The 55,089-nt window shown below is 71.7% G+C and carries 58 protein-coding genes, 2 tRNA genes and 2 pseudogenes (1 of these 62 running past the window's edge); 34 read left to right on the top strand and 28 right to left on the bottom strand.

Going from position 1 to position 55,089, the window contains the following annotated elements:
• The first annotated feature begins 81 nt into the window (after positions 1–81).
• From FY030_RS14215 to FY030_RS17135, 3 genes are read left to right on the top strand one after another with little or no spacing between them, the layout of a single operon-like run.
• Entirely contained in the window at positions 82–1,857 is a 1,776-nt protein-coding gene (locus FY030_RS14215) for an ABC transporter ATP-binding protein (RefSeq protein WP_158062194.1), read from the top strand.
• On the top strand, positions 1,850–2,845 hold the full coding sequence (locus FY030_RS14210; RefSeq protein WP_158062193.1) for an aminoglycoside phosphotransferase/kinase family protein: 996 nt from the start codon (positions 1,850–1,852) through the stop codon (positions 2,843–2,845). The genes FY030_RS14215 and FY030_RS14210 overlap by 8 nt, the downstream gene beginning before the upstream one ends.
• Positions 2,770–4,107, top strand: coding sequence for a hypothetical protein (locus tag FY030_RS17135; protein ID WP_158062192.1), 1,338 nt, complete (start codon positions 2,770–2,772; stop codon positions 4,105–4,107). The genes FY030_RS14210 and FY030_RS17135 overlap by 76 nt, the downstream gene beginning before the upstream one ends.
• Before the next feature lie 303 nt (positions 4,108–4,410).
• On the opposite strand, the gene FY030_RS14200 is transcribed toward FY030_RS17135, so the two are convergent.
• Both FY030_RS14200 and sigK read right to left on the bottom strand, forming a co-directional pair.
• A complete protein-coding gene (locus FY030_RS14200; protein ID WP_158062191.1) occupies positions 4,411–5,169 on the bottom strand; it encodes an anti-sigma factor in 759 nt (252 codons plus the stop codon).
• Positions 5,166–5,891, bottom strand: coding sequence for an ECF RNA polymerase sigma factor SigK (gene sigK, locus FY030_RS14195; RefSeq protein WP_272950560.1), 726 nt, complete (start codon positions 5,889–5,891; stop codon positions 5,166–5,168). Before sigK ends, FY030_RS14200 begins: the two co-directional genes overlap by 4 nt.
• Positions 5,892–6,102: 211 nt before the next feature.
• Between sigK and FY030_RS16450 the strand changes: the two genes are divergently transcribed.
• Together FY030_RS16450 and FY030_RS14185 are read left to right on the top strand one after the other, a co-directional pair.
• Complete coding sequence (locus FY030_RS16450; RefSeq protein WP_192498622.1) at positions 6,103–6,789, top strand: hypothetical protein; 687 nt, start codon at positions 6,103–6,105, stop codon at positions 6,787–6,789.
• Between the two features lie 92 nt (positions 6,790–6,881).
• Entirely contained in the window at positions 6,882–7,658 is a 777-nt protein-coding gene (locus FY030_RS14185; protein ID WP_420371889.1) for a CPBP family intramembrane glutamic endopeptidase, read from the top strand.
• Positions 7,659–7,695: 37 nt separating this feature from the next.
• On the opposite strand, the gene FY030_RS14180 is transcribed toward FY030_RS14185, so the two are convergent.
• The 5 genes from FY030_RS14180 to hisC form a co-directional block, all read right to left on the bottom strand.
• Complete coding sequence (locus FY030_RS14180; RefSeq protein WP_158062190.1) at positions 7,696–8,094, bottom strand: hypothetical protein; 399 nt, start codon at positions 8,092–8,094, stop codon at positions 7,696–7,698.
• Positions 8,095–8,117: 23 nt separating this feature from the next.
• Positions 8,118–8,927 (bottom strand): PfkB family carbohydrate kinase, encoded by an 810-nt coding sequence (locus FY030_RS14175; protein WP_158062189.1) that lies wholly within the window; start codon positions 8,925–8,927, stop codon positions 8,118–8,120.
• Between the two features lie 58 nt (positions 8,928–8,985).
• A complete protein-coding gene (locus tag FY030_RS14170; protein WP_158062188.1) occupies positions 8,986–9,219 on the bottom strand; it encodes an RNA-binding S4 domain-containing protein in 234 nt (77 codons plus the stop codon).
• Positions 9,212–9,535 carry a GNAT family N-acetyltransferase gene (locus FY030_RS14165; RefSeq protein WP_158062187.1) on the bottom strand — a complete coding sequence of 108 codons (324 nt, stop codon included), beginning with the start codon at positions 9,533–9,535 and terminating at the stop codon, positions 9,212–9,214. The genes FY030_RS14170 and FY030_RS14165 overlap by 8 nt, the downstream gene beginning before the upstream one ends.
• A 124-nt stretch (positions 9,536–9,659) precedes the next feature.
• Positions 9,660–10,757: a histidinol-phosphate transaminase gene (gene hisC / locus FY030_RS14160; RefSeq protein ID WP_158062186.1), complete on the bottom strand. Its 1,098-nt coding sequence runs from the start codon at positions 10,755–10,757 to the stop codon at positions 9,660–9,662.
• Between the two features lie 205 nt (positions 10,758–10,962).
• Here hisC and FY030_RS14155 point away from each other — a divergent pair, with 205 nt between their 5' ends.
• From FY030_RS14155 to FY030_RS14135, 5 genes are all read left to right on the top strand, one after another.
• Complete coding sequence (locus FY030_RS14155) at positions 10,963–11,343, top strand: phage holin family protein (RefSeq protein ID WP_158062185.1); 381 nt, start codon at positions 10,963–10,965, stop codon at positions 11,341–11,343.
• Entirely contained in the window at positions 11,343–12,101 is a 759-nt protein-coding gene (locus tag FY030_RS14150) for a dienelactone hydrolase family protein (RefSeq protein ID WP_158062184.1), read from the top strand. Before FY030_RS14155 ends, FY030_RS14150 begins: the two co-directional genes overlap by 1 nt.
• Positions 12,102–12,242: 141 nt before the next feature.
• Positions 12,243–13,454, top strand: coding sequence for a pyruvate dehydrogenase (acetyl-transferring) E1 component subunit alpha (gene pdhA / locus FY030_RS14145; protein ID WP_420371861.1), 1,212 nt, complete (start codon positions 12,243–12,245; stop codon positions 13,452–13,454).
• Between the two features lie 20 nt (positions 13,455–13,474).
• Positions 13,475–14,509, top strand: a complete 1,035-nt coding sequence (locus FY030_RS14140; RefSeq protein ID WP_158062183.1) for an alpha-ketoacid dehydrogenase subunit beta — start codon at positions 13,475–13,477, stop codon at positions 14,507–14,509.
• Between the two features lie 90 nt (positions 14,510–14,599).
• On the top strand, positions 14,600–16,096 hold the full coding sequence (locus FY030_RS14135) for a dihydrolipoamide acetyltransferase family protein (RefSeq protein WP_158062182.1): 1,497 nt from the start codon (positions 14,600–14,602) through the stop codon (positions 16,094–16,096).
• Positions 16,097–16,205: 109 nt separating this feature from the next.
• Here FY030_RS14135 and FY030_RS14130 read toward each other — a convergent pair whose 3' ends face one another.
• The 4 genes from FY030_RS14130 to FY030_RS14115 are packed head-to-tail and all read right to left on the bottom strand — an operon-like array spanning position 16,206 to position 19,127.
• A complete protein-coding gene (locus FY030_RS14130; RefSeq protein WP_158062181.1) occupies positions 16,206–16,844 on the bottom strand; it encodes a TNT domain-containing protein in 639 nt (212 codons plus the stop codon).
• A 34-nt stretch (positions 16,845–16,878) separates the two neighbouring features.
• Entirely contained in the window at positions 16,879–17,271 is a 393-nt protein-coding gene (locus FY030_RS14125) for a hypothetical protein (RefSeq protein WP_158062180.1), read from the bottom strand.
• Positions 17,268–18,812 (bottom strand): TNT domain-containing protein, encoded by a 1,545-nt coding sequence (locus FY030_RS14120; protein ID WP_158062179.1) that lies wholly within the window; start codon positions 18,810–18,812, stop codon positions 17,268–17,270. The genes FY030_RS14125 and FY030_RS14120 overlap by 4 nt, the downstream gene beginning before the upstream one ends.
• A 3-nt stretch (positions 18,813–18,815) precedes the next feature.
• Positions 18,816–19,127, bottom strand: coding sequence for a hypothetical protein (locus FY030_RS14115; RefSeq protein ID WP_158062178.1), 312 nt, complete (start codon positions 19,125–19,127; stop codon positions 18,816–18,818).
• Between the two features lie 112 nt (positions 19,128–19,239).
• Between FY030_RS14115 and FY030_RS14110 the strand changes: the two genes are divergently transcribed.
• Positions 19,240–19,914, top strand: a complete 675-nt coding sequence (locus tag FY030_RS14110) for a hypothetical protein (RefSeq protein WP_158062177.1) — start codon at positions 19,240–19,242, stop codon at positions 19,912–19,914.
• Positions 19,915–19,974: 60 nt separating this feature from the next.
• Entirely contained in the window at positions 19,975–20,382 is a 408-nt protein-coding gene (locus FY030_RS14105; RefSeq protein WP_158062176.1) for a hypothetical protein, read from the top strand.
• Here the strand turns inward: FY030_RS14105 and FY030_RS14100 are convergent.
• The 3 genes from FY030_RS14100 to FY030_RS16445 form a co-directional block, all read right to left on the bottom strand.
• Complete coding sequence (locus FY030_RS14100) at positions 20,366–21,232, bottom strand: patatin-like phospholipase family protein (RefSeq protein WP_238348414.1); 867 nt, start codon at positions 21,230–21,232, stop codon at positions 20,366–20,368. The two genes, FY030_RS14105 and FY030_RS14100, sit on opposite strands and share 17 nt — an antisense overlap.
• On the bottom strand, positions 21,229–22,155 hold the full coding sequence (locus FY030_RS14095; RefSeq protein WP_192498621.1) for a maleylpyruvate isomerase family mycothiol-dependent enzyme: 927 nt from the start codon (positions 22,153–22,155) through the stop codon (positions 21,229–21,231). The genes FY030_RS14100 and FY030_RS14095 overlap by 4 nt, the downstream gene beginning before the upstream one ends.
• Before the next feature lie 84 nt (positions 22,156–22,239).
• Entirely contained in the window at positions 22,240–22,863 is a 624-nt protein-coding gene (locus FY030_RS16445; protein WP_192498620.1) for a hypothetical protein, read from the bottom strand.
• Between the two features lie 328 nt (positions 22,864–23,191).
• On the opposite strand from FY030_RS16445, the gene FY030_RS14085 reads away from it, so the two are divergent.
• The 3 genes from FY030_RS14085 (at position 23,192) to FY030_RS14075 (ending at position 26,447) form a co-directional block, all read left to right on the top strand.
• On the top strand, positions 23,192–25,150 hold the full coding sequence (locus tag FY030_RS14085) for a bifunctional copper resistance protein CopD/cytochrome c oxidase assembly protein (protein WP_158062173.1): 1,959 nt from the start codon (positions 23,192–23,194) through the stop codon (positions 25,148–25,150).
• On the top strand, positions 25,147–26,016 hold the full coding sequence (locus FY030_RS14080; RefSeq protein WP_158062172.1) for a carbon-nitrogen family hydrolase: 870 nt from the start codon (positions 25,147–25,149) through the stop codon (positions 26,014–26,016). The genes FY030_RS14085 and FY030_RS14080 overlap by 4 nt, the downstream gene beginning before the upstream one ends.
• A 188-nt stretch (positions 26,017–26,204) precedes the next feature.
• Positions 26,205–26,447, top strand: coding sequence for a DUF6458 family protein (locus FY030_RS14075; protein WP_158062171.1), 243 nt, complete (start codon positions 26,205–26,207; stop codon positions 26,445–26,447).
• A gap of 99 nt (positions 26,448–26,546) precedes the next feature.
• Here FY030_RS14075 and FY030_RS14070 read toward each other — a convergent pair whose 3' ends face one another.
• Positions 26,547–28,436 (bottom strand): acyl-CoA dehydrogenase, encoded by a 1,890-nt coding sequence (locus FY030_RS14070; RefSeq protein ID WP_158062170.1) that lies wholly within the window; start codon positions 28,434–28,436, stop codon positions 26,547–26,549.
• 128 nt (positions 28,437–28,564) lie between these two features.
• Here FY030_RS14070 and FY030_RS14065 point away from each other — a divergent pair, with 128 nt between their 5' ends.
• From FY030_RS14065 to FY030_RS14055, 3 genes are all read left to right on the top strand, one after another.
• Positions 28,565–30,199 (top strand): ABC transporter substrate-binding protein, encoded by a 1,635-nt coding sequence (locus FY030_RS14065; protein ID WP_158062169.1) that lies wholly within the window; start codon positions 28,565–28,567, stop codon positions 30,197–30,199.
• Positions 30,200–30,363: 164 nt separating this feature from the next.
• Complete coding sequence (locus FY030_RS14060) at positions 30,364–31,308, top strand: ABC transporter permease (RefSeq protein ID WP_158062168.1); 945 nt, start codon at positions 30,364–30,366, stop codon at positions 31,306–31,308.
• Positions 31,305–32,180, top strand: coding sequence for an ABC transporter permease (locus FY030_RS14055; protein ID WP_158062166.1), 876 nt, complete (start codon positions 31,305–31,307; stop codon positions 32,178–32,180). The genes FY030_RS14060 and FY030_RS14055 overlap by 4 nt, the downstream gene beginning before the upstream one ends.
• Before the next feature lie 117 nt (positions 32,181–32,297).
• Here FY030_RS14055 and FY030_RS14050 read toward each other — a convergent pair whose 3' ends face one another.
• Positions 32,298–33,230 (bottom strand): LLM class F420-dependent oxidoreductase, encoded by a 933-nt coding sequence (locus tag FY030_RS14050; RefSeq protein ID WP_158062165.1) that lies wholly within the window; start codon positions 33,228–33,230, stop codon positions 32,298–32,300.
• A 46-nt stretch (positions 33,231–33,276) separates the two neighbouring features.
• Between FY030_RS14050 and FY030_RS14045 the strand changes: the two genes are divergently transcribed.
• The 8 genes from FY030_RS14045 (at position 33,277) to FY030_RS14010 (ending at position 39,948) form a co-directional block, all read left to right on the top strand.
• The gene (locus tag FY030_RS14045; RefSeq protein ID WP_158062164.1) at positions 33,277–33,585 is read left to right on the top strand and encodes a thiamine-binding protein; all 309 of its coding nucleotides are present in this window, start codon (positions 33,277–33,279) and stop codon (positions 33,583–33,585) included.
• Between the two features lie 63 nt (positions 33,586–33,648).
• On the top strand, positions 33,649–33,975 hold the full coding sequence (locus tag FY030_RS14040) for a TfoX/Sxy family protein (RefSeq protein ID WP_158062162.1): 327 nt from the start codon (positions 33,649–33,651) through the stop codon (positions 33,973–33,975).
• 174 nt (positions 33,976–34,149) lie between these two features.
• The gene (locus FY030_RS14035) at positions 34,150–35,148 is read left to right on the top strand and encodes an ABC transporter ATP-binding protein (RefSeq protein WP_337692458.1); all 999 of its coding nucleotides are present in this window, start codon (positions 34,150–34,152) and stop codon (positions 35,146–35,148) included.
• A complete protein-coding gene (locus FY030_RS14030) occupies positions 35,141–35,995 on the top strand; it encodes an ATP-binding cassette domain-containing protein (RefSeq protein WP_158062159.1) in 855 nt (284 codons plus the stop codon). The genes FY030_RS14035 and FY030_RS14030 overlap by 8 nt, the downstream gene beginning before the upstream one ends.
• Before the next feature lie 92 nt (positions 35,996–36,087).
• Positions 36,088–37,185, top strand: coding sequence for a P1 family peptidase (locus tag FY030_RS14025; protein WP_158062157.1), 1,098 nt, complete (start codon positions 36,088–36,090; stop codon positions 37,183–37,185).
• A gap of 135 nt (positions 37,186–37,320) precedes the next feature.
• A complete protein-coding gene (locus FY030_RS14020) occupies positions 37,321–38,286 on the top strand; it encodes a zinc-dependent alcohol dehydrogenase (RefSeq protein ID WP_158062155.1) in 966 nt (321 codons plus the stop codon).
• A gap of 70 nt (positions 38,287–38,356) precedes the next feature.
• Positions 38,357–38,746: a 6-pyruvoyl trahydropterin synthase family protein gene (locus tag FY030_RS14015; RefSeq protein WP_158062154.1), complete on the top strand. Its 390-nt coding sequence runs from the start codon at positions 38,357–38,359 to the stop codon at positions 38,744–38,746.
• Positions 38,743–39,948, top strand: coding sequence for a glycosyltransferase family 4 protein (locus FY030_RS14010; protein WP_158062152.1), 1,206 nt, complete (start codon positions 38,743–38,745; stop codon positions 39,946–39,948). Before FY030_RS14015 ends, FY030_RS14010 begins: the two co-directional genes overlap by 4 nt.
• Positions 39,949–40,067: 119 nt before the next feature.
• Here FY030_RS14010 and FY030_RS14005 read toward each other — a convergent pair whose 3' ends face one another.
• The 6 genes from FY030_RS14005 to FY030_RS13980 form a co-directional block, all read right to left on the bottom strand.
• Positions 40,068–41,273: a cell wall-binding repeat-containing protein gene (locus FY030_RS14005; protein WP_158062151.1), complete on the bottom strand. Its 1,206-nt coding sequence runs from the start codon at positions 41,271–41,273 to the stop codon at positions 40,068–40,070.
• Positions 41,274–41,483: 210 nt separating this feature from the next.
• Positions 41,484–41,969, bottom strand: a complete 486-nt coding sequence (locus FY030_RS14000) for a mycothiol transferase (protein WP_158062149.1) — start codon at positions 41,967–41,969, stop codon at positions 41,484–41,486.
• Positions 41,966–43,363 (bottom strand): GTP cyclohydrolase II, encoded by a 1,398-nt coding sequence (gene ribA / locus FY030_RS13995; RefSeq protein WP_238348405.1) that lies wholly within the window; start codon positions 43,361–43,363, stop codon positions 41,966–41,968. The genes FY030_RS14000 and ribA overlap by 4 nt, the downstream gene beginning before the upstream one ends.
• Positions 43,364–43,510: 147 nt before the next feature.
• On the bottom strand, positions 43,511–44,227 hold the full coding sequence (locus FY030_RS13990) for an HAD family hydrolase (RefSeq protein WP_158062146.1): 717 nt from the start codon (positions 44,225–44,227) through the stop codon (positions 43,511–43,513).
• A 142-nt stretch (positions 44,228–44,369) separates the two neighbouring features.
• Entirely contained in the window at positions 44,370–44,837 is a 468-nt protein-coding gene (locus tag FY030_RS13985; protein WP_158062144.1) for a mycothiol transferase, read from the bottom strand.
• 207 nt (positions 44,838–45,044) lie between these two features.
• Positions 45,045–46,703, bottom strand: coding sequence for an AMP-binding protein (locus FY030_RS13980; protein ID WP_158062142.1), 1,659 nt, complete (start codon positions 46,701–46,703; stop codon positions 45,045–45,047).
• Positions 46,704–46,780: 77 nt separating this feature from the next.
• Here FY030_RS13980 and cutA point away from each other — a divergent pair, with 77 nt between their 5' ends.
• Positions 46,781–47,200, top strand: coding sequence for a divalent-cation tolerance protein CutA (gene cutA / locus FY030_RS13975; protein ID WP_158062141.1), 420 nt, complete (start codon positions 46,781–46,783; stop codon positions 47,198–47,200).
• Positions 47,201–47,297: 97 nt separating this feature from the next.
• Here the strand turns inward: cutA and FY030_RS13970 are convergent.
• Positions 47,298–47,368 (bottom strand) — tRNA-Gly (locus FY030_RS13970).
• 81 nt (positions 47,369–47,449) lie between these two features.
• Between FY030_RS13970 and dcd the strand changes: the two genes are divergently transcribed.
• The 4 genes and pseudogenes from dcd (at position 47,450) to FY030_RS17130 (ending at position 48,994) form a co-directional block, all read left to right on the top strand.
• Complete coding sequence (gene dcd, locus FY030_RS13965) at positions 47,450–48,031, top strand: dCTP deaminase (protein ID WP_158062139.1); 582 nt, start codon at positions 47,450–47,452, stop codon at positions 48,029–48,031.
• Between the two features lie 16 nt (positions 48,032–48,047).
• Positions 48,048–48,746 (top strand): annotated as a pseudogene (locus FY030_RS13960) (M15 family metallopeptidase); the annotation flags it as partial.
• Positions 48,659–48,844 (top strand): annotated as a pseudogene (locus FY030_RS17375) (hypothetical protein); the annotation flags it as partial. The pseudogenes FY030_RS13960 and FY030_RS17375, both read left to right, overlap by 88 nt.
• 15 nt (positions 48,845–48,859) lie before the next feature.
• Positions 48,860–48,994, top strand: coding sequence for a hypothetical protein (locus tag FY030_RS17130; RefSeq protein ID WP_272950521.1), 135 nt, complete (start codon positions 48,860–48,862; stop codon positions 48,992–48,994).
• 15 nt (positions 48,995–49,009) lie between these two features.
• Here FY030_RS17130 and FY030_RS13950 read toward each other — a convergent pair whose 3' ends face one another.
• On the bottom strand, positions 49,010–51,559 hold the full coding sequence (locus FY030_RS13950; protein ID WP_238348397.1) for a (Fe-S)-binding protein: 2,550 nt from the start codon (positions 51,557–51,559) through the stop codon (positions 49,010–49,012).
• A 154-nt stretch (positions 51,560–51,713) separates the two neighbouring features.
• Here FY030_RS13950 and cysK point away from each other — a divergent pair, with 154 nt between their 5' ends.
• The gene (gene cysK / locus FY030_RS13945; protein WP_158062135.1) at positions 51,714–52,649 is read left to right on the top strand and encodes a cysteine synthase A; all 936 of its coding nucleotides are present in this window, start codon (positions 51,714–51,716) and stop codon (positions 52,647–52,649) included.
• Positions 52,649–53,269: a serine O-acetyltransferase EpsC gene (epsC, locus tag FY030_RS13940; RefSeq protein WP_158062133.1), complete on the top strand. Its 621-nt coding sequence runs from the start codon at positions 52,649–52,651 to the stop codon at positions 53,267–53,269. Before cysK ends, epsC begins: the two co-directional genes overlap by 1 nt.
• Positions 53,270–53,431: 162 nt before the next feature.
• Here epsC and FY030_RS13935 read toward each other — a convergent pair whose 3' ends face one another.
• Together FY030_RS13935 and FY030_RS13930 are read right to left on the bottom strand one after the other, a co-directional pair.
• On the bottom strand, positions 53,432–53,812 hold the full coding sequence (locus FY030_RS13935) for a YtxH domain-containing protein (protein WP_158062131.1): 381 nt from the start codon (positions 53,810–53,812) through the stop codon (positions 53,432–53,434).
• A 139-nt stretch (positions 53,813–53,951) separates the two neighbouring features.
• Positions 53,952–54,034, bottom strand: a tRNA-Ser gene (locus FY030_RS13930).
• A 220-nt stretch (positions 54,035–54,254) separates the two neighbouring features.
• Between FY030_RS13930 and FY030_RS13925 the strand changes: the two genes are divergently transcribed.
• A complete protein-coding gene (locus FY030_RS13925; RefSeq protein ID WP_158062129.1) occupies positions 54,255–54,458 on the top strand; it encodes a cold-shock protein in 204 nt (67 codons plus the stop codon).
• A gap of 111 nt (positions 54,459–54,569) precedes the next feature.
• Here FY030_RS13925 and FY030_RS16440 read toward each other — a convergent pair whose 3' ends face one another.
• Positions 54,570–55,037 (bottom strand): LCP family protein, encoded by a 468-nt coding sequence (locus tag FY030_RS16440; RefSeq protein ID WP_420371888.1) that lies wholly within the window; start codon positions 55,035–55,037, stop codon positions 54,570–54,572.
• Positions 54,959–55,089 carry the 3' end of an LCP family protein gene (locus FY030_RS13915; RefSeq protein ID WP_158062125.1) on the bottom strand. 1,141 nt of this gene lie beyond the right edge of the window, so 131 of the gene's 1,272 nt are visible here — the last part of the coding sequence; its start codon lies off the right edge, out of view; its stop codon occupies positions 54,959–54,961. Before FY030_RS13915 ends, FY030_RS16440 begins: the two co-directional genes overlap by 79 nt.

Raw genomic sequence — 55,089 nt, 5'->3', positions numbered from 1 at the left:
CCCGCCGGGGCGGCGCGGCCCAGGACGCGCAGGGAGCCGGTCGACACGACATACCCGCACAAGGAGAGGAAGGTGGCGCGCATGGCGGAGACGTCCGAGACGTTGCGGCCGACGGCCCTGCGCCGCACCCTGGGGCTGATCAAGCCCCACCTCCATGGCCAGAAGAAGCTGCTGGCCGGGGGTGGGCTGCTGCTCATGCTCGAGGTCGTCTTCCGCGTGCTCGAGCCGTGGCCGGTCAAGCTGGTCGTCGATGCGGTCACCCGCAGCCTCGGCGCCGACCTGAGCGGCAGCGGCCCGAGCGCCTCCACCCAGCTGCTCATCGCCGCGGGTCTGGCGACGATCTCGATCGTCGGGCTGCGCGCCGTGAGCAACTACGGCAGCACCGTCTGCTTCGCGCTCGGCGGCTCCCGGATCGCCACCCAGCTGCGTGCGCGGGTCTTCGACCACGTGCAGGGACTGTCCCGCTCCTACCACGGCAAGGCGCGCTCCGGTGACGTCGTGCAGCGCCTGGTCGCCGACGTGGGGCGGCTGCAGGAGGTGGGCGTGACCGCCGGCATGCCGCTGCTGGTCAACTGCTTCACCCTGGTGGCGATGCTGGGCGTGATGACCTGGCTGGACCCGTTGCTGACGCTCATCAGCCTGGGGGCGATCCTCGTCTTCGTCCTCTCCTCACGGACGAGCACCAGCAAGATCACCTCCGCCTCGCGCAAGACGCGGCGCAGCGAGGGCGACCTGGCCAACATCGCCCAGGAGACGATGGCGGGGATGACGCACGTGCAGGCGTACGGCATGGAGGGTGACCGGTCACAGCACTTCCGGGGCTCGAACGTCAAGTCGCTCAAGGACGGGGTCAAGGCCCGGAAGCTGGCCGCCGCGCTGGAGCGCCGCACCGACGTGCTCGTCGGGATCGCGACCGCCGCGGTGCTCTACCTGGGCGGGACCCGGGTGCTGCAGGGCGCGATGACGCCCGGTGACCTGGTGATCTTCCTGACCTACCTGAAGACGTCGATGAAGCCGCTGCGGGACCTGGCCAAGTACACCGGCCGCATCGCCCGCGCCAGCGCCTCCGGCGAGCGGGTCGCGGACATCCTCGACGTCGAGCCCGACATCGTCTCCCCGCCGCACCCGTTGCCGCTGCGCAAGGTCCGGGGCGCGCTGGCCCTGGACGAGGTGGACCTGGAGTTCGAGCCCGGCGTGCCGGTGCTGCGCGGGCTGTCGCTCGCGGTGGTGCCCGGTGAGACGGTGGCGGTGGTCGGGCCCTCGGGCTCGGGCAAGTCCACGCTGATCTCGCTGCTGCTGCGGCTGCTGGACCCGGAGCAGGGCAGCGTGCGGCTCGACGGCATCGACCTGCGCAACCTCGACCTGGGTGTGCTGCGGCGCCAGGTCGCCCTGGTGCAGCAGGACGCGATCCTCTTCACCGGCACGATCGAGGACAACATCCGCCAGGGCAGCCCGGACGCCACCGACGAGGAGGTGCTGCACGCCGCCCGGCTGGCCCGGGTCGTGGAGTTCACCGACCGGCTGCCCGACGGCCTGCAGACCACGGTCACCGAGCGGGGCTCGAGCCTGTCCGGCGGGCAGAAGCAGCGGATCTCGCTGGCCCGTGCCTTCCTCCGCGACGCGCCCGTGCTGCTGCTCGACGAGCCGACGACGGGGCTGGACCCGGAGAACGTCGAGCTGGTCAGCCAGGCCATCCAGGAGCTGGCCCGCGGCCGCACCTGCGTCATGGTCACCCACGACCTGGAGACCGCCCGCTGGGCCGACCGTCTGATCCTCATCGAGGAGGGTCAGGTGACCTGGCAGGGCCCGCCCGACGAGGCGCCCTGGGAGCGCGTGCTGGAGGACCTCAATGGCTGAGCTGCGCAGCCCACGTCACGCCCTCGGGTCGTTGCGGCTGCCCGGGCCCGCCCCGTGGACGCCCGACCCGCACCTGGGCCTCCTGCTGGACGCCGACCGGCTGAGCAAGCTCATCGGGATGCCGGTGCGCGCCACCCGCCTTCGGCCCAAGCCCAGCGTCAAGCACGTCGCGGCGCTGGCAGACCGGTCCACCGGCGCGGCGGTGGGCTGGGTGCAGGTGCTGATCGGGCCGACCCGGGTGAAGGTGGACAAGGCCCGGCTGGTCGCGGCCGAGGTGGGGCTCGCCGACCGGTTGGGAGAGCGGACGCTGCCCAGCGGTGCCCTGCTGGTCTGGGGTCCGGTCGAGACCGACCCCCGGCTGGCCCGGGCCCTGGCAGGGCTCGATCTCGGCGCCGCGACCCTGCTGCGCTACAACCCGCTGCGCCGGCTCGTGCTGCGGGTCGGTGACTCGGTGGTGCGGGTCACGGCCGAACCGCACCGGTGGCGCTGGGCACACGCGGTGCAGGTGCTGACCGACCACGGGGTGCCCGTGCTGCGCCCGGCGACGCAGGAGCAGGCCCGCGCGACCGGGATGCGGCCAGGTGACCGGGTGAGTGCCTGGCAATGGATCGAGGGGCGCGACCTCTCGGGGGGTGCCACCGAGGACGAGCAACGGAGCACCGGCCGGCTGCTGGCACGCCTGCACCAGGTCCCCACGTCGTCCGTGACCGGCCTGGAACGACGCGGCTGGCCCGAGGTCCGGGCTGCCGCAGACTGCACCGTGGTGCAGCTAGAGCAGGTCGCCCCCGAGCTCGGCCGCGTCGCGCGGGGGTCCTGGACGAGCTGCCCTCCGCCCGCGGGGAGGGGGCAGACGTCGTCCTGCACGGCGACTTCTCCCTCGACCAGTGCCTGGCCGCCACCGACGGCCGCGTCGTGCTCGGCGACCTCGACCGACTCTGCCGCGGCCCGGCCGAGGTCGACCTGGGCAACCTCTGGGCGGTCGCGCTGATCGAGGGCACCTCCGTCGAGGCGGTCCAGGAGGGGTATGGCGCACCCTCTCCCCACCCCGTCTGGGTCGCCGCAGCGCTCCTGTCCCGGGTGACCGAGCCCTGGCGCGCGCAGGACGAGGGCTGGGAGGCCGAGGTCGAGCGGCGCACGGCGCTCGCTGCGGGGGTGCTGGCCCAAGGCGTGGGCCCTCGAGCACGGGTCGCCCGGGGGCACGCGACCGTGCCCGTCGGGTGGCGGGTGCCCTCGACCGTGCAGGCCGACGGCGAGGTCATCCAGGTGTGCCGGGCCTGGCCGGTGGGCGAGCGGGCCCGGGTGGCTGTCGAGGGCCTGGACGGCCGGAGCCGGCTGCGTGCCGCGACCGTCGACCTGGACGGCAGGGTGAAGCTGCTGCCGCCGGGGGCGGACGACACGCTCCCGGCGCTCGCCGACGTGGCGGCGCGGGGCAGGCTCGTCGTCCACCGTGCGGGCCGCCGCGCGGTCGTCGAGCTGGCCGACCGCTACGCCAAGGTGCTCCGTCCCGGCCGGGCCCCCGGTGTCGCCGAGGCGAGTGAGGCGGGGCGCCGGCTCGTCGAGGCGGCCGGGCTGGTTGCCCCCTCGGTGCTCGGTCACGACGACTCGGTCGTCGACCTCTCCGTGCTGCCCGGCCGACCGGTGCACCGGCTGCACGCGGACCCGTCCTGGCCGCGGATCTGGGAGACCTGGGCGGCTTCGTGGGCCCGGCTGCAGGGGCTCGGCGGTGAGGCGACAGCCGGGCTGGCACGGCATACCGGGGGTGACGAGGCGCAGGTGCTGCGCGGGTGGGCGACCCGCGCAGCGGCCACCGGGATGCTGGACGGGACGCCGTGGCCGCAGCGGCTGGCAGAGACGGCGCGGCAGCTGGGGATGGCGGCCGGCGAGACGACCGGCGGGCTCGTGGTGACCCACCGCGACCTGCACGACCAGCAGCTGCTCTGGGACGGCACCCGGCTCGGCGTGCTCGACCTCGACACGCTCTGCCTTGCCGAGCCCGCGCTCGACCCACTCAACCTCGCGGTGCACGCCGACCTGCGGCATGCCCAGGGACTGTGGCCGGCCGAGGCGGTGCCGACGGTGGTGGATGCGGTGAAGGGCGTGCTGACCGCGGCCCGGGTGGGGGAGGACAGGCGGGTGCTGGCCGAGCGGGCGACGGTGACGCGGCTGGCGGCGGTGTATGCCTTCCGGCCGCGCTGGCGGGAGCGGGTGCTGGCCTGGGCCGAGCGGCGCTGGGCTGCCCTGGGCGGCTGAGTGCCTGGTCTGGCATGAAATCGTGATGCTGCTCACATCTGCCATCCATGATCCCGCCGGCGCCGAATCATGTAGTGACACCCAGGTGGTGGCCCGCCGCCGGGTGCGCGGGTGAGCCGACCGTGACCAACGAGCTCACCCGCCAGGGCCGTGGGGGCCGTCGTGCCCCCACGGCCCTGGTCGTGTCCGCGATGCTCAAAGGTCTGCTGGGCTCGCGGCTGCTCGTCCCCGCGGCGGGTGGACAGCGGCGGGCGGGTAGCGGCGGGTGGACAGGCCGCTGCCCGCAGCGCGGGTATGCCGCCGTCAGCCGAGCGGGACCACGGCGAACGGCTCGCTCGTCGGCTGGTCCGAGCCACCCTCCGGCTCGAGGGTCAGCCCCACGGCGGCGGCCCCCTTCAGGTCACCCTGCAGGACGACCTCACGCTCCTGCACGACGTCACCGGTCAGCAGACCCGCCGACCGGGCCGAGCCGTCCCCGCCGACGTACCAGGCCTGGTACACCTGCCCCTGTGGGGGTGGCTCCAGGTCTGCCGGCAGTCGGAGCAGTGCCGCTCCCTGCTCGGCGGAGGCGATCACCGTCGCCTCGCCGGTGGTCGCGTCGAACTCCCGCGCGTCCTGCGCCTGCACGATGCGTGCCGACGGGTCCGGCTCCTGCAGGACCTGTGTGGCCACGTAGCCCCCCGTGCCGATGACCACAGCCGCGGCTGCGGCCAGCCACCAACCCCGGCGGGGGCGGCCTGCCGCCGCCGGGGCCGGCTGGGCCTCGTCGCGCGAGGCGCCGCCCACCGCAAGGACGGCTGCGGGGGACTCAGGCCGGCGCGGCTGAGTCTCGACCTGTTCGAGCACGCGGTGGCGGAGGCTGGCGGGCGGGGCGAGCTCCATACCCGCGGACAGGAGCGCCGCCGCCTCGCGAAGGTCACGGACCTCGGCCTGGCATGCCGCACAGCCGGACAGGTGGGCCTCGAACCTGGCACGTTCCAGGTCGTCCACCGCGTCCAGCGCGTAGGGGGCGGCCAGGTCGTGCGGCTCACCCTCGGGCGGGGTCTGATGCTGGTCGCTCACTGCTCACCTCCTGTCATGGCGTGGCGGATCTTGTGCAACCCGTCCCTGATCCGGGTCTTGGCGGTCCCCAGCGGCACGCCGGTCTGCTGGGCGACCTCACGGTGAGTCAGGCCCTCCAGATAGGCCAGCTGCAGCGCGGTGCGGTGGGGCTCGCCCACCAGGTCGAGCGCCGTCCGGACGCGCCCTGCCTCGACCCGCCCGACCGCCTCCTCGGCAGTAGTGTCATAGGGCACGGACGTCACATGTGATTCGTAGCGATGGAGCCGGTCGGATTGCGCCTGCTCGGACCGCACCCGGTCGACCGAGCGGCGGTGAGTCAGCGTGAGCAGCCAGGCCAGGGCCGAGCCGCGGGCCGGGGAGAAGCGGTCCGCCTCCCGCCAGACCTGCAGGAACACCTCTTGGGTGACCTCCTCGGCAATCGCCGCGTCGCGCACGACCCGCTGCGCCAGCCCGTACAGCCGCGGTGCGACGGCGTCGTAGAGGTCGGCGAAAGCGGCCCGGTCGCCACGGCCGACCTGACCCAGCAGACTGTCGAGCGGAGCAGCCCCCGAGGAGCGAGCGGCACCCGCGGTCGAGGGGTCCGACCCTGGTGGCTGAGCTGGGTGGGATGTCAGGAGCGGCCCTGCTCTTCCTGCGGATCGCCCGCTGCCTCTAGAACCCGCACGTGCCGCCTCTGCCTCCGGCAAGACCCGGCTGGTCCGAGCCGGCCTCGGACACGCCACAGCGTACGCGATCACTTGGGCGGCCGGCCAGGACCTGCGCGGCTCCGGGTCTCATGGCTCCGGGCCTCATCCTGCTCGGCCGCACAGCCGCAGCCGCGCTGCCCACCGCGGCCACGAACTGCGCTGCGGAGCGAGGATCCCTAGGTCCTCCATGAGAACTTCTCATGGAGCTCTCACGAAAATCTCCTTCCGCGCAGGCAGGATGGATGCCATGAAGGCTCTCGCATCCGCTCTCGCCCTGGTTCTCGTCGGCCTGGCCGGTGTGTGGCTGTGGCTCGATGCAGCCTCCGACGGCGACCAGGACCTGGCCGGCGTCGTGGCCGTCTCGGCCGTCGACCCGGAGGCCGTCTCCGCGGCCCCGGGCGGGGACGGTGTTGCGGCTGACGGTGCTGCGGCTGAGGATGCGGCAGCTGATGGGGCGGCCGCCACCCAGGCCGCCGAGGAGCAGCTGGACGCGGCCGACGGGATCGACGACAAGGTGATGGCAGCCACGATCAGCTCACTGCGGGGCGTCTTCGAGGGCGTCCGCATCGGGAGCCGGACCCTCTCGGAGGATCTGCGCGTTGCCGCCGACGAAGCGGCTGCAGAAAAGGCCAGCGCCGAGAAGGCTGCCGCCGAGGCGCAGAAGGAGGAAGAGGAGCGGGCCGCACGCCAGCCTGCGCCACAGCCTGCGCCTCAGCCCGCGCCTCAGCCTGCTCCGGTGCAACCGGCCCCCGCGCAGCCCATCCCGGTCCAGCCCGCCCCGGTCCAGCCGGTCCCGGTCCAGCCCGCCCCGGTCCAGCCTGCCCCCAACCCCGGTGGTCCTCCTGGCCCCTGCTGGGAGTGGGATGACGACGAGTGGGAGTGGGACTGCGATGACGACGATGATGATGACGACGATGATGACGACGACGACTGAGGTCGCCACCCCCTGACGTCGGGGCCTGCGCATACCGTGTGCGCATGACGAGCGCGCGCGCCGAGGTGGGACCTGCGGGGCCGACCCCGATGATGCAGACCCTGGCGGTCCCGGCCAGCCCGCTGCCGCGCCGCACCCTGCTGGCCGAGACCGTCCTCGTGCTCGGCGTCAGCCTGGGTGCCTCCGCGGTCTGGGCGGTGCTCAGCATCCTGCGCAAGCTCACCGCCGAGGCACCGCTGTCGGCTCAGACCACACGGATGAACACCAGCTCGGCCCCGGACCGGCCGTGGCTGGACCTGGCCTACCAACTCGCGGGGATCGCGATCGCGCTGGTGCCGGTCGTGCTGGCGCTGCACCTGCTGGCCCGTGAGCTGGGCCGGCCGGCCCGGCTGCAGGGCTTCGACCTCGCCCGGCCAGGACGCGACCTGCTGCTGGGGGTCCTGCTCGCGGCGGCGATCGGCATCCCCGGCCTGGGGCTCTATCTCGCCGCGCGGGAGCTGGGGCTGAACACCACCATCGCCGCGGCCAACCTGCCGTCGGTCTGGTGGGCGGTGCCGGTCCTCATCCTTGCCTCGATCCAGAACGCGGTGCTGGAGGAGGTGCTCATGGTCGGCTACCTCTTCACCCGATGGGCCCAGGCGGGTTGGTCGATGTGGGCGATCATCCTGGCGTCGGCGCTGATCCGCGGTACGTACCACCTCTACCAGGGCTTCGGCGGGTTCGTCGGCAACATCGTTATGGGGATCTTCCTCGGCTGGGTCTACACCCGGACCAGGCGCGTCATGCCCCTGGTCATCGCGCACACCCTCCTCGACGTGGTGGCCTTCGTCGGCTACGCCGCCCTCGCCGACCGCGTCGCCTGGCTCTGATCAGCCGCTCTGCGCAGGCTGCGCTGCAGGGGTGCTCTTACTCGGACAAGCTGCGCCGCAGCACGCGCCGGGTCGCCCAGGTCACGGCATACACCAGGATCCACGCGGCTACGGTGATGAGCGTGGTCTGCAGGGCGATGTCCTGGCCCCCGCGCTGGACCGCGAGGCCGAACAGCCAGGGCACGCCCAGGCCTAGGGCGCCCAAGGTAGCCATCAGCCACGGCCTGGCTCGCGGCCAAGCGACCAGCTGGGCCGGGACCGACACTGTGGCCAGGGTGCCAAAGACCATCACCAGCTGGAAGATCAGGACGCCATCGCCGCGCCCGCTCCACGCGTGTCCGGCGACCCACGCCAGCACGCCGCCGAGCAGCATGATCGGCAGGCCCTTGGCCAGCGACCCCTCGACGGGCACGATTGCGCCGTGGGAGAGCGACATGCTCACTTTCTACCGCACGCCGGTCAGGAGCCCTGCCACACCACGTCGAACGGGGCGTTGCTGGCCAGGCGCTCCTGGATGCCGCGAGTGACGAAATCCTTGGCGGACCGGGCTGCCTCCAGCGGGGTCGCGCCGAGGGCCAGCTGGGCCGCGACGGCGGCCGCCAGGGTGCAGCCAGCGCCGGCGACCTGCACCCCGTCGCCGATCTTGGGCGCCGAGAGGATCTCGGTGCGATCGGCGTCGACGTAGACGTCGATCGCGTCGTCGCCGGGTAGGTGCACGCCCCCCTTGGCCAGGACGACGGCGCCGCTGGCCTGATGGATGCGCCGGGCCGCCTCGGTCAGCTGCTCGACGCTCTCGATGGTGTCCATCCCCGACAGCGACATCGTCTCGAAGTGGTTGGGGGTGACGAACGTGGCTAGCGGCAGCACCTGCGCCTTGAGCGCGCGGTCGGTGTCGAGGGCGGCGCCGGGCTCCTGGCCCTTGCAGATCAGGACCGGGTCCAGGACGACGTGACCAAAGCCCCGCTCACGCAGCGCGCCGGCGACGGTCTCGATCGTGGCGGGGGTGCCCAGCATGCCGATCTTGGCGACCTCGAGCAGCTCGGGTCCATACGTGGTGGTGATGACCTCGAGCTGGTCGGCGATGACCTGCGGGTCGACCGGCACGAACCGGTGACCCCAGTCGGCCTTCGGGTCGAAGGAGACGATGCAGGTCAGGGCGATGGTGCCGAAGACACCGTGCTGCTGGAAGGTCTTGAGATCGGCCTGGGCCCCGGCACCACCGGTGGCCTCGGAGCCCGCGATCGTCAGGGCGACGGGTGGAGTCTGCATCCACCCATGATCCCACCCGTGCAGCGTTCTGCGGAACCCCGCCGCCGCTGACCCCTGCCTAGGCGCCGTCGCCTACGCTCACCGGGGTGACGCGCTGGCCGGCATACTCCACGACCTGCCCCGGCCGCACCTGCGTGCCGCGGCGGACGACGACCTCGCCGTCGACGGTGACCTCGGAGTTCTCGATGACCATGCGGGCCATCGAACCGTCCGGCACGAGAGACGCCAGCTTGAGCAGCTGCCCCAGCCGGATCGCCGCGTCGCGGATGAGAACCTGCTCGACGTCAGCCATCGCTCTCGCCGACCTTGGGGGCCCCCTCCAGGAGGTCGAGGTGCTCGGGGTGCTGCGCCATGTACGGCGGGATGAACGGGCACGTCGGCCGCACCCGCAGCCCCTCGGCCCGCGCGTGCTGCAGCCCCGCCTCGACCAGGCGCCCGCCCAGGCCATGCCCGCGCATCGCGGGGTCCACCACGGTGTGCTGCATGTCCATGACGTCGCCCCGCATCTCGTAGGAGAGGAAGCCGACCGAGCGCGCGTCCTGCCCCTCTCCCACCATCGCCTCCCAGCGCTTGTGGTCCGGATGGTGGACGATCTGCGGCTCGCTCATACCTGCCAGGGTATGTCGTCCCGCCGCCCTCGTCTTGCCCGCCGGGCGTGTTCTATCAGGCCTTGTCGCGTGTTCTGTTGGGCCCTACGACGTGTTCTGTGGGCGATGTGGCGTGTTCTGTGCGTCAGGGGCGGGGCCGGGTGGCGAGCCACTCGGCAGCGCTGCCGATCAGGCGGTCGTTGGCCTCGGGCTCGGCGATGGTGCAGCGGACGCCGTCACCGGCGAAGGGGCGGACCATGAGACCGCGGGCCTGGCAGGCCTGGGCGAAGGGCACCGCGTCGTCACCGATCGGGAACCAGAGGAAGTTGCCCTGCGCGTCCGGGATCTCCCAGCCCTGCTCGCGCAGCGCGGCGACGACCCGCTCGCGCTCGGCGACCAGCTCCTTGACCCTGACCTCGAGTTCGTCGTAGGCGCGCAGGCTGGCGATCGCGGCCTCCTGGGCCAGGTCGGTGACCCCGAACGGCGTCGCGGCCTTGCGCAGGGCGGTGGCGACGGTGGGGTGGGCGACGGCATACCCGACCCGCAGGCCGGCCAGGCCGTAGGCCTTGGAGAAGGTGCGCAGCACGGCGACGTTGGGGTGCTCGGCGGCGAGGGCCAGCGCGTCGGGGACGGTGTCCTGCGTGGTGAACTCCAGGTAGGCCTCATCGATGACGACCAGCACGTCCTGCGGCACCTTGGCGATGAAGGCCCGCAGCTCGTCCTCGCGCACCGCCGGGCCGGTGGGGTTGTTCGGGGTGCAGACCAGCACCAGACGGGTCCGGTCGGTGATCGCGGCGGCCATCGCCTCCAGGTCGTGGCGGTGATCGGCGTCGAGCGGCACCGGCACCGACTGCGCACCGGAGAGGGCGATGACGATCGGGTAGGCCTCGAAGCTGCGCCAGGCGTAGATGACCTCGTCGCCCGGCTCGCAGGTGATCGCGACCAGCTGGGAGAGCACGGCCACGCTGCCGGTGCCGGTCGCGATCTGCTCCACCGGCACGCCGAGGTGGTCGGAGAGTGCCTGGCTGAGCATCACCACACCCATGTCCGGGTAGCGGTTGATCGCCTGCGCCGCCGTGGTCACCGCGTCCAGCACGGACGGCAGCGGGGGATAGGGGTTCTCGTTGGAGGAGATCTTGTAGGACGTCACGCCCTCGATCGGCGCGGCCGGCTTGCCGGGGGTGTAGGCAGGGACACCCTCCAGGGAGGTGCGCAGGCGGACGGGGCACGGCTGGTCGCTCATGCGCACAGGATAGTGAGGGCCTGCGACTTGACGGCCCTTGTGGTGCTGGGGGCCGGATGTTTCCGGGGGATCAGCACTCACAGGGACGGTAAGTCGTGGTCGTGCAGGGAGAAGTCGTGGTCGTGTGGGGCGAGGGTCGGTGAGTCGCCGTGGTGACGGCGGCGCCGGCGTCCCACGTTCAGGGCCCGGACGTAGAGTGAAGACCATGACGTTCGTGCTCGCCATCCTGGCCAACGCAGTCGCCCTCTGGGTGGCTGCGGCGGTCGTGCCCGGCATCGAGTTCGGCGGCGAAGGCGGTGACCTGGCGCTGAGCGTGGTGCTGGTCTCTCTGGTCTTCGGCGTGCTCAACTCGGTGGTCAAGCCGCTGCTGAAAATCATCTCCATCCCCCTGATCGTCCTCACCCTCGGACTGTTCCTCGTCGTGGTCAACGCGCTCATGCTGTCGCTGACCTCGTGGCTCGCCGGGGTGCTCGGTCTGGACTTCACCGTCCAGAGCTTCTGGTGGGACGCCGTCCTCGGCGCGCTCATCGTCTCCGCCGTCGGTGTGGTCACCGGCATGATCCTCCCCAGCAAGGACAAGCGCTGATGTCCGCCATGCTCCCGCACCAGATCATGACCTCCAGGGGTCCGCTGCCCTCCCTGCTCTGGCTGCCCCAGCGGGCGACCGGGCTCGTCCCCGGGATCGTGGTCTTCCAGGAGATCTACGGCCTGTCGGACTACGTCCGCGCACGCTGCGCCGACCTCGCCGAGCTCGGGTATGCCGTGCTGGCACCCCAGCTCTTCGCCCGCCTCGACCCGCCGGTCGCCGCGGTCCAGGAGCACGGCGTCGAGCCGCAGGACGCGCTCGCGGAGGCTCTCGAGCTGGGCGGCAAGCTCAACTGGGACCTCGCGGTCAAGGACGGCCTGTCCGCGATGAGCGCTCTCGGCCGGCTCGGCCCGGTCAAGAAGAAGAAGGTCGCGGTGCTGGGCTTCTGCCTCGGGGGCGGGCTGGCCTTCAACGTGGCCGCCGCCGCAGCCACTGCCGGCCGCCCCGCAGCCGCCCTGGTCAGTTACTACGGCTCCACGCTGCCGCAGCTGCTGGACCTCGCCCCGCAGGTCGAGTGCCCCAGCCTGCACGTCTTCGGCACCGACGACGACTACATCCCGATGGAGCAGGTGGAGCGGATCCGTGAGGCCGTCACCGACGGCGGCGCCCGCGAGCAGGTGCGCTTCGAGCTGCACGCGGGGGCAGGGCACGCCTTCGACAACCCCAACCCGTTGTTCTTCCACGAGGAGGCCAGCAAGGCCGCGTGGGCGCAGACCCAGGAGTTCCTCGCGGCCGAGCTCCCCATCGACGGACCCTGACCCCGGGGCTCGTCGCGACCGGCGGATCCTGCCCTCGGGTCAGGTTGACGTCTGCGGTAACGTGACGCCGAACCACACCCGTACCGCTAGGCCGCACGAGGCACCTGCGCCGGTGCCGGCCTGACGAGAAGGAGTTTGCGCGTGAGCGACGAGGACGTCGTGTCGGCCCAGGTGGCCGATGCCCCCAGCGGGAACCCAGGCACCAGTCCCGAGAGTCACGAGCCACCAGAGCGGGACATCACCGACGGCGGACCGGACATGGTCCAGTTCCTCGCCGCGGACGGTACCCGGGTCCCGGTGACGGACGTGAACAGCCCCTACGCCGCCTACCTCGAGGAGCTCGACGAGGACGCGCTGCGCGGGATGCTGCGCGACCTGGTCCTGGTGCGTCGCGTGGACGCCGAGGGCTTCGCGCTGCAGCGGCAGGGCGAGCTGGGGTTGTGGCCCAGCCTGCTCGGCCAGGAGGCAGCCCAGGTCGGTCCGGGTCGCGCCATGCGGCCGCAGGACTACGCCTTCCCCGGCTACCGCGAGCACGGCGTCGCCTGGTGCAAGGGCGTGGAGCCGGAGAACCTGCTGGGCATGTTCCGCGGGGTCAACCACGGCGGGTGGGACTCGAGCGAGAACAACTTCCACCTCTACACGATCGTCATCGGCAACCAGATGCTGCATGCCGTCGGCTACGCGATGGGCGTCCAGCGAGACGGCGACGTCGCCACCGGTGACACCGACCGCGACACCGCCGTGATGGCCTTCACCGGCGACGGCGGGACCGCCCAGGGCGACTACAACGAGGCCCTGGTCTTCGCAGCGGTCACCAACGCGCCGGTCGTCTTCTACGTGCAGAACAACCACTGGGCGATCTCTGAGCCCAACGAGCGGCAGTTCGTCATCCCGCCCTATCGCCGCGCCGACGGCTTCGGCTTCCCCGGCGTGCGGGTGGACGGCAACGACGTGCTGGCCTCGTATGCCGTCTCCCGGGCCGCCCTGGAGCGCGCCCGGTCCGGCCAGGGGCCGACCCTCATCGAGGCCTTCACCTACCGGATGGGCGCGCACACCACCTCCGATGACCCGACGAAGTACCGGATCTCGGCCGAGGTGGACGTCTGGAAGACGAAGGACCCGATCGACCGGATGAAGAAGTACCTGCTCGCCGAGGGCATCATCGACGACGCCTGGCTCAGCGAGATCGAGGCTGAGGCCGACGAGTTGGCGACGCGCATCCGGCACGCCTGCCAGACCATGCCCGACCCGCCGCACCCGGACATGTTCGAGCACGTGTATGCCGAGCCGCACCCGCTGGTCGAGCGCGAGGCCAAGGCCTTCGCCGACTACCACGCCGGCTTCGAGGACTGAGGAAGGAAACCGCATACCTCATGAGTAGATCGAGCACCACCTCCGCTACCGGCCAGCGGACGACGATCGCCAAGGCCCTGAACGCAGGCATGCGCGCCGCCATGGAGCGCGACCCCAAGGTCCTGCTCATGGGCGAGGACGTCGGCAAGCTCGGCGGCGTCTTCCGCATCACCGAGGGCTTGCAGAAGGACTTCGGCGAGGACCGCGTCGTCGACTCCCCGCTGGCCGAGGCCGGGATCATGGGCAGCGCGGTCGGGCTGGCCCTGCGCGGCTACCGGCCCGTGGTCGAGATCCAGTTCGACGGCTTCGTCTACCCGGCCTTCGACCAGATCGTCAGCCAGGTCGCCAAGATGCACTACCGCTCCCTGGGCAAGCTCAAGCTGCCGATGGTCATCCGCATCCCCTACGGCGGCGGCATCGGCGCGGTCGAGCACCACAGCGAGTCCAACGAGTCCTACTTCGCGCACACCGCCGGCCTACGGGTCGTCACCTGCTCGACCACCGACGACGCCTACTGGATGATGCAGCAGGCGATCGCCAGCGACGACCCGGTCGTGTTCTACGAGCCCAAGCGGCGCTACCACGAGCGGGGCGTGCTCGACCTCGCCGGTCTCGGCTCGGCGCCCGACCTGGCCGACGCCCCCCATGGCCTGGGCGAGGCCGTGATCCGCGCCGAGGGCGACGACGTGACCGTGCTGACCTATGGCCCCTCGGTCAAGGTCGCGCTCGCCGCCGCGCAGGCTGCCGAGCTGGAGGACGGCCCGTCGCTGGAGGTCGTCGACCTGCGCTCGCTGTCGCCGCTGGACATCGACGTCATCGAGGCCTCGGTGAGCAAGACCGGGCGGTGCATCGCGCTGTCGGAGGCCCAGACCTTCTCCAGCATCACCGCTGAGCTGGCCGCGCACGTCCAGGAGCGCTGCTTCTACCACCTCGAGGCGCCGGTCCTGCGGGTCGGCGGCTACAACATCCCCTACCCGCCCAGCCGGCACGAGGAGGTCTTCCTCCCCGACCTCGACCGCGTCCTGCACGCCGTCGAGACGGTCATGGACTACTGACCGGCGGCCAGCCCGCCGACTGACGCGGCCGCACGCACCGCACACCCCTGCTCGTCCCCGCACCCGCGCACAACCCGCAAGGAGCCCCTCGTGCCCGAGTTCAAGCTTCCGGACCCCGGTGAAGGTCTCGTCGAGGCCACCATCATCCAGTGGAAGGTGGCGGTCGGCGACACCGTGGCGACCAACGACATCGTGGTCGAGGTGGAGACCGCCAAGTCGCTGGTCGAGCTGCCCATCCCGTGGGCCGGCACGGTGACCGAGATCCTCGCCCAGGAGGGTGTGGAGGTCGAGGTGGGCACCCCGATCATCGTCATCGACACCGGCGACGGCGGCGGCGGCTCTGCTGAGGGCGGGTCCGGCACGACCAGCGTCGAGGACGTCACCGACGCGGCGACCGCGGCCTCCGATGATCTGGTGCCCACGCTCCCCGCGGGTGGGGAGAGCGCGCAGGAGGGGGCCAAGCGTGAGGCCGTGCTGGTCGGGTATGGCGCGATCGAGGGCTCCACCACCCGTCGCCGTCGGCGCGGTGCGGCCGAGGCTGAGGCGCAGGCCGAGAGCGTGGGGCCGCGCAAGGTGCGCTCCACCCCGCCGGTGCGCAAGTACGCCAAGGACCGCGGTGTCGACCTCACCCAGGTCACGCCGGCCGGCGAGGACGGCGTGATCCGCCGCTCCGACGTCGACGCCTACCTGGCCGGGACCGCTGCCTCGCCGTCGGCGCAGCACGCGGCCGCCGAGCTCGCGGCTCCCGCGGGCCAGGGTGCGGCCACCGGCGACGCGGCTCCGGCCGGCGGGCTGGCCGAGGGTGCGGCCGGCGCGGCCGCTCCTGTGTCCGCTCCCTACCAGCGTCCGCAGTTCGACCGTAGCGGCGAGCGCGAAGAGCGGGTCGACGTCAAGGGCGTCACCAAGATGATGGCCCAGGCGATGGTCTCCTCGAAGTTCAGCGCCCCGCACGTCACCGAGTTCATCACCGTCGACGTCACCGCCACGATGGAGCTGGTGGAGCGGCTCAAGACCGACCGTTCGTACGGCATGGCTGACCTGAAGATCAGCCCGCTGCTGATCCTGGCCAAGGCGATGACGATCGCGGTGCGCCGCAACCCCGGCATCAACGCGGTCTGGGACGAGCAGGCGCAGCAGATCGTGCGGCGCAACTACGTCAACCTCGGGATTGCCGCCGCGACGCCGCGTGGGCTCATCGTGCCCAACATCAAGGACGCGGACCTGATGGACCTGCGCCAGCTGGCCCAGGCCCTGCAGGACCTGGTCGCCACCGCGAAGGCCGGCCGCACCCAGCCGGCCGACCAGTCCGGTGGCACGATCACGATCACCAACGTGGGCGTCTTCGGCGTCGACACCGGCACCCCGATCATCAACCCGGGCGAGTCCGCGATCGTGGCCTTCGGTGCGGTCCGGCGGATGCCCTGGGTGGTCGGCACCGGCGCGGACGAGCGGATCGAGCCGCGCTGGGTCACCCAGCTCGCGGTCGCCTTCGACCACCGGCACATCGACGGCGAGCTCGGCTCGCGCTTCCTGGCCGACCTGGCCGCGCTCATGGAGGACCCGGGCAGGGCGCTGGTCTGGGGCTGATCCGACCCTGGTGCCCGAACGGTGCGTCACTTCCGTCGTCGACGCGACGGGTGTGACGCATCATTCCGGTCCAAGGGTAGGGCGCGAGCGTCGGAGGACCGTGGGTCGGTCAGCCGTCGAGGAGCTCGACCAGCTCGCCCTGGTCCAGGTGCCACCGGACGGGGTAGCCCAGGACGACCATCGCGCCGCCGCCGGGCTGTTCGAACCAGGGGGCGGCGACGCCTTCCTGGGCCAGGCTCAGCGGTGCCCGGACCTCATACCGGTGATAGGGGCCACCTACTTCCCCTGGCGGCTGCGAACGCATCGGGAAGGGTGTGCCCAGCGCGAAGAGGTGGTGGCCGGACGCAGCCCCCACCTGGTCCAGCAGGTCTCCCGGCGCCAGCTCGGCGGGGCCCGCGGCGCCCCCGCGCCTCGCCGTCCGTTCCTGGATCGCCCGCGAGGTGGCCCGACCCCGGTCCAGCAGGTTCTCGCCTGCCGGGACCGGGGGGTATGCGGTGGGGCCGAGGAGGGTGAGCACCAGCTCGACCACCTCCTGCTCGGTACGGACCCAGGCGTAGGGCCGGAAGGAGCCACGGGACACCCCACCCACAGCAAAACCCTCCTGAGGGACGACCACCCACGGCCCCTCCGGCGGCACCGGCGACCCCGGCACCGGTGGTGCGGTGACGACGACGACGTCGTGCGGGTGGCCCCGCTGGGTGAGCAGGTCCGCCAGGGTGGCGCGGAGCCGGTCGTGGTCTGAGGTCATGTCTCGATCCTGCCCCGGCGCGGCGGCGCGCCGGTCACCGGCCCCGGCGCCTTTCACGGGCTTGGCGGGCGCGTTCGGCGAAGTGCTCCATCCGCGCCCCGCGTGTGCGCTCGATCTCAGCCAGCTCCTCGGGGGTGATCGTGGACACCGGGGTGCGGCGATGCGACTCCAGCCGCTCCAGCGCCAGGGTCCGGACAGCCTCCTGCTCGGTGGGGAACCGGCGGGGATTGAACACGTTCCCGCGCTCGTGCGCTGCCGCCTCCCAGCTGCCGTCAGCCAGCCGTTCCAGGAGTATTTCCCCCGAGCCCTTCCGCTGGTTGCGGTCGTGCAGGTAACCGATCGCCTCTGGGTTGCGGCCCAGCGTGGTCAGGAAGGCCTTCAACTCCGGCACCGTCCGCACCGAGCGTGCCTGCTCGTCCAGGGTCATGGGATCGGCTCCAGGTAGCCGTGGTCGATGTACCACTGCACATCGTGCGGCAGCTGGTACTGCCACCCGCCTCCCGGTTGCTCGAACCACGGCGCGATGTCGCCCTCGAGGACGTCGTCCATGGGTCGGACGACGCGGTAGCGCTCGTAGTTGAAGTTCACGCTCGACGGCGGCAGCGCCCGCTGGTCGAAGGGGATGCCCTCGGGGGAGACGTAGGTGCCGCTGCGTGGCCCGAACCGGTCGATGACGTCTCCGGGCTCCAGGGTGGTCGAGGCCGGCGGCCCGGCGAAGCCGTCGTTGGGCGGGTAGTTCCAGGATTCGCGCTGCGGGTCCCAGTAGCGGTCGTAGAACTCCTGCTCGTTCATCCGCCCGGTCGGGTGGAAGTCGTCCGGGTAGAGGTGCCCGTCGGGGCCGGTCCGGTCCGGGTCGCGGGGCCTGCTCCAGGGCGGCAGATCGTCCATGTCGACGTTGCCCCGCGGCGGGCGCCCGGGGGTCGGGTGGGGAGTGCCCCGGAAGAGCCGCTCGATGAAGTCGCGGACCCTCTGGTTCATCGAGCTGGGGAGCGCGTCGAGCAGCCGACTGCCCAGCTTGCCCAGGAAGCCGAAGGGAATGATGGCTGAGACGAGGGTCAGGGCGCCTTCCAGGGCGAGGGCCTGGACGAGCTCCTGGCCGTCGATCTTGCCCTCACCCCAGTCGGCGATGGTGTCGACCATGTCCCCGGCGCCGACCGCGGCGAAGCCCCAGCCGATGAGCGCGATGGCCACCCCCGCGCCTGGCACCCCGGCCAGCGCCCCGACACCGGTCAGGCTCGCGACCACCGCCAGGATGAGCAGCACCACGCCGACGACGACCATGATCCAGCCGACCACCTTCAGCACGATCGCGATGATCCGGAGGATGACCACGTTGTCCCGGATCCAGATCCGGACCGCGGCGAGGTTCTCGTCGATCCAGGCGCCCAGGTTGGCAGTGAGCTCATCCCACCACGAGACGAAGGAGCTCCAGGCCTCCGAGACCGCCTCGCCCAGGGCGTCCCATGCCTCGGTGACCTTGCCGGCCAGCCATTCCGCGCCGTCCTGGAGTGCACCGCCGATGTCCCCGGCGAGGTTGCGCAGCCCGCCGATCGAGAACAGCGGTGGCTCCTCCGGCGGGAGCTCCTCGGGCTGGTCCGGCACGCAGAGGGTCGGCTCGACCGGCACCGCAGAGCCGCCGCCGGTGAGCGCGCTGATCGACGTCTCCGGGGCGGGTGGCTGCGGGCCGACGACAAGGTCGGCCGAGGCCACCTGGTCGGTCAGCGCACCGGAGTAGGGCAGCTCCGCGACCCGCTGCGCCTCCGCCTGACGGTGCTGCAGCGCGGGCAGGATGTCCCGCTCCAGGTCGTCGCGGGCGGTCAGCGCGGCGTCCAGGTTGCCGGTGCCGACCCCCAGCCGGAGGAAGGAGCCGCGCAGGGTCTCGATACTGCCCCCCACCGCTTCGGTCACCCGGTCGAGGTCACGGTTGACCTCACCCAGGGCGCGGTGGTCGATCCGGACCAGTGCCATCGCCTACAACCCCCACTGCTGCCGGATCAGCTCGGCCTGCTCCGGTGAGACCTCCGCCGGCTGTGCGTCGCGAGCGACCCGCACCTCATCCTCCAGGCGGTCCAACGGGACGTAGAGGGCCTGCGCGGTGGGTGAGAGGTGCTGGTTGTGGAAACGGCGGGCCGCGGGTCCTTGCCACGCCTGGCCGTCGCCGATCGCGGACAGCGGGCCAGCCATCCCAGGCACCTGCGACCGGGCTTCCTGGACCTGGGACAGCAGTCGGGACAGCTCCGAGCGCAACGGGTTGGACACCGGTGTCTCGTCCGGCTCCGACATCGTCTCTCCCCTCCCGCGGCGATGGCCGCCCCGCGCGGCCCCGCCGCATAGTCGCATCCGCCCTGGCCGGACGCAACCCGCAGAGGTGGACGGAGTGAGGCACAATGCCGCCATGACTACCGAGGTGGGCGGGGCCGGCGAAAGGGGCCGGTTGACCTGGGGGGACCTGGGCAGACCCGGCGAGAAGATGGCGATGGGTGTGCCGCCCTTCCGCTACACGGTCCAGGTGCCACCGGGGTGGAAGGTGCTCCGCCCGACCGAGGAGCTCAAGGGTGACGTCGAGCGGATGTGCACCGCCACCCCGGGCTGGTCCAACCTGGCTGCGGACAAGCAGGTCGCGCTGCGCGACCTGCTCACCGGGATGGCCACGCAGGCGGGTCTGACCGGTGCGGTGCTGACGGCGGCCGACGCAGGGGTGGACCGGGCGACGGGCGAGCTGCTGATGGGTTCGTTGTCCCTTGCCTGGTTGCGAACGTCGCCGATCGAGGCGGACACCGCGCTGGCCCAGATGATGGCCGAGGGGGGCGGTGACGTGCGACAGTTCGCCGGACGGTACTCCGTGTGCGTGCTGCAGCGCTCGGTCGCCGACACCGGGATCGAGCCGGTCGAGGGGGCCGGGCGCACCGCCTACACCGTCCAGGCCTTCGTGCCGACGCCGGGAACGTCGTGGATGGGCATCGTCACCGGCACCACGCCCCAGCAGCGGATGGCCGAGCTCATGGAGCGGGCGACCGAGCGGATGGCCACGACCCTGCACCTGCTGCCGGCGGAGACAGTCGCCGGCTAGCCCCGCTTCTTCGACCCGGCGGGTCCCCGGGCGCCGTCCGGGACGGCATACCCTCCTCCCATGGCCAGACCAGCACTGAAGGACCGCCTGTTCACGGCGCTCTGCGTCCTCGGGGCCGTGGTCGTGCTGGTCGGCGGTATGGCGCGCGGCAACCCGCGGGTCGCCGTCGTCGGGGCGGTGTTTTTCCTCGGTTACGCCGGTCTGCAGTCGGTCACCCGGCGGCTGACGCCCGCGGCGCGGCTGGTCAGCGGCAGCGAGGCCGACCATGCGGAGCGGATGGCCCAGTTCCGCGCCACGCGGCTCGCGGGCCAAGTCGCGCTGCTGGTCGCGGGCGTCGGCCTTGGCCTGGAGCTCGGCGTCGAGTGGGGCCCCGGCCTCTGGGTCGCCGGGACGGCGCTGCTGGTGGTGGCGGTCTTCGTCATGGGGCTGGCCTGGTTCAGCCCCCGAGCGGTCACTCCACGGCGATGAGCCGCCGGATCCGGTCTGCCGCCGCGCGGGTCGCCTCGTCGCCGGCGGCGATGGCCTCCTTGGCCTTGTGGAAGTCCTGGATGTCCACGCCCTCGATCGGCGGGTCGATGAGCACGTCGGGGCGGTAGAGCGAGAGCCGGGCCATCGTCAGCTGGGTCTGCATGACGTCGATCGCGCGCATCGCCTCCTTGAACGCCCCGGTCACCGGGCGGCGCCGCAGCACCTTCTCCACGTTGCGTGGCCGCTCCAGCGGCTCCAGCGCCGTGGCGTTGACGGCGATCACCCGCCGGGCGCCGAGGAAGAGCGCGCCGTCCACCGGGATCTGGTTGAGGATGCCGCCGTCGACCAGGATCGCATCGCCGAGCGGCACCGGCTCCACCAGACCGGGGTATGCCGTCGTGGCCCGGATCGCGGTGTGCAGGTCCCCGGAGCGCAAATAGTGGATCTGCCCGTCGACCACGTCCGTCGTGGTCAGCACCAGCGGCAGCTCCAGCTCCTCGAAGGTCGGCGGCAGGTGCTCCTCCAGGAAGGCCCGGTAGGCCTTGGTCGACAGCAGCCGTCCGGACAGCCCCCAGTCGATCAGCTTCAGCCAGCCGATGCTGGCGGTGATCTCCTCCAGCTCCGTCGCGCTGTAGCCCGCCGCGATGAACGCCCCCACCAGGCCACCCATGCTGGTCCCCGAGACCAGGTCGGGGCGCACCTCGAGCTCCTGCAGCACACGCCATACCCCGATGTGGCACAGCCCGCGCGCGCCCCCGCCACCCAGGGCGATGCCGAGCAGGTTGGTCTGCAGCGCACCCGGCGCCGTGCCTGCTCCCGCCACCTCCGTGCCGGGGGCGGCTCGGGTCACGGGGTGAGGACCAGTGCGTCGAGGACCTGGCGAGCCAGGTCCTCGTCGCCGTGCACGTGGTAGGCCGTCTCCTGCGTGCTCTGGCGGCCGGCGGCGCGGCGGGTGAGCTCGTGGGTGGACAGCGAGATGGTGGTCACCGACTCCTCCGGCTGGTCCTCGGCGGCGGGCGCGTCGCCCTCCTCGTGCTCCTCGACGTGGCCGGTGAAGAGCTCGTGAGCGACCTGCTCGCCGTCGGTGTCGGTGGTGATCCGCACGCCCCCGCGCCCGGTGACCGGGCCGGTGCTCTCCAGGATGACGACGGTGCCGGCCGGCGGGTCGATCCGGCGGGCCACCACGTCGGGCAGGGCGCCGAGCACGGCAGCAGTGAAGACCACGGCGCCGGGGGAGTCCAACAGCCCGGGACGGTCCACGACGCCTCGGATGTCCTGGGTATGCACCCAGACATCGCAGAGCCGCAGCACGGTCAGCTTGCCGAACGGCATCTGATCCCCCTGGACCGAGCGGACCGAGGTGTCCAGCTCCAGGTCGGGGTCGTACATCTGCGCCACCCGCACGTCGATCAGCCCGCGCAGCTCGGCGAGCAGGTCCTCGGGCGAGTGCTCGGCGCGGGCGCGCACGCCTTCCTCGATCCAGACGCCGAAGCTGTTGCGCACGTGCTCCGGGCGCCCGACCTCGATCTCCTCCTGCTCGCTTCTGGAGCCGTCGGCCCAGCCGCTGATCGGGTGCTCGCCGCCGGTCAGCTGGTCCTCGATGTGCACGACGTGGGCGAGGTGGTCGCGTGCGGTCCAGCCGGCGCACGCGGTGGGCAGGTCCCACTCTGCCGGGCGCAGGCCGTCGCAGGTGTCCACGAAGCCGCCGAGAACCGTGCGGTAGGCCTCGATGAGGGACGGGACGTCGGCGGGCGGTGACGGGTGGACGACCATGCCGACCACACTAACGACTGGACCGCCCGCGAGCATGCTCGCGGGCGGTCCAGGGGGTGACTCAGGCGCAGGCCGCCTCGAACCTCAGGCGCAGGCCGCCTCGAACTCCTCCAGCGCGGCCTCGGCGTCGGAGGTGTCGACGTCCGGGATCACGATCTCGGGCTCGTTGCCCAGGTCCTCGGAGGTGACGGCGTCGACGACCTCGTCGAACGGGGCGTTGATCCGCTCGAGCAGGTCGGCGTGCTCGCCGTCGGCGTCCTCGACCAGGGTGGCGATGCGGCCGTTGAGCAGGTTGACCTCGGAGAAGGACACCGGGTCCAGGTCGTCACCGGCGCCGACGACCTCGAACTGGTCGGTGGCCCGCTCGGCCAGCGGGGTGCCCTGGGTCTCGAAGAACTCCGCGCACACCGGGTCGGTCATGCCGCCGGCGCTCGCACCGTCCTGGCCGGCGCCCGCGGTGGTGGCGTCGTCGTCGGTGGCGCCCGCGGTGGTGGTGGCGTCATCGGTGGCGCCCGCGGTGGCGGTGGCGGTGTCGTCGTCGGTGGCGCCCGCGGTGGCGGCGTCGCTGTCGGTGTCGGTCGTCCCATCCATGGTCTCGACGGCGGCGGTGTCCTCGCCGGTCGCGGTGTCGTCCGTGCTGTCACCGTTGCAGGCGGCCAGGGCCAGGACGGCGCCGAGCGCGGTGATGGTGGTGAAGGTGCGACGCATGATATTTGCTCTCTTTCTTGGTGACTTTGTCGTGCATGTGCGTCGGTCGGAGGCGGGCACGGCGTGGCCACGGGTACCAGGGGACTCCCCCTCCACGCCGGCACCCTCGTCGACTCGACCCGTCCAGTCTCGCAAATTCTGTGGCGAATGCCCATTCGAGGCGGGGCCCGCCGGTGCGGGCGGGGTGGAGCTCGCAGTGTTCGATGGTGCCCCGTGAGAGTGGCCACAGACGGCCTGTTCCACGGGACACCTTCCCCGGCGTTGACGGGTATGCAGCACCGGCTGCCGCCGGTCTGGGCACGGAGGGAGGCGGCCTAGCATGGCGGGTATGCCGCACCGCCCCCCGCTCTCCTGGACCGCCCCGGTCGCCGCGCTCGTTGCCGCGGTGGTGGTGGCGATCCCCGTGGCGGCCCTCAGCGGGGCTGTGGCGCCGCTGCCCCTGGGCGATGCGGGCCCGGTGGTGCGCTGGGGGATGGTGCTGCTGCGGGTGGTTCACCACGTGGCCGCTTCCCTGACGATCGGCCTGCTGCTGGTCGCCGCCTTCCTGGTCCGCGAGGGGAAGACGACCTCCCGGCGGGCTACCGCCGCGAAGATCGCCTCGATGTCGGCCGGCATCTGGGCCCTGAGCGCGCTGGGGACCCTCATCCTGGGCTTCGGCGACCTGGCCGGCATCTCGCCGTCGGCCCCCGGCTACCTCGCCCAGCTGTGGGGCAACAGGTCGCTGGAGATCCTGACCCTGCGCGGCCTGGAGACGGTGATGCTCGTCGCGCTGGTGCCGTTCGCGGCGCTGGCCCGCACCCGCGGTGCCCTGGCCTGGGCCACCGTGCTGGCCGTGCTGGCGCTGATGCCGCTCGCCTTCAGCGGGCACGCCAGCGGCACCGATGGCCACGAGACCGCCGTGACCGCGCTGGGCATCCACCTCGTCGGCATCACCGTCTGGGTCGGCGGCCTGCTTGCTCTGGCCGTGCTGCTCCCGGTCATGGGTCCGGCCCTGGGCGATGCGCTGCGCCGCTACTCCACCCTCGCCGCGTGGTGCTTCGTCGCAGTGGGCCTGTCCGGCGTCCTCTTCGCCCTGCTCACCGTCGACGAGCTTGCCGACCTCGTCAGCCCCTACTGGCTCGTCATCTGGCTCAAGGTCGCCGCGTTGGCCGGCCTGTTCGTCTTCGGCCTGATGCAGCGGCGCACGATCGTCGCCGGTGACGACGGCCGCCCCAGGGCCTTCGCCAAGCTGGCCACTCTCGAGGTCATCCTCATGGGGACCGCAATCGGGCTGGGCACCGTGCTCGGCCGCACCCCGCCTCCCGTCGGGGGCGAGCCCCGGGTCGGGGACATGGCCTACGTGCTCACCGGCTACCCCATGCCCGAGCCGTTCACCTGGGCGCGCCTGTTCACCTCCTGGCAGGTCAACTGGCTCTTCCTGCTCACAGCGCTCGTCGCGCTCGGGCTCTACCTCGCCGGCGTCGCGAAGCTGCGCCGGCGCGGGGACAGCTGGCCGGTCGGCCGGACCATCCTGTGGGTGCTCGGCTGGGCCGCCTTCATCTGGGTCACCAGCGGCGGCCCCTCGGTCTACGGGCGGGTGATGTTCTCCCAGCACATGATCATGCACATGGCGCTGATGATGCTGGTGCCGATCCTGCTGGTGCCGGCGCAGGCGATCACCCTGGCCTACCGGGCCCTGCCCGCCCGGCGGGACCGCACGCTTGGACCCCGCGAGGTTCTCCTGGCCGTGGTGCACTCCCGCTGGGCCACGATCATCTCCAACCCGGTCGTCTCCGGGGTCATCTTCTTCGGCAGCCTCATCGTCTTCTACTGGACCGGGATGCTGGACTGGGCGATGCGGACCCACTCCGGGCACATCTTCATGGTGGTCCACTTCTCCTTGACCGGATTCGCCTTCGTCTGGTCGATGGTCGGCCGGGACCCAGGGCCGCCGAAGTGGGAGCCGCCGCTGCGGATCATCGTGCTGCTGGCCACCCTGGCCGCCCACGCCTTCTTCGGCCTGGCGCTGATGCAGGGCACCTGGTTGCTCGCGCCCGAGTTCTACAAGACCATCGACGTGCCGTGGGTGGACGACCTGCTGGCCGACCAGCAGCTCGGCGGCGGCATCGCCTGGGGAGTGGGGGAGGCCCCCACGGTGATCATCGTGCTCATGGTGATGGTGGACTGGATCCGTAGCGACGGCCGCGAGAGCACCCGCTCCGACCGTCGGGCGGACCGCGACGGCGACGCCGAGCTCGCTGCCTACAACGCCCGCCTGCAGGTCATGCATGAGAGGAGCCAGCGATGAGGATCGCCCTGATCCAGCTCGCCTACGGCGAGGGAGCCGAGGAGAGCGTCGAGGAGCGGGCCGCGAGGGCTGCGGACCTGGTCAGGAACGTGGGGCACGACCACGACCTGGTCGTGCTGCCCGAGTTGTGGAGCGCCGGTGGGTTCGCCATCGACGACTGGCAGGAGCGCAGCCAGGACCTTGAGGCTGTGCGCGCCGCAGAGGTGGGCGAGGCCGCGGAGGACGGCGCCGGCGAGCCGGAGTGGCCACCTGCCCTGGCGCCCCTGGCCGCCGCGGCGCGGGAGGCAGGGGTGGTGCTGCATGCTGGGTCGGTCGTGGAACGGACCGCGGACCCGGGCGAGGAGGGCCGCCACCTGTCCAACACCTCGGTCGTGCTCGGCCCGGATGGCCGCGTGTGCGCCACCTACCGCAAGATCCATCGCTTCGGCTTCGGGTCGGGGGAGCCGCGGCTGATGGAGGCCGGCGCTGAGCTGGTCATCACCGACCTGCCGGCCCCCGCCGACGCGCTGACCGTCGGCCTGTCCACCTGCTACGACCTGCGCTTCCCCGAGCTCTACCGGGCCCAGCTCGACCTGGGCGCCGAGATCTTCGTCGTGCCGGCCGCCTGGCCGGCGGCGCGGGTGGAAGCCTGGCGTCTGCTGGCCCGCGCACGCGCGATCGAGGACCAGTGCTTCGTGCTGGCCTGCAACACTGCCGGCACGCACGCCGGGGTGGAGATGGGCGGCCACAGCGCCGTCATCGACCCGTGGGGCACGGTGCTTGCCGAGGCCGGGACCGAGCAGGAGATCCTCTCGGTGCAGATCGACCCCGGTGCGGTGGTCAAGGCTCGCGAGCAGTTCCCCGTCCTGGCCGACCGGAGACTCTGACCCCGCCCCCGACCGGGGACACGCTTCGCCCCCGACCGGGGACACGGTTTGCTCACGACCGGGGACACCGTTTGCTCCCGACCGGGGACACCGTTTGCTCCCGACCGGGGACACCGTTTGCTCCGACCGGGCGCCATCGCCCAGTCCCCGCTACTGTGCACAGGGACACCAACCGAAAGGACTGTCCCATGGGTATTGGTCTGGGTATCTTCCTGCTCGTCGTCGGCGCCATTCTCGCCTTCGCGGTGGAAATGGAGACCTGGCAGGGCCTCGAGATCAACACCATCGGCTACATCCTGCTGGCCGGAGGTGTGCTCTCCCTGCTGATCGGGCTGGTCATGCACACGCAGCGCACCAACACCACCCACCGCGAGGTCGTGGACCGGCACGAGGACCGTGACGTCCGCCACCGCGGTGACGACCTGCGCTGACGCTCCCCGCACGACCCCACGACCGGGCGCCGGCCTCGGTCGGCGCCCGTCTTCGTGTGCGGGTCCTCGAGTGGCCGTCGTGGGCGGATCGCAACGAAGCTAGAAGGCGTCCTCCGGCAGCTCCATCAGCGCGACGTCGGCGGCGGTGACCGTCCGCCGGTCAGCGCCCAGTCGCGGCAGGACCTCAGTAGCGAAGAACTTCGCCGCCGCCACCTTGCCCTGCAGGTAGGCCGGGTCCTCGCCGGCGCCACTGACCCCGGCCTCGCCGGCGGCGAGCAGGCCTGCGGCGACCTCGGCCTGGCGCAGCAGCAGCCAGCCGATCATCAGGTCACCGGCGGCCATCAGCAGCCGGGTGGTGCCCAGACCGACGGCGTAGATCTGGCCGGGCTCGGACTGGGAGGCCATCGCCCTGCCGGTGAGGAACTCCACCATCTGCTGGACCTCGGCCAGCGCCCGGCCCACCGCCTCGCGCACCGCCCCCAACCCGTCGTCCTGCTGACCCGAGACGGTCGCCATGACCTGCTGGGCCACATACCCCAAGGCCGCTCCCTTGTCCCGCACGATCTTGCGGAAGAAGAAGTCCATGCCCTGGATGGCGGTGGTGCCCTCGTAGAGGGAGTCGATCTTGGCGTCGCGGACGTACTGCTCGATCGGGTAGTCCTGCAGGAAGCCGGAGCCGCCATAGGTCTGCAGGGACTCGGTGCCGAGCAGGGTCCAGGCCCGCTCTGAGCCGCAGCCCTTGACCAGCGGCAGCAGCAGGTCGTTGACCCGCGCGGCCATCGCGACCTGCTCGGACAGCTCGCCGGGGTCTTTGATGTCCTCGGAGGAGTCCAGGTCCTGGGCCGCGTGCACCACGTCCTGCATGGACGCGGTGTAGAGCATGAGGGCGCGCAGGCCCTCGGCATACGCCTTCTGTAGCATCAGCGAGCGGCGCACGTCCGGGTGGTGGGTGATCGTCACCCGCGGCGAGGCCTTGTCCGCCATCTTGGCCAGGTCGGCGCCCTGCACCCGCTCCTTGGCATAGTCCAGGGCGTTGAGGTAGCCGGTGGACAGGGTCGCGATCGCTTTGGTGCCGACCAGCATCCGGGCGTACTCGATGATCCGGAACATCTGCGCGATCCCGTCGTGGACCTCGCCGAGCAGGTAGCCGACGGCCGGGCGGGAGGCGTCCTCACCGAAGCGCAGCTCGCAGGTGGTGGAGATCTTCAGGCCCATCTTGTGCTCGATGTTGGCGACCTCGACGCCGTTGCGCTCGCCCAGCTCGCCGGTCTCCAGGTCCTCGATGTGGTGGTCGCTGACGAGGAACAGCGACAGCCCCTTGGTGCCCGGGAGGGCGCCCTCGGGGCGGGCGAGCACGAAGTGGACGACGTTGTCGTAGAAGGGCGCGATGCCGCTGGTGATGAAGCGTTTGACGCCGGTCAGGTGCCAGCTGCCGTCCCCGGCGTCGACCGCCTTGGCGCGGCCGGCGCCGACGTCGGAGCCCGCGTCCGGCTCGGTGAGCACCATCGTCGCGCCCCAGCGCTGGTCGATCATCAGCTGCGCCAGCTTCTGCTGGTCCGGGGTGCCCAGGCGGTGCAGGAGGTTGGCGAAGGTGAACCCGGCCGAGAACATCTTCACCGCCGGGTTGGCGCCGAGCACCAGCTCGGACAACGCCCACGACAGGCTCGGGGGAGCGGGGGTGCCGCCGAGGGACTCGTCGACCTCCAGGCGCCACCACTCGTTCTCCACCCAGGTCAGGTATGAGGTCACGAAGCTCTCCGGCATGCTCACCTGGCCGGTGGCCGGGTCGAACACGGGCGGCTGGCGGTCGGACTCCTCGAAGCTGGCCGCCAGGGGGCCCTCGGCGAGCTCGGCGACCTGGCGCAGCGCCTCGCGGGCGGTCTCCAGGTCCACCTCCTCATAGGGCGCGGCGCCCAGGACGTCCTGGCGCCGCAGGACGTCGAAGAGCATGAACTCGGTGTCGCGGACGTTGCTGCGGTAGTGACCCACGATGGCCTCTCTTCCCGGAAGGCGTGTACCCAAGTACCTGATACCGACAGTATCAGTTTCCCGCCGGTAGTCCAGGCCTCTGGGCACGAAATTGCACCTGTTCTGCCCGATGCAGGAAGATGCAGGTCATGACCGCGACGTCGACGCTGACCCGTGCCCGCACCCTGGCTGCGGCGGCCCTGGCGAGCACCGCCCTCGTGGCCGGGTGCAGCGCCGGCTCGGGCACCGCCGAGCCCACGCCGACGGCAGGGTCAGGGACGGGTGAGGGTGCCGGGGACGGCACGGGTCACACCGGGTCTGGCGCTGGGGACGGAGACGGCAGCACCGGGACCGACGGGGGCACCACCCCGGGCGGCTCGGAGGAGACGGTCCGGGTCGGCCTGGTCGCCGAGCCGGCCAGCCTGGACTTCACCACCAGCAGCGGCGCCGCCATCCCGCAGGTGATGATGGACAACGTCTACGAGACCCTGGTCACCATCGACGAGGGTGAGATCGTGCCCGGCCTCGCCGAGTCCTGGGAGGTCAGCGAGGACCGCACCACCTACACCTTCACCCTCAGCGACGGCGTGACCTTCTCCAACGGCTCCGAGTTCACCGCGGAGGACGCCAAGTTCAGCATCGAGCGGGTCAGCACCGACGCCTGGACCAACGGGCTCGCGGCCAAGCTGGACGTGGTCGAGTCGGTCGAGGCGCCGGACGACACGACGGTCGTGGTCACCCTGTCCCGGCCCAGCAACCAGTTCCTCTTCAACCTCACCACGCTGGTCGGGGCGATGTTCGACAGCGAGGGCGTGCACGACCTGGCCAACGACCCGATCGGCACCGGCCCCTACGTCTTCGAGAGCTGGGACCGGGGCTCGATGATCACCCTGACGCGGCACGAGGACTACCACGGTGACGCGCCCTACTTCCAGACCGTCGAGATGCGCTACTTCAGGGACGGCAACGCGCTCAACAACGCCATGCTCACCGACGCCATCGACGTCGTCGCGACCGTCCAAGCTCCTGAGGCCCTCATGGAGTTCGAGGGTGGGGCCTACCAGATCATCGAAGGCACGACCAACGGCGAGATCGTGCTGTCGATGAACCAGCAGGAGGGCAACCCGCTGTCCGACCTGCGCCTGCGCCAGGCGGTGCGGCACGCGATCGACCACCAGAGTCTGATGGACACCTGCTGGGCCGGCAAGGGCGTGCTCATCGGCTCGATGGTCCCGCCGACCGACCCCTGGTACGAGGACCGCACCGGGGACTACCCCTTCGACCAGGACCGGGCCCGCGACCTCATCGAGGAAGCGGGGGCTGGGGGCACCACCCTGCGGCTGCGGATCCCGACCCTGCCCTACGCCGTGGCCTGCGGCACGGTCGTGGAGTCGATGCTCGAGGAGGTCGGCCTCGACGTGACCATCGACGAGCTGGAGTTTCCCTCGGCGTGGCTGGAGACGGTCTTCACCAACAAGGACTACGACCTGTCCATCGTGAGCCACGTCGAGGGTCGGGACATGGCGGCGGTCTTCGGCAACCCCGACTACTACACCACCTACGGGACGGAGGATCTCCAGGCGCTCCTCGAGGCGGCGGACAGCGGGAGCGAGGAGCAGGAGATCACCAAGATGCACGAAGCCGCCCGGCTGATCAGCGAGGACGCCGCCGCCGACTTCCTCTTCCTGCTGCCCAACCTCATGGTCGCCGAGCCGGACATCACCGGCCTGCCGGAGAACATCCTCGCCGAGTCCTTCCCACTGGCTGACCTCGCGCGGGACTGAGCCCGAGCCCTCGCCCCACCTCACCGAGTGCTGCGGGTCACGCGCTTCGCCGGTATGCCGTGCAACAGACGCGTCATACGGTGAACGGTGAGGGACCGCATCGGGTCTGGGGTGTGCACAGGCGCGTCACCCGGCGGCGGTGAGGCAGCGCATACCCTGATCCAATGCTCCTGCGCCTGCTCAACCGCGCGCTGGTCCTGGTGGCCAGCGTCCTGGTGGCCTCGGTGCTCGTCTTCGGCTTCATGCGGGTGCTGCCCGGCGACCCCGCGCGGATCGCGCTGGGGATCAACGCCTCGGAGGGGGCGGTCACGCAACTGCGGGAGCAGTTCGGGCTGGAGCGGCCGGTGCTGGTGCAGTATCTGGACTGGATGCGCGGGCTGCTCACCCTCGATCCCGGCGTGGAGTTCATCTCGCGCGCCGCAATCGGCCCGCAGATCGCCGACCGGCTGCAGGTGACCCTGTGGCTGGTGGCGGCGTCGATGGTGCTGGCCGTGCTCGTGGCGGTGCCGGTCGGGACCTGGATGGCGGTGCGGCACCGGCACGCCGACGGAATGGTGGTCTCGGCGCTGTCGCAGGTGGGGGTCGCGGTCCCGGCGTTCCTGGCCGGCATCCTGCTCATCTCGGTCTTCGCGGTGCGGCTGGGCTGGTTCCCCTCCGGCGGCTGGGTCGTGCCCGCGGCGGACCCGCTCGGGTTCGTCCGCGGGCTGACGCTGCCGGCGATCTCGCTGGCGCTGGTGCAGGCGGCGGTGCTGGCCCGGTATGTCCGCTCGGCCGTCCTGGACGTGCTGCGCGAGGACTACCTGCGGACCGCGCGGGCCAAGGGGCTGCGGCCGCTGCCGGCGCTGTGGCGGCACGGGCTGCGCAACGCGTCCGTGCCGGTCGTCACCGTCCTGGGCCTGCAGCTGGCCACGCTCTTCATCGGGGCCGTGGTGATCGAGCGGGTCTTCGTCATCCCTGGGCTGGGCTCGCTGCTGCTGGACTCGGTCGCCCGCCGGGAGCTGCTCACCGTGCAGGCCGTGGTGATGGTGCTGGTCGTCGTGGTGCTGGTCATCAACTTCATCGTCGACGTGCTCTACCTGCTCATCGACCCGAGGCTGAGGGCGCGATGAGCGAGGCGCTGCAGGGGCTCCCGTCCCCGGGCCGGGTGGGGTCGCGGCGTCGACGCCTGGCCCGGGTCAACCCGGCCCTGATCGTCGGCGGCTCGCTCGTCCTCACCGTGGTCGTGCTGGCGCTGGTCTCCTACGTCTGGACGCCGCACCCCCCGATGCGGGTCCTGCCCGTCGAGCCCTACCAGGCCCCCAATGCCGAGCACTGGCTCGGCACCGACCGGCTGCGGCGCGACGTGCTGACCCAGATCCTCGTCGGCGCCCGCACCACCCTGTATGTCGGTCTGGTCGCCGTCGGCGTCGCCGCCGCGGTCGGCGTGCCGCTGGGCATCCTGGCCGCGATGTCCCCGGGCTGGCTGGGGCAGCTGGTGATGCGCGGCAACGATGTGCTGCTCGCTTTTCCCGCGCTGCTGCTGGCGATCATGTTCGCCGCGCTCTACGGCGGCTCGACCCGGGTGGCGATGATCGCGATCGGGATCGCGACGATCCCCGCCTTTGCCCGGGTCACCCGCTCCGGGGCCCTGGGCGTGATGCGCACGGAGTATGTCCTGGCCGCCCGGGCCGCCGGCCGGTCCTTGTGGGGGATCGCCTGGCGGCACGTGCTGCCCAACGTCGCCGGGCTGGTCATCGTCCAGGCCTCGGTGTCCTTCGCGATCGCCATCCTGGCCGAGGCGGCGCTGGCCTACCTCGGGCTCGGGACACCGACCGGACAGGCCTCCTGGGGCAGGATGCTCTACGAGGCCCAGACCACCCTGCGCGCCGCCCCCCACCTGGCCCTCATCCCCGGCGCCGCAATCGCCCTGTCGGTGCTGGGTTTCAACCTCTTCGGTGACGGCCTGCGCGACTGGCTCGACCCCAAGCTCCAGGACCGCTGAGCCCACCCCCGACCGGCGACATGCTTTGCCCCCGTCCGGCGACATGCTCTGCCCCGTCCGGCGACACGCTCTGCCCCGTCCGGCGACACGCCCTGCCCCGTCCGGCGACACCGACCCTCATCCCAGCTGCGGCACCACTTCGGCCGCGACCAGCTCGGTGTGCTCCACATCGCTCAGGTCGAGCATCTGCAGGTAGTAGCGCTCGGCCCCGGTCTGCTCACGCCACTGCGCCAGCCGCTCGACCACCTGGTCGGGCGTGCCGGCCAGGCCGTTGGCCCGTAGATCCTCCACGTCGCGCCCGATCGCGTCTGCCCGGCGACGGACCTCCGCGTCGTCGCGACCCACGCACGCCACCAGCGCCACCGAGCGCAGCAGGTCCGACGGCTCCCGCCCCGCTGTCCGGCAGGCCTCGTCCACGCGGGCGAACTGCGCGACCGTGTCCTCCATCGTCGGAAACGCCATGTTGAACTCCTCGGCGAACCGCGCCGCCAGCGCCGGCGTCCGCTTCTTGCCGCCACCGCCCATAACGATCGGCGGCCGCGGCGACTGCACCGGCTTGGGCAGGGCCGGGCAGTCCTTGACCGTCACCACCTTGCCTTCGTGGTCGAAGGTCTGCCCCTCCGGTGTCGCCCACATCCCGGTGATGATCTCCAACGCGTCCTCGAGCAGGTCGAACCGGCCGGGCGGGTCGGGGAAAGGCACGCCATACGCTTCGTGCTCGGCCTCGAACCAGCCCGCACCCAGCCCGAGTTCGACCCGCCCGTCACTCATCTGGTCGACCTGCGCCACGCTGACGCCCAGCAGGGCCGGGTGCCGGAAGGTGACCGACGTGACCAGCGTGCCCAGGCGGATCGTGCTCGTCTCGCGCGCCAGCGCCCCGAGCGTCACCCATGAGTCGGTGGGGCCCGGCAGCCCTTCGCGGCCCATCGCGACGAAGTGGTCGGAGCGGAAAAAGGCACCAAAGCCGCTGTCCTCCGCAGCCCGGGCGAGGCGCAGCTGATCGTCGTAGGTCGCCCCCTGCTGGGGCTCGGTGAAGATGCGCAGATCCATGGCCACAGTCTGACCGCCCGGTCGTCCGAGCGCATACGGTGGACCCATGCTCTTCGCCTTCTCCGTCGCCCCCTCCGCTTCCGATGAGTCCGGCTCGGTCAGCGCCGCCGTCGCCGACGCCATCAAGGTGGTGCGGGATTCCGGTCTGCCCTACGAGCTGACCTCGATGTTCACCACTATCGAGGGCGAGTGGGAGGAGGTCATGCCGGTCATCAAGGCCGCCTGCGACGCCGTCGCCGCGCACGGCCCCCGCGTCTCCCTGGTCCTGAAAGCAGACCTGCGCCCCGGCTTCACTGGCCAGCTGCAGGGCAAGGTCAACCGGGTGCGCGAGCACCTCGGAGATGCCACGTCCTAGGCCACGCCCGGGCCTTTGGATCGCCAGTGAGCAGGCACGGCCCGCCTTCGTCATACTCCGTCCATGGCGTATGACGAAGGGTTGGCCCAGCGGGTCCGTGCCCTGCTCCAGGACGAGGCCGACGTCACCGAGAAGAGGATGTTCGGTGGTCTGGCGTTCCTGCTTGCCGGCCACATGGCCGTGGCGGTGGGCGAGGACGGCCTCATGTTCCGCATCGAGCCAGGGACCGGTGAAGCACAGGTCGGCGGTCACGTGCGGGAGCAGGTCATGGGTGAGCGGGTGATGACCGGCTGGCTGCACGCCGACACCTGCGGGCTGGCGACCGAGGACCAGTTGCGCGCCGTCGTGGACCGCGGGAAGGCGACGACGCGGGCGCTGCCGCCGAAGTGACGCCGACGTCGGCAGGCCCCGCTGCCCCGGCCCGGCGCTGGGCGGAGCCATCGATCAGTGGCAGGGTGCCCCGACTACGCTGAACGCTGTCCAGCACGCCGATCGTCAGAGGAGGCCACGCCGGTGACCAGTGGGCCCACCCCCCCGACGGGCGGCACTGCCGAGGCTGCTCCCGTGCTGGAGGTGAGCGGCCTCAACGTGGGGACGCGGCACACCCCGCTCCTGCACGACCTGGCCTTCACCATCCGGCGCGGCGAACGGGTCGGGCTGATCGGCGAGTCCGGCTCGGGCAAGTCGCTGACCGCGCTGGCGATCATGGGGCTGCTGGGGGAGGGCCTGCACGCCGAGGGTGACGTGCGGCTGTCCGGCCGGACGCCCGCGACGCGCAACCTGCTGACGGTGGGCGAGCGGGAGATGGCCAAGCTGCGTGGCGACGCGATGTCGATGGTCTTCCAGGAGCCGATGACCGCGCTCAACCCCACGATGCGGGCCGGTGCGCAGGTCGCCGAGGTGATGACCATCCACGGCACCCGCTCGCGACCCGAGGCCCGGCAGCGGGCGATCGAGCTGCTCGACCAGGTCGGCCTGGCCGACCCCACGCACGTGGCCCGCGCCTACCCGCACGAGCTCTCCGGCGGCCAGCGCCAGCGCGTGGTGATCGCCATCGCCCTGGCCAACGACCCCGCGCTGCTGATCTGCGACGAGCCGACGACCGCGCTCGACGTCACGGTGCAGGCGACGGTGCTCGACCTCGTCGTGCGCGGGGTGCAGGAGCGTGACGCGGCGATGCTGTTCATCACCCACGACCTGGCGGTGGTCGCCACGGTGTGCGAACGGGTGCTCGTCATGTACGGCGGCCGCATCGTCGAGGCCGGCCCCATCAACCAGGTCTTCACCGACCCGCGACACCGCTACACCCAGGGGCTGATCGCCGCGAGCGACCTCTCCGGCGCCGACGGGGCCCGTCGCGAGCGCGCCGCCCTGCCGACGATCCCCGGGACGGTGCCCCCGGCCGGCCGCTTCCCCGAGGGGTGCGTCTTCCGCACGCGCTGCCCCCACGCCACCGAGGTATGCCGCACCCGCCCGCCCTGGACCTCCCGCGGGCAGCACCCGGCCGGCGTTTCCGCGTCCGGCTTTGCCTGCTTCCACCCGGCGGGGGTCGGCGATGGTTGAGGAGAGCTCGCCAGCGGTCGAGCTGCGCGGCGTCAGCCGGGAGTTCCGCCGGCCCCGGACCTCCGTGCGCGAGAAGCCGCCCGTCGTGCATGCGGTGCGGGACGTCACCCTGAGCATCGAGCGGGGCGAGCGCTTCGGGATCGTGGGGGAGTCCGGGTCGGGCAAGTCGACCCTGCTCCGGCTGATCTGCGGGCTGGACCACCCCACTGCCGGAGAGGTCTTCGTCGAGGGCCGGCCGGTCCACGACCAGCCCGGGCGCCGGCTCGGTTGGCTCCGGCAGAAGGTGCAGCTAATCTTCCAGGACCCGATGAGCAGCCTGGACCCGCGGATGCGCGTGGGGGAGATCATCGCCGAGCCGCTCGTGGCCCAAGGTCGCCGGGAGGGCTCCCGTGAGCGCGTCGCAGAGCTGCTGGAGCGGGTCGGGCTCTCGGCCGACATGGTCGACCGCTACCCCCACCAGTTCTCCGGCGGCCAGCGTCAGCGGATCTCCATCGCCCGAGCCCTCGCCCCTGGCCCGGACATCCTCGTCGCCGACGAGCCGGTCTCCGCTCTGGACGTCTCGGTGCGCGCCCAGGTGCTCAACCTCATCGACGAGGTCGTCGACGGCTTCGACCTGACGCTGATCTTCGTCTCCCACGACCTGTCCGTGGTGCGGCACACCTGCGACCGGATCGCTGTCATGCAGCACGGCGAGGTGGTCGAGATCGCCCCGACCGAGCAGCTCTTCGCCGCACCGCAGCACCCCTACACCCGCTCCCTCCTGGCCGCCGTCCCCGACCTACGCCGCGCGTTGGCCGGTCAGACCACCCAGGACCTGGCCGCAGGAGTCCGGACGCCCGAGCCCTAGGGCCACACCCCACCCGGGTGCAGAAGCGGTGCGAGACCGCCGTGCCCCGACGCCGGCGCGGCCCCGCCACGAGGTCGGCCACAATGGGCCAGATGAGCACCTGGAACGCAGGCCCACGCAACGCCCTCACCGACGTCGCCGGGCTGGCCGTCGGTCACCACCAGCGCACCGGCGACGGATGGCTCACCGGCACCACCGTCATCCTCGCGCCGCCCGAGGGCGCGGTCGGGGGCGTCGACGTGCGCGGCGGCGGCCCGGGCACCCGGGAGACCGCCCTGCTCGACCCGCGCAACCTGGTGGAACGGGTCCATGCCGTCACCCTCACGGGCGGCTCGGCGTTCGGCCTGGCCGCCGCCGACGGAGTGATGCGACGCCTGTATGCCGAGGGGCGTGGCTTCCCCATGGGCGGGCCCGGGCGGGTGGTCCCGATCGTGCCCGGCGCGGTCGTCTTCGACCTGGGGCGCGGCGGGGACTTCGACAACTTCCCCGGCCCCGACTTCGGCGAGGCCGCCTGCTCCGCCGCCTTGCAGGCCCAGTCCGCGGGCGAGCAGCCGGTGCTGGCCCAAGGGTCGGTCGGCGCAGGGACCGGGACCCAGGCCGGCGGGCTGCGCGGCGGCGTCGGCTCGGCCAGCGTCGTGATCGACGGTGCGGTGACGGTCTCCGCGCTGGTCGTCGTCAACGCGGTCGGCTCCGCGGTCGACCCCGCGACCGGTGAGCTGTGGGGTGCCCGGCACCTGCTGGAGGCGGACGTGCACGGCATACCGGGCTGGCCGGACGGCGCCCTGCCCAGCCGCCCAGACGCCGAGGAGGTGGAGTCCGCGCGCCGGGCCGCCGCCGAGACGAGCACCGCCGGTGCCGTGCCCCGTACCCTCGCCACGACGATCGGCGTGGTCGCGACCGACGCGACGCTGACCAAGGCGCAGTGCGCCCGGCTGGCCAGCTCCGGTCATGACGGCATGGCCCGTGGGATCAGCCCGATCCACACCATGTTTGACGGGGACACCCTTTTCGGCCTGTCCACGGCGAGCGGCCCTGCGCCGGACCCGGCCACCTTCCACCAGGTGCTGCACGCCGCCGGCGAGGTCGTCACCCGGGCGATCGTGCGGGCCCTGCTCGCCGCCGAGAGCGTTACGACACCGGCCGGCACCTGGCGCTCCTACCGCGACGCCTTCCCCGGCGCCGCCCGGTGAAGGGAGGGCGCCGCTCCCCTCACCGGCCGCCGCCGCTCCCCTCACCGGCCGCCGGACCGGGCCGCATCGCCCGCGCCCACCGGGCTGCCACGACCCCACCAGGCGCGAGGCATCGCCGCTGGTGAGAATGGCGTGATGCAGGCACGCGCGTACTGGACCCTCGCCCCCGGCACCGGGCAGATCCGCGCCCAGCAGATCAGCCCGCCCGGCCCCGGTGAGGCCTTGGTACGCGCCGTCGTCTCCGGGGTCAGCCGTGGCACCGAGCTCCTCGCGCACCGCGGCGAGGTGCCGCCGGAGGTCGCCGCCCAGGTCGCCGGGCCGTTCGAGGAAGGCAAGCTGCCCGGCCCGGTCAAGCACGGCTACCTCTCCGTCGGCGTCGTCGAGGACGGCGAGCCGGAGTGGGTCGGCCGTCGCGTCTTCTGCCTGCACCCCCACCAGGACCGGTATGTCGTGCCCGTCACCGCACTCACCCCGTTGCCCGACGACGTCCCCGACGAGCGGGCGGTGCTGGTCGGCACGCTGGAGACCGCGGTGAACGCGCTCTGGGACGGCCGGCCGCTCTACGGCGACCGGGTCGCCGTCGTCGGCGCGGGCATGGTCGGGGCGAGCGTCACCGCCCTGCTCGCACAGCTCCCGCTGAGCCGGCTCGAGCTGGTCGAGACCGACCCGGCCCGCAGACCCCTGGCCGAGGAGCTCGGCGCCACGGGCGTCGCGCCGCAGGACGCCAGCGGCGACTGCGACCTCGTCTTCCACGCCTCCGCGACCCAGGCCGGCCTGCAGACCGCACTGGAGCTGCTCGGACGGGAGGGGGAGGTCATCGAGCTGTCGTGGTACGGCACCACCCCCGTCACCGTCGAGCTCGGCACCACCTTCCACACCCGGCGGCTCGCCGTTCGCGCCAGCCAGGTGAGCAGGGTCAGCCCGCACCGGCCGGCCCGGGACTACGCCGACCGCATGCAGGTCGCGCTCCGCGCCGCCCGCAACCCCGCGCTTGACCACCTGCTCGCCGGCCCCACTCCCTTCGAGGAGCTTCCCGAGCTCATGCAGCGTCTCGCGGCAGGAGAGCCGGGGCTGTGCCACCTCGTCCGCTACCCCGACTGACCGCCCCGACTGACGTGCCCGACTGACCCGCCCGCACCGCTCGACGACACCACATACCGACAGGAGACCCATGTTCACCCTCACCGTCCGCGACCATGTCATGGTGGCCCACTCCCTGCCTGACCCCTTCTTCGGGCCCGCGCAGGGGCTGCACGGCGCGACCTACGTCGTCGAGACGACCTGGGAGCGCCCCGAGCTCGACGAGCACAACGTCGTCCTCGACATCGGCGCGGCCACCGAGTCCCTCGGTGAGATCCTGGGCCGGTTGCGGTACCGCAACCTCGACGAGGTCCCCGAGCTCGCCGACCAGGTGACCACCACCGAGTTCCTCTGCCGCTGGATCGCCGACGAGCTCACCGAGTCGGTCGACACCAGCGGGCTCACCGGGCTCACCGTCACCCTGCGCGAGCACCCCGACGCCTGGGCCTCCTACCGGCGGGAGCTCGGCGCACCCGCGTGAGAGCCACCCTCGTCGTCCCGGACCGCGACCCCGCCGCCCCGAGTGGCGGGGACGTCTACGACGCGCGGCTGGCCGCCCACTGGCCGGACGACGTGCAGGTATGCCGGGCCCCCGGCGCCTGGCCCCACCCCACCGACGCCGACCGGGTCGTCCTCGGTCGCCTGCTGTCGGGGCTGGGGGAGGACCCGGTGCTCATCGATGGTCTGGTCGCAAGCACCGTCCCGGAGCTCGTCGAGGCGAGCGCCCGCATCCGGGCCACCGTGGTCCTGGTGCACTCCACATTGTCGGCCGGCTCGGGCGCGCAGGGTGCAGCGGCGGAGGAGCTGGACGCCCTGGAGCTGCGCGCCCTGCGGGCTGCCGACCTGGTCGCGACGACCAGCGCGTGGTCCGCGGCCGATCTGGGCCGGCGTTACGGGATCGATGGGGTCATCCTCGCCCGGCCCGGCGTCGACCCTGCCCCCCTCTCGCCGGGCTCCGGGGCGGCCGGCGGGCCCGGCGGGGCGGATAGCTCCGGCAGGAAGGACCTACCCGGACACAGCGGGTCTGTTGCCTCTGCCCCGCAGCTGCTGACCCTCGGCGCCCTTACCCCGGTTAAGAACCACGCCGCCCTCCTGGTCGCGCTCGCAGGCCTGCGGGACCTCGACTGGGGGCTGACCGTCGCCGGGCCCGTGCCCGACCGAGAGTTCGCGGACCACCTCATCGGCGTCGCCCGCGACCTCGGTTTGGCGGACCGGGTCACCTGGCCCGGACCCCTCGACGGCGTCGCGCTCGAGCAGACCTGGGCCCAGACCGACCTGCTGGCACACCCCTCCCGCAGCGAGACCTGGGGGATGGTCGTGACCGAGGCCCACGCCCGCGGCATACCCACCGTGGTGAGCCGGGGGACCGGCGCGGAGGAAGCGCTGGGCTGGGACCCCGTGGACACGCGCGGCGCGCGGGGATGGCGAGCCCCCGTCGAGAACGGGCTGATCGACGAGACGACCCTCGGCGTGGCGATCGCGGGCGCGGCCGTCGACACCGACGCTCCCGACCAGCTCACCCACGTCCTGCGCCGGTGGCTCACGGGCCAGGCGACCCGAGCTGCCTGGCGCTCGGCCGCCCTGGAGCGGCGGGACCGTCTTCCCGGGTGGCGAGAGACCGCGCAGGTGCTGCACGACGCCGTGGCGCAGTCCGTGGGCGGATCGGCCGGACCATCAGCCTGAGGGTCGTCGTGTCGTTCCGGACGGACGGTACGCCGAGGTCTGCGGTACATCGGTGCCGCTAGGACGACACCGATCTACCGCACTCCCGCCGGGCTTCGGCATGGAGCGCGCCGGTGGCACTAACCCGGGGTCCTGACGCGTAGGGAGCGCAGCTGGTTCAGGACCGGCTCGGGGAGGGTCGTCCTGCCGCCGACAGCATCGATCAAGGCGAGCGAGCCGGCGCGCACCGCCTGCTGGGTGGCGCCGGGCACGCCGTTCGACCGCACCAGGAGCAGCTTGTCCCCGACCAGGCCGGCATAGGCGCTGCCGGACAGAGCGTCCGGCCAGTTCTGGCCACTGGCGATCGTGGCTCCGAAGCGGGTGGGGTCCAGGCCTGCAGCGTTCGCGGCCACTGCATACCGGTCTGCGCCCCCCACGCGCACGACCGGCGCCACCGTCCCCAGCTGCATGACCACCGTGTCGTTCACCGCGGCGGGGCCGCCGAGGAGGACGATCTCCTCCGGCCGGGCTCGGGCCAGTGTCTGCATCACCACCCCAGGCACACCGTCCTTCCTGGTGAGCAGCAGCGGCGCCCAGTCCGAGCCAGCGGTGGCAGCGCCGGCCAGACCGTCTGGCCAGTTGGTGCCGAGCGCGACATACGCTCGCTGACCGAAGCCACCGCCAAAGATGTCCCGCGCCATGGTCGCTGACACTTCATACCGGTCCTTTCCCCCGTAGCGCACCACCCGTCGCGACCCCGCGACATACTGCGCCAGCTCCCGCACCACGGCGTCGCTCACGGCGTTCGTCCCGCCGAGCACCGCGATGTAGTCGGGATCAAGGGCCGCGAGCGCAGTCCTGGTTGCGCCGGGCAGGCTGTCCTTGCGGGTGAGCAGCATCGGTCCGCCGTAGTAGGCGGCCAGGGCGCCCCCGGACAAGGCGTCCGGGAAGTCCTGCCCGCTCGCGATGAGGATCACCCTGTCGTGAGGATAGGGAACTCCGTCGACATCCGCCCAGATGACGTCCCGCCACCGGGCGATGGCCAGCGCCGCGGCCGTGGCGTACCGGTCAGAGCCGGAGTGTCGGGTCACCACCGGGTGCACGAAACCCGAAGAACTCTGGGAGTGGGAGTCGAGGTATGCCGTCCGGGACGGCTGGGCCGCCAGCGCGCGAGCGGCGTGGAGCCGGATTGCCTCGGCGTCCTCGCGGGTCAAGGCCGGGAGCCGGCCCTCCTCGGCCACGACCACTGACTCCCCGGCGGACGGGGCGCTGTCACCTCTGGTGGTCGGGGCCGAACCAGTTGCCACCAGAAGGATGACGGCCAAGGAGGTGGTGAGGCTGCGCATCACTGACATCAAAGAGGGCCTTGTCCAAAGGAGAGGTCGAGCCGGGACCGCCGGGGCGACATCGAGCCGATGCCCGGCGCAGGGCAGACATTAACCGGACCGTGCAGAGTAGGGGAGAGCCAGGGTAGGCAATCGCGCCCCCACCCTCGACGCACTCCTTGGCCCACGTCGCTCGTCTCGGCCTGGCCGCGGCTCCCGACAGTCGACAGGTCAGTCCACGACGAGATGCTGGTGGCCGTCGATCGCCTCCCGGGCCATGTCCAGGTGGCCGGCATGGGTGGCGGTCTCGAGCAGAAGCCGGAAGACGCAGTGCCGAGCTTGCGCAAAGGGCGGGAACGGGAAGATGGACTCTGGGGGCCACCAGCGCGGTGGCGCGTCGAGGTCTGCCTCGGCGAGCACCACGTCCACCCGGCTGGACCAGTACTGGTACCGCTCCACGGCCTGCGCCCCGGAGGTCACGGGGACCTTCCAGCCCTCTCGAAGAAGGGCAACCGCCTCCTCGTCACCGCCGACGATGGCGCATCCCCAGAAGATCTCGTCGTCATACGTGAGGTGGTTCAGCAGCTGGGCGATGGACCACCCAGAGGGCGCGGCGACCCTGGTCATGTCCTCCTCGACCAGCCCGTCCACCGCGGCCAGGATGTGCTGCCGCTCGGTGTGCAGGTGCTCCAGGAGCACAGTCAGCTCACCCGTCATACCGGCATCACCCGCGAGGCGGTCCGGGTCGCCGCGAGGTCCAGCTCGGTGACGATGTCCTCACCCGCCTGCCACCGGCGCACGACCGGGGGCCGCAGGGCGTCGGCGAGCCGGTCGGTGCCTGCCAGTCGCAGGCCTGGCACGCCGTCACCGATGAGCACCGGCGCGACCGTCAGGTAGAGACGGTCCACCATTCCCGCCTCGACGAACGCGGTGACCAGCCGCCCGCCACCCTCGACGAGCACCCGCTCCAGGCCGCGCTCACGTAGCAGGGACAGCACCCCGGCGGGGTCCATCGGGCCCTCGCTGTGCCAGGCGACGACCTCGACGTGGTCGCCGGCAGGCACGGGCTCCACGCCCTGACCGACGATCCACAGGGTCGGAGCAGTGGCGTCGGTGAGCAGCCGGGAGTCGCCCGGCAGGGTGCCGCGGGGGTCGAGCACGACCCGGGTCGGGTGTGGACCTGGCACCGCGCGCACCGTCAGCTGTGGGTCGTCCGCCGCCGCGGTCGCCGACCCCACCACGACTGCGTCGACGAGCGCGCGCAGCCGGTGCAGGTGCTCCCGGTCCTCCTCGCCGGTGACGAACACCGCGTCCCCCGTGCGGCTGGCGATGAAGCCGTCCATGCTCTGCCCGAGCTGGGCGATCACCTTCGGCCCGTCGGGGTGCACCAGATCGGCATACCGCTCGGTCAGGACACCGGTCGTCAGCACCCCGCCGCCGTGCAGCAGCGCCTGCCACTCGTCCACGCTCTCCGGGTCGTGGCCCATGCGCTCACGCTTGGTGCGCAGGTATGCGGCGTTCTCCGGGCGGCGGGGCACGATCAGCGACTGCCGGGACACGACGCGCACACCCAGCTCGGTGAGGGCCTCCTGCTTGGCGGGGTTGCAGGAGAGCAGGCGGACCACGCGGATCCCGAGGTCCTTCAGCATCGCGGCGGTCTGGCCGTAGGTGCGCTGGTCGGCGTCGTGCCCGAGGCGCAGGTTGGCATCGACGGTGTCGACGCCGGTGTCCTGCAGCTCGTAGGCCCGCAGCTTCTCGACCAGCCCGATGCCCCGGCCCTCGTGACCCCCGACGTAGACCAGCGCGCCATACCCGTCCTGCATGATCAGGTGCAGCGCCCGCTGCAGCTGCTCGCCGCAGTCGCACCGCCGCGAGCCGAGCGCGTCGCCGGTGAGGCACTCGGAGTGCACGCGCACCAGGGGCGCCCGGCCGATGTGGTGGCCCGGCGCGCTCTCGTCGGTGATGCCGACGCTGAGGACGACGTGCTCCAGGCCGACGTCGTCGCGGTAGGCGGTCATCCGGAAGGTCCCGTGCCGGGTGGGTAGCACCGTGTCGGCGAGCCGCTCGACCGAGCTCGGATCGGGAAGGGGGATCGCAAGGCTGGAAGTCACGCCCCCGAGTATGGTCCGCCCCATCTCCTCCCTCACCTCAAACCGGCTGCAGCCACGGCCCGCAGATTCGCCGCTGTCAGGTCGGTGAGCAGCACTTTCACCTGTAATATGCCGTGCGCTCACCTTTTCAAGCGGGGGCTGCGTCAGTCAGCGGGGCCGGAGCAGGTGACCCACGCCGGGGACGGCTGCCAGGGCGCCGGCCGCGAGCAGCTCGGCCCGACGCTCAGCCTCCTCGGCCACCCCCACCACCGGGACCCCGGCAGCCCGACCCGCCTCGACGTCGGTGACGGAGTCTCCGAGGAAGACCGCGTCCTGTGCCTGTGCGCCGGTCAGCTTCAGGGCGTCGAGCAGCATGGCCGGGCTGGGCTTGAGCGCGTCCAGCCGGTCAGGGTCTCGACCGAGGATCGCGGTCAGCCGCGCACTGAGCCTCGGCCGGTGGGGGTCGAGCACCCGCGCCACGACGTGAGGGTCGTTGTTGGTGACCACCACCACGGCCGAGCCCCGGTCGAGGCACTGCTCGATGAACTCGACGGCGTAGTCCGCCGGGTCGACCTGCGCCGCAGCCGCCAGCTCCAGCCGGGTCACCTCCTCGACGAGGGGCGGGACGATGCCGGGCGCGAGCTCGTGCACCCGGCGCAGGCACTGCACGTGATCGGGCGCACCGTCCAGAGCTGTCTCCAGCTCCGGCCCACCCAGCTCACCGGCCCGGGCCCGGACCTGGGCCGCCACCTCCCGCCAGCGGTCCCCGGGCAGCAACCGCGCCAGCGGGCCGTCGAAGTCCACCAGCACCAGCGCCGCCGACGTCACCTGCTGTCGGGCCCGCTCCCGCTGGGCATCCGACCACGCTTCCTGCTCCTCGGCCACGTCGCAACAGTGGCACAGCGCTCGACGCCTGACCCCACCGACCGGCGACACGCTCTGTCTCGTCCGGCGACACGGTCTGTCTCGTCCGGCGACACGGTCTGTCTCGTCCGGCGACACGCTCGGTCCGAGCAAGCGTCGGTCGTCAAGAACCCCGAGTGACCAGGTCTCGGGTGATCTCCAGGTGACCGAGGTGCTGGCAGAGCTCCTCCAGCACGTGCAGCAGAATGCCCTCGACGTCGTGGCTCCAGAAGGTGTCGACACCGGGCCGACCTGGCACCTGCATCCCTGGCTCCATCCGGGACAGGTCGACCGCCAGCTGATCTCTGGTCGCCCGGGCCCGCGCGACCAGTTCCGCCACGTCGCCCCTCGCCCCGAACTCGGCGGCCCGGTCCCGGCCCGTGGGCTCGCCGAGGATGTGTTCAGCGGTCCACTGTCGGGCCATCCCGAGGCAGTGAGACAGGATCTGGTAGGCCGAGTTGGCCCCGGTTAATCCCGGCGCCGCATTGGCGGTCTCGTCATCCAACCCCCTGACGACGTCGATCATCTCGTCCAGTTTGGCCAGGCAGTAGCGGCCGGTCATCGAATCCTCCACCCGCTCATCCTGTGCCACCAGTCCACCCCGACGAGGGACCTAGCCGGTAGCCCGCATCACCGCGCCCCTTCACCCGGGGGCAGACCGTGTTCCCGGTGGGGGGCAGACCGTGTTCCCGGTGGGGGGCAGACCGTGTTGCCGGTGGGGGGCAGAGCGTGTCGCCGGTGGGGGCAGACCGTGTTGCCGGTGGGGGGCAGACCGTGTTCCCGGTGGGGGGGGGGTCGGTCAGCCCTCGCCCTCGAGCGACTGCTCGCCGGCCTCGCGCAGCTCGACCTTGCGGATCTTGCCGGTGACGGTCATCGGGTACTCCTCGATGACCCGGACGTAGCGGGGGATCTTGTAGTGCGCGAGCTTGCCGGCGCAGAACTCTCGCACCGACTCCGCGGTCAGCAGCTCGGCCCCGTCCTTGAGTCGCAGCCAGGCCATGAGCTCCTCGCCATACTTCGGGTCCGCCACGCCCACGACCTGCGCGTCCAGCACGTCGGGGTGGCCCATGAGGAACTCCTCGACCTCACGCGGGTAGATGTTCTCCCCGCCCCGGATCACCAGGTCCTTGATGCGCCCGGTGATCTCGACATACCCCTCCTCGTCCATCACCCCGATGTCGCCGGTGGCCATCCACCCGTCCTGCACCACCTCGGCAGTCCTCTCCGGCTCATCCCAGTAGCCGAGCATGACCGAGTAGCCCTTCGTGCAGAACTCGCCCGGCGTCCCGCGGGGCACGACGTCACGCGTGGCGGGGTCGACGATCTTGATCTCCAGGTGCGGCATGACCCGCCCGACCGTGCCCGTCAGCTTCTCGAAGGGGTCACTGGGGGTGGTCTGTGTGGACACCGGGGACGTTTCGGTCATTCCGTAGCAGATGGTCATTTCGGTGATCCCGGCCTCGATGAGCCGGCGCATCACCGACGCCGGGCACAACGAGCCGGCCATGATCCCGGTCCGCACGGAGGCCAGGTCCTCCACCGAGAAGCCCTCACCCTTGTCGATCAGCGCGAACTCGGCGATGAACATCGTCGGCACGCCGTACAGCGACGTGCACTGCTCCTCCCGCACGGCGCGCAGCGTCGCAGAGGCGTCGAACCCTGGCGCGGGGATGACCATGGCGGCGCCGTGGCTGACGGCTGCCAGGTTGCCCATCACCATCCCGAAGCAGTGGTAGAAGGGAACGGGGATGCAGATCACGTCGCGCTCGGTGTAGCCGCAGCCCGCACCGACGAAGAAGGCGTTGTTGAGGATGTTGCGGTGCGAGAGGGTCGCGCCTTTGGGGAAGCCGGTGGTGCCGGAGGTGTACTGGATGTTGATCGGGTCCTGCGGCGTGAGCTGGGCCTGCAGCTCGACCAGGCGGTCCCGGGTCACCTGGTGCGCTCCGTCGAGGAAGGCGCTCCAGCCCGGGCTGCCGATGACCAGCACCTGGACCAGGTCGGGACACTCGTCGCGCACCTCCTCCACCATCGAGGGGTAGCTGCTGCCCTTGAACGACTCGGCGACGACGATCGTGGAGACCCCCGACTGGCGGAGCACGTAGGCCAGCTCGTGGGTGCGGTAGGCCGGGTTGATGTTGACCAGGATCGCCCCGATCTTGGCGGTGGCTAGCTGCACGATCGTCCACTCCGCGCAGTTCGGCGCCCAGATTCCGACCCGGTCCCCGCGGCGCACGCCCGAGGCGAGGAAGCCCCGGGCGACGCGGTTCACGTCGGTCAGCAGCTCGCCGTACGTCCACCGGCGCCCGGTCGCCATCTCCACCAGGGCCTCGCGCTCGGCGTGGGCCCGGGCGTTGCTGTCCAGGTTGTCCCCGATGGTCTGCTCCAGCAGCGGGACGTCCGTGCTCCCCACCGCATGGGACCGGGCCGGGTGCGCCGTGGCGTTCGCTGTGTCTGCCATGGAGCCATCCTGTCCTGTTCCAGGGGGGCGTGCCAGCACACTGGCCGCGGCTCCCGGACCTGCCCTAGGGTGCGGGCATGACGAACGAGAATGGCTCTGGCGCGGCCGGCGGGACGACCTGGCCATCGGCGCACATCTCTGCCGCCCCGGCCCTGCTGGAGGTGCGGGCGGCGGTGCCGGACACCGAGACGGGTCTGGCTCTGGCGCACAGCCTGGTCGCGCAGCAGCTGGCGGCGTGCGTGCAGGTCATCGGCCCGATCACCTCGGTCTACAGCTGGCAGGGGGAGGCCCAGCAGGGCGATGAGTGGCTGCTGCTGATGAAGACCACCGAGGACGCTTTCGAGGCCGTGTCCGCGGTGATCCTCGCCGAGCACCCCTATGAGGTGCCGGAGATCCTGGGGGTGCGGGTCACGCACGCGCTGCCGGCGTATGCCGAGTGGGTGCGCAAGCATTCGGACGGGATCTCGGATGCGCAGCTGCTCCACCCGCACGAGTGACCGAACGCCTGCAGCGTCCGGCGGCTGCGGAGGAAGAGGATACGAGGGCGAGGCAGCCCTGCAAGAGCGCGCGGAACGCAGGTGAGGCCGGAGCGAGAGCGGGCGACGAGAATCGAACTCGCGTATTCAGCTTGGGAAGCTGATGTTCTACCATTGAACTACGCCCGCGTGACCCCGTTCAGGGGTCGAAGCGACATACTAACCGGCCTCCTGCCAGGGTCAAAGCCGCACCCCGGATAGGCTGCCAACGTGCTGCTCTCCGACCGTGACATCCGTGCCCAGATCGACTCCGGTCGGGTCCTCCTCGACCCGTTCGAGCCGGGGATGATCCAGCCCTCGAGCATCGACGTCCGGCTGGACCGCTACTTCCGGCTGTTCGACAACCACAAGTACCCGATGATCGACCCCTCCCAGGAGCAGCCCGAGCTGACCCGCCTCATCGAGACCGGGCCGGAGGAGACCTTTGTGCTGCACCCAGGGGAGTTCGTGCTGGCCTCCACCTTCGAGCAGGTGACCCTCCCGGACGACGTCGCCGCGCGGGTGGAGGGCAAGAGCTCCCTGGGTCGGCTGGGCCTGCTGACCCACGCGACGGCCGGCTTCGTCGACCCCGGCTTCACCGGCCACGTCACCCTCGAGCTGTCCAACGTGGCCACGCTGCCGATCCTGCTCCACCCCGGGATGAAGATTGGCCAGCTGTGCTTCTTCCAGCTCAGCTCCCCGGCCGAGCACCCCTACGGCTCCGCCCCTCGCGGCAGTCACTACCAGGGCCAGCGCGGACCGACCGCCAGCCGTTCCTTCCAGTCCTTCCACCGCACTCCGATCCGCGACTGAGGAGGCGGCTCCTGCGATGAGCGTACCGGCCCCCGCGCCGCACACCGAGGACGTCCAGCCGGGTCGCCGCCCGCCGCGGCCGCTTCGTCTCGACCGTCGTCGACGGAGGCTGGTGTTACAGCCCAGGCGGGCCTCCGCGCTCAGCCTGGTTGCGGTGGTGGCCGTCTCCGGCATCTTCGTGACCCGTGGCGGTATGCCGTTCAGCGGTGCGGGGTCCGCCGAGGACCAGGTCGAGGTCCAGGGCGCGGGGGTTGCTGTCCAGGGGGAGCCCTGCCGCGCCGAGCCCAGCGGTGCCGAGATTGCGTCCGGGCCGGTGGGCGGGGCGGCGTTCGGCGCGAGCGGGCTGGGATGCGCCATCCCCGTCTGGCAAGCGCTGCCGCTGATCACCCTGGAGGCGACTGATGCGCAGATGCTGTTCTCGCAGGTCACTCGCGAGCAGGCGGTGGACCCGATCGACTACCGTCCGGACGACCTGGTCTCGATGGGCGGTGGGCCCTACCAGGCCCGGGCCGAGGTGGCCGAGCAGCTGGACGCCCTGGTAGCGACCGCTGCCGAGGCCGGGCACCCGTCCCTGACCGTGACCTCCGGGTTCCGCTCCTACGAGACGCAGGCGGGCACCTTCGCGGACTGGGCGGGCCGTTTGGGGGAGGAGCGCGCCGACATTCTCTCGGCCCGGCCCGGGCACAGCGAGCATCAGCTTGGCCTGGCCGTCGACCTCGGGGGACCTGTAACTATCAGTGCTTCGGCGACTCCCCGGAGGGACAGTGGGTCGCCGAGAACGCCCACCGCTGGGGTTTCATCATCCGCTACCCGCAGGGCGGCCAGGCCGTGACCGGTTATGCCTGGGAGCCCTGGCACCTGCGCTACGTCGGGCCCCGCGCGGCGTGGGGCATGCACCTGGCTGACGAGGCCTATTGGGAGCACTTCCAGCCGGTCGCGGCCCGCGCCGCCGGCCTGGACTGACCAGGCCCCGGCCGGTCAGGCCTTCTCGGGGTCGGGGCCGTCAGCGTCGGCGGTGGGTGCAGCGTCCGCGGGCTGGTCCAGCTCCTGCTGGGGGCCGGGGGTCGCCTCGACCGCCTCGGCGCTCGTCGGCGCGACGCCCTCCTCGACCAGGTCACCCTCGATCTGCTCGACCTGGGCCTGGTCCGCGACCTCGCCGGGGTCAGCGTCCTGCGGTGCCGGTGCGCCCGAGTCCCGAGACTCCTCGGCCACGCCCTCAACCGCGACCGTGGCCTCGGCCTCCTCCTCCTGCCCGCGCCGGACCGCCGCGAGCAGCATCTGGGAGACATCGACGACCTCGACCTCCTCGCGGGCGCCCTCGGACTGCTTCTGGGTCAGGCCGTCGGAGAGCATGACCCGGCAGAACGGGCAGCCGATCGCGATCCGGTCCGCCCCGGTGGCCAGGGCCTCCTCGGTGCGGTTGAGGTTGATCCGGGTGCCGATCTTCTCCTCCATCCACATCCGGGCACCGCCGGCGCCGCAGCAGAAGGACTTCTCCCCGTGGCGGGGCATCTCGCGCATCTCCACGCCGGGCAACGCGCCGAGCAGCTCGCGCGGCGGGGCGTAGACCTGGTTGTGGCGGCCCAGGTAGCACGGGTCGTGGTAGGTCACGGTGGCCGCGGTCGAGGCCGCGCCCTGGGTGTCGGCCTGGTCGGGCCGGGCGACGGGGACGAGACGCTTCTCGCGCACCAGCTTGTTCAGCAGCTGGGTGTGGTGGACGACCTCGAACTTGCCACCGGCCTGTGGGTACTCGTTCTTGATGGTGTTGAAGCAGTGCGCGCAGGTCACGACGATCTTGGTGGCGCCGACCTCGCTCAGCACCTCGACGTTCTGCATCGCCAGCATCTGGTAGAGGAACTCGTTGCCCGCGCGTCGCGCCGGGTCGCCGGTGCAGGTCTCACCGTCGCCGAGCACCGCGAAGGAGACCCCTGCGGTGTGCAGCAGCTCGGCCACCGCCCGCGTGGTCTTCTTTGCCCGGTCCTCGAAGGCACCGGCGCAGCCGACCCAGAAGAGGTAGTCCAGGTCCGCGACGTTCTCGACGTCGGCCCCGGCCATCGGGATCTCGAAGTCGAGGTCCTTGGCCCAGTCCATCCGCAGCCGGGCGTTCATCCCCCACGGGTTGCCCTTGTTCTCTAGGTTCTTGAACAGCCCGCCCAGCTCGGTCGGGAAGGCCGACTCGATGAGCGACTGGTAGCGGCGCATGTCCACGATCGTGTCCACATGCTCGATGTCGACCGGGCACTGCTCCACGCACGCGCCGCAGGTCGTGCAGGACCACAGCACCTCGGGGTCGATCACGGCGCCGCCGCTGGGGATCGTCGGGTCGCCCTCGGTCTCGCCGACGAGGGGCCGCTGGGCCTCCAGCACGGCCGTGGTGGGTATGCCGTGCAGCTGGTCGGGCAGGCCCGCCGCACCGGCCCCGCCGGCCGCCTCCAGCGCGGCCGCGGCGCCCTCCCGCGCCTCTGGGGTGGCCAGCAGCCAGGGGGCCGCGGCGTGGTGGTGGTTGCGCAGCTGGGTCACCAGCATCTTCGGCGACAGCGGCTTGTCGGTGTGCCAGGCGGGGCACTGCTCCTGGCAGCGGCCGCACTCGGTGCAGGTGGAGAAGTCCAGCAGGCCCTTCCAGGTGAAGTCCTGGACCTTGCCCACGCCCAGAGCGGCGTCCTCGTCGAGGTCCTCGATGTTCTCGAAGTCGACCGGCTCACCCGCGACCTGGATCGGCTGCAGCTCACCCAGCGAGGTGCGGCCGTCGGCGTGCCGCTTGAACCAGATGTTGGGGAAGGACAGGAACCGGTGCCAGGCCACGCCCATGGTGGGGGTGAGCGCCACGGTGACCATCCAGCCCATCGAGATGAGGATCTTGATCAGCGCCACCGCGACGATGGTGGTCTCCAGCGCCCCGACGGACAGGCCGTCGAAGAGGCTGCCCAGCCAGCCGGTCGTGGGGAAGTGCAGGGAGTCGGCCCAGTCGGCCCCGGTGGCCCGGCCCAGCGCATACTCCAGGGCGCGCAGCGCCACGATGCACAGGCCGACGCTGAGGATGACGAACTCCACGACATACGCCTGCCAGAAGCTGGACCCCCAGAACCGGCTGCGCCGGTCCAGCGACCGGGGGTGCATCCGCTGACGGACGACGGTCAGCACGACGATGCCGATGATCGTGAACCAGCCGAAGAGCTCGGCCAGCCAGATGTAGGGCGGGAAGTGCCCGATGAGCGGCAGGGTGAAGTAAGGGTCGAAGAGCTGGCCGTAGGCGGTCAGCAGCGTCGTGGACAGCAGGATGAAGCCCAGCATCACGCCCCAGTGCGCGATCGCGACCACGGGTTTGCGAGCCATCCGGGTGTGCCCGAGGAACTCGCGGATCAGCGTGATGGTGCGGGTGCCGGGCTGGTCCGCCCGCGCGGCGGCCGGCTGGCCGAGGCGGAACTTGGCCACGAAGCCCACGATCGTGCGCACGAAGAGCGCGACCGCAGTCAAGGTGACCAGGGCCGCGACGACGATGGCGAGGACCTGCAGGACCGTGAGTGACATAAACGCAGGGTAGTCGCCCCGTCCGACACCGGCGGCGCAGACCTGCCGCAGGCGGTCCAGCGGCCTGCGGGGGCCCTGGAATAACGCGGTGTTGAGCGTTGTATAACGGACGCGAGAGTCATATCCACCGCCCCCCTGACGAAAGGTCCCCCACATGGCCGTCTACGACGACATCACCCAGACCATCGGCCGCACCCCGCTGGTGCGCCTCAACCGCCTCACCGAGGGCATCGCCGAGGGTGCCCAGGTGCTGGTGAAGCTGGAGTCCGCCAACCCCGCCAACTCGGTCAAGGACCGGATCGGCGCCGCGATCATCGACGCCGCGGTCGAGAGCGGAGAGCTCGAGCCGGGCGGCACCATTGTCGAAGGCACCTCGGGCAACACGGGGATCGCGCTGGCCATGGTGGGCGCCGCACGCGGCTACAAGGTCGTGCTGGCGATGCCGGAGACCATGAGCGTGGAGCGCCGGGCCCTGCTGCGCGCCTACGGCGCCGAGCTCGTGCTCACCCCGGGCGCGGAGGGCATGAAGGGCGCGGTCGCCAAGGCGGACGAGATCGCCGAGAAGGAGGGTGCGGTGCGTGCCCGCCAGTTCGCCAACCCGGCCAACATCGCCGTGCACCGGGCCACCACCGGACCGGAGATCTGGGCCGACACCGACGGCAAGATCGACATCTTCGTCTCCGGCGTCGGCACCGGCGGCACCATCACCGGTGGCGGTGGCTACCTCAAGGAGCAGAACCCCGACCTGCACCTGGTCGTGGTCGAGCCGGCGGACTCCCCGATCCTGTCCGGCGGCCAGCCCGGCCCGCACAAGATCCAGGGCCTGGGCGCCAACTTCATCCCCGACATCCTCGACACCGACCTCTACGACGAGGTCGCCGACGTCACCCTTGACGACTCCGTACGGGTCGCCCGCGACCTGGCCACCCAGGAGGGCATCCTCGCCGGGATCTCCAGCGGGGCGATCGTGCACGCGGCCCTGGAGGTCGCCCGCCGCCCCGAGAGCGCTGGCAAGACCATCGTGGCCATCGTGTGCGACTTCGGCGAGCGTTACCTGTCCACCGTCCTCTTCGAGGGGTTGACTGACTGATGCTGGCGGCCCTCGTCAGGACGCCCGGCCGGGCCGCCGGGCTGCTCAGGCGCGCCGCGGCCGGCGTCCGCGAGGACCTCGACGCGGCCATCGCGCGAGACCCCGCCACCGACAGCCGGCTGGAGATGGCGCTGGCCTCACCCGGCCTGCACGCCATCTGGACCCACCGGGTCAGCCACGAGCTGTGGGACCGGGGCGCCACGCTGCCGGCACGGGTGATCTCGCACGTGGCCCGGGCGGCCACCGGGGTGGAGATCCACCCCGGCGCGACCATCGGGCGGCGGTTCTTCATCGACCACGGCATGGGCGTGGTGATCGGCGAGACGGCCGAGGTCGGAGACGACGTCATGCTCTACCACGGAGTCACCCTGGGTGGTCGCTCGCTGGAGCCGGTCAAGCGCCACCCCACCCTCGGCGACGGCGTCACCATCGGCGCCGGCGCCAAGGTGCTGGGCAACATCACCCTGGGCCACGGCGCCCAGGTCGGGGCCAACGCCGTGGTCACCAAGGACGTCCCGTCCATGTGCGTGGCCACCGGCATCCCGGCGAAGGTGCGACCCTGCGAGCCGGGCACCGACCCGGAGGCCACCCTCTACGACGAGCCGGCGCTCTGGATCTGAGCCCGGGTAGGCCGTGCCGCTGACCCCTCCGGGCAGATGAACCGGCCAGATAACCCGGCCAGGACCAGGTATGACGCAAGCGGCCCCTCTCCCGCGGGAGAGGGGCCGCTCGCGTCATACCCTCAGGGGTCGGCGTGAGCCGGGAGGGCGGAGCAGGTCAGCTCAGGGGAGCCTGTCGCCCCCTGGGCCAAAACCGGAGTCGTCGACCTTGATCTCGCCGTCTCCGGTGACCTCGCCGGTGGCGTTACCGTAGCCACCGCCCGAGCTGTCCGAGGCTCCACCAGAGCCACCGCCCATGTCGTTGGACCCGTTGCCGCCCGCCTTGGACCTGAGGTCATCGGCCTTGCTCTTGGCCTGGTCGCCCACCTTCTGAGCGACCTCCGGAGCCTTGGCCTTGACCTCCTCGACCTTCTCCTGCACGCGCGGGTCGGTCCACAGCTTGTTGGCCCGGTCGGCGATCTCGTCGTAACGCTCACGGCCCGCACGGGCGCCCAGGACGTATCCGGCGCCGCCGGCGATCAGCAGCATCAGCTTGTTTCTCATGATGACTCCTCCTTGTTGGGGTCATGTACCGGTCTTGACCATACAACCCACACGGTGCGGGGGCATGTCGAAGACGTCACGAAGACGTCGGGCCGGTCGACGGCGCCGAGCTGCGGGCACCTGGACCGGGCCAGGACGGCGGAGGGTGTGGGATTCGAACCCACGGAGGTCTCCCTCGGGCGCTTTCAAGGCGCCTGCACTCGGCCACTATGCGAACCCTCCAAGGCCTTCATCATCGCATGTCACAGGGTCGCCCAAGGGCGCCGGTGCTGCTACCGTTTGTCGCGGTTGACGTTGCATTCCCTTGCGAGAGACAGCCCGGACCACGCGTCCCCGCCTGAGGGTGCATGCGACGAGGTGACGCCGGGGGTTGTGGCGAAGACGGGCCGCACGCAGGTGCGTGGGGTCGCACCTGCACAGCACAGCAGAAAGAAGATCGCCCATGGCACAGGGAACCGTGAAGTGGTTCAACTCGGAAAAGGGCTTCGGCTTCATCGCCCAGGATGGCGGTGGCCCCGACGTGTTCGTCCACTACTCGGCCATCCAGACCAACGGCTACAAGGCTCTCGACGAGGCCCAGCGGGTCGAGTTTGAGGTCACGCAGGGCCCCAAGGGTCCTCAGGCCGACGCCGTCCGTCCGCTCTGAGGTCACCCTCCCCGAGCACCGCAGAAGGCCCCCGTCACCAACAGGTGGCGGGGGCCTTCCGCCATTCCCGGTCGGGTATGCCGTGCGCGCGGCGGGGTTCGGCGGGGCCGGTCAATCGCAGACGGCGCCGATGTCGGTGAGCTCGTCGACGGGGGTGGTGGTCATCTCCGCCTCGTCGGTGTCCGGGGCGTCGGTCTCCGGCGCGGTGGTGACGGCCGCGTCGTCCGTGGCGTCCTCGGTGGCCTGCGCGGGCTCCGGCGGGTCCACGGCATACAGGGCGTCCCACACCCACATGCGGATCTGGGAGAAGTTGGGGTTGGCCGTGTCGATGTTGGAGGAGGTCAGCGGCAGGCTCTGCATCTGCCCGCCCTGGACCTCGAGCATCAGCTCGGCCCACTCGTCCAGGTCGGAGACCGGGATGTCGGTGACCATGTTGTCGCCCACCGCGCCGATGATCTGCGGGTAGCGCTGCAGCATCGTCATCGGGTTGGCCTGGTCGATCACGGCCGCCACCATGCACCGCTGCCGGCGCATCCGGCTGAAGTCGTCGGAGGTGACCCGGGAGCGGGAGTAGCCCAGCGCCTGGTCGCCGTCGAGCCGCTGGGGGCCGGGCTCGAGCCACTCCAGGCGG

It is taken from the genome of Ornithinimicrobium pratense (assembly GCF_008843165.1).
Taxonomy (GTDB): Bacteria; Actinomycetota; Actinomycetes; order Actinomycetales; family Dermatophilaceae; genus Ornithinicoccus; species Ornithinicoccus pratensis.
This window is presented reverse-complemented; position numbering and strand designations above follow the sequence as displayed.

Bases quoted from the DNA above. Each gene is read 5' to 3' on its own strand.
- FY030_RS14060 (WP_158062168.1), top strand. From the start codon at position 30,364: ATGCTCCTGCGCCTGCTCAACCGCGCGCTGGTCCTGGTGGCCAGCGTC.
- FY030_RS14170 (WP_158062188.1), bottom strand. From the start codon at position 9,219: ATGGCTGACGTCGAGCAGGTTCTCATCCGCGACGCGGCGATCCGGCTG.
- FY030_RS13925 (WP_158062129.1), top strand. From the start codon at position 54,255: ATGGCACAGGGAACCGTGAAGTGGTTCAACTCGGAAAAGGGCTTCGGC.
- FY030_RS16450 (WP_192498622.1), top strand. From the start codon at position 6,103: ATGAAGGCTCTCGCATCCGCTCTCGCCCTGGTTCTCGTCGGCCTGGCC.
- FY030_RS14215 (WP_158062194.1), top strand. From the start codon at position 82: ATGGCGGAGACGTCCGAGACGTTGCGGCCGACGGCCCTGCGCCGCACC.
- FY030_RS14040 (WP_158062162.1), top strand. From the start codon at position 33,649: ATGGCGTATGACGAAGGGTTGGCCCAGCGGGTCCGTGCCCTGCTCCAG.
- FY030_RS14175 (WP_158062189.1), bottom strand. From the start codon at position 8,927: ATGCAGACTCCACCCGTCGCCCTGACGATCGCGGGCTCCGAGGCCACC.
- FY030_RS14065 (WP_158062169.1), top strand. From the start codon at position 28,565: ATGACCGCGACGTCGACGCTGACCCGTGCCCGCACCCTGGCTGCGGCG.
- FY030_RS13935 (WP_158062131.1), bottom strand. From the start codon at position 53,812: ATGAGAAACAAGCTGATGCTGCTGATCGCCGGCGGCGCCGGATACGTC.
- FY030_RS14105 (WP_158062176.1), top strand. From the start codon at position 19,975: ATGGCCAGACCAGCACTGAAGGACCGCCTGTTCACGGCGCTCTGCGTC.
- FY030_RS14005 (WP_158062151.1), bottom strand. From the start codon at position 41,273: ATGCGCAGCCTCACCACCTCCTTGGCCGTCATCCTTCTGGTGGCAACT.
- FY030_RS14115 (WP_158062178.1), bottom strand. From the start codon at position 19,127: ATGTCGGAGCCGGACGAGACACCGGTGTCCAACCCGTTGCGCTCGGAG.
- FY030_RS14045 (WP_158062164.1), top strand. From the start codon at position 33,277: ATGCTCTTCGCCTTCTCCGTCGCCCCCTCCGCTTCCGATGAGTCCGGC.
- FY030_RS14155 (WP_158062185.1), top strand. From the start codon at position 10,963: ATGACGTTCGTGCTCGCCATCCTGGCCAACGCAGTCGCCCTCTGGGTG.
- cysK (WP_158062135.1), top strand. From the start codon at position 51,714: ATGGCCGTCTACGACGACATCACCCAGACCATCGGCCGCACCCCGCTG.
- FY030_RS14000 (WP_158062149.1), bottom strand. From the start codon at position 41,969: ATGACGGGTGAGCTGACTGTGCTCCTGGAGCACCTGCACACCGAGCGG.
- FY030_RS14125 (WP_158062180.1), bottom strand. From the start codon at position 17,271: ATGACCCTGGACGAGCAGGCACGCTCGGTGCGGACGGTGCCGGAGTTG.
- FY030_RS14080 (WP_158062172.1), top strand. From the start codon at position 25,147: ATGAGGATCGCCCTGATCCAGCTCGCCTACGGCGAGGGAGCCGAGGAG.
- FY030_RS14050 (WP_158062165.1), bottom strand. From the start codon at position 33,230: ATGGATCTGCGCATCTTCACCGAGCCCCAGCAGGGGGCGACCTACGAC.
- FY030_RS14150 (WP_158062184.1), top strand. From the start codon at position 11,343: ATGTCCGCCATGCTCCCGCACCAGATCATGACCTCCAGGGGTCCGCTG.
- FY030_RS14185 (WP_420371889.1), top strand. From the start codon at position 6,882: ATGCAGACCCTGGCGGTCCCGGCCAGCCCGCTGCCGCGCCGCACCCTG.
- cutA (WP_158062141.1), top strand. From the start codon at position 46,781: ATGACGAACGAGAATGGCTCTGGCGCGGCCGGCGGGACGACCTGGCCA.
- FY030_RS14055 (WP_158062166.1), top strand. From the start codon at position 31,305: ATGAGCGAGGCGCTGCAGGGGCTCCCGTCCCCGGGCCGGGTGGGGTCG.
- FY030_RS14020 (WP_158062155.1), top strand. From the start codon at position 37,321: ATGCAGGCACGCGCGTACTGGACCCTCGCCCCCGGCACCGGGCAGATC.
- FY030_RS14130 (WP_158062181.1), bottom strand. From the start codon at position 16,844: ATGACCTCAGACCACGACCGGCTCCGCGCCACCCTGGCGGACCTGCTC.
- FY030_RS14180 (WP_158062190.1), bottom strand. From the start codon at position 8,094: ATGTCGCTCTCCCACGGCGCAATCGTGCCCGTCGAGGGGTCGCTGGCC.
- FY030_RS14095 (WP_192498621.1), bottom strand. From the start codon at position 22,155: ATGGTCGTCCACCCGTCACCGCCCGCCGACGTCCCGTCCCTCATCGAG.
- FY030_RS14110 (WP_158062177.1), top strand. From the start codon at position 19,240: ATGACTACCGAGGTGGGCGGGGCCGGCGAAAGGGGCCGGTTGACCTGG.
- FY030_RS16445 (WP_192498620.1), bottom strand. From the start codon at position 22,863: ATGCGTCGCACCTTCACCACCATCACCGCGCTCGGCGCCGTCCTGGCC.
- FY030_RS14165 (WP_158062187.1), bottom strand. From the start codon at position 9,535: ATGAGCGAGCCGCAGATCGTCCACCATCCGGACCACAAGCGCTGGGAG.
- epsC (WP_158062133.1), top strand. From the start codon at position 52,649: ATGCTGGCGGCCCTCGTCAGGACGCCCGGCCGGGCCGCCGGGCTGCTC.
- FY030_RS14210 (WP_158062193.1), top strand. From the start codon at position 1,850: ATGGCTGAGCTGCGCAGCCCACGTCACGCCCTCGGGTCGTTGCGGCTG.
- FY030_RS14075 (WP_158062171.1), top strand. From the start codon at position 26,205: ATGGGTATTGGTCTGGGTATCTTCCTGCTCGTCGTCGGCGCCATTCTC.
- FY030_RS13950 (WP_238348397.1), bottom strand. From the start codon at position 51,559: ATGTCACTCACGGTCCTGCAGGTCCTCGCCATCGTCGTCGCGGCCCTG.
- FY030_RS14085 (WP_158062173.1), top strand. From the start codon at position 23,192: ATGCCGCACCGCCCCCCGCTCTCCTGGACCGCCCCGGTCGCCGCGCTC.
- hisC (WP_158062186.1), bottom strand. From the start codon at position 10,757: ATGAGCGACCAGCCGTGCCCCGTCCGCCTGCGCACCTCCCTGGAGGGT.
- FY030_RS14030 (WP_158062159.1), top strand. From the start codon at position 35,141: ATGGTTGAGGAGAGCTCGCCAGCGGTCGAGCTGCGCGGCGTCAGCCGG.
- FY030_RS14025 (WP_158062157.1), top strand. From the start codon at position 36,088: ATGAGCACCTGGAACGCAGGCCCACGCAACGCCCTCACCGACGTCGCC.
- FY030_RS14015 (WP_158062154.1), top strand. From the start codon at position 38,357: ATGTTCACCCTCACCGTCCGCGACCATGTCATGGTGGCCCACTCCCTG.
- FY030_RS14120 (WP_158062179.1), bottom strand. From the start codon at position 18,812: ATGGCACTGGTCCGGATCGACCACCGCGCCCTGGGTGAGGTCAACCGT.
- FY030_RS13980 (WP_158062142.1), bottom strand. From the start codon at position 46,703: ATGGCAGACACAGCGAACGCCACGGCGCACCCGGCCCGGTCCCATGCG.
- FY030_RS14140 (WP_158062183.1), top strand. From the start codon at position 13,475: ATGAGTAGATCGAGCACCACCTCCGCTACCGGCCAGCGGACGACGATC.